This is a genomic window from Alloyangia mangrovi, assembly GCF_002300555.2.
GTDB classification, from domain to species: Bacteria; Pseudomonadota; Alphaproteobacteria; order Rhodobacterales; family Rhodobacteraceae; genus Salipiger; species Salipiger mangrovi.
The window spans coordinates 1-57,671 of sequence record NZ_NTHN02000003.1; the positions used below are offsets into that span (position 1 = coordinate 1).

The following is a 57,671-nucleotide window of genomic DNA, read 5'->3' on the forward strand; positions in this document are numbered from 1 at the left end:
CCGAGCGCCTGCCCGAGGCGGCGCAGGCGGTGTTGCGGCGGCAGGTCTGGGCCCGCAAGGGGCGGCCCGATGAGGCGCTGCTCACCACGCTGCGGGATGCGCCGCGCGAGGGGCCGGTGCGGGGCGAGTTGCGCGAGAAGGTGCGGCTGCTGCGCCAGCGGCTGCGGGCAGAGCACTGACGGCCTGCGGGATCGGCAGAGGATTCGGAATTCTCGGGGGAGTTGGAGCGGGTAGCGGGAATCGAACCCGCGCGTTCAGCTTGGGAAGCTGACAGGCTACCATTACATCATACCCGCGCTCTGAAGGCTGATCTACGCGGGCGGCGCGGGCGCGTCAAGCGGGCGCGGCGCAGATTTCTTGCAGGCACGGCGGTGATGGGGCGGCGCCGACACGGTGGTGTCGGGGGGGCGTGACGAGGGCGGCCCGGCCTCGGCCTAGCGCCGCCTGCGGCGCGGTCCCTCGGCGTTGAAGGAAGGCTCGGGCAGGGGCGCGGTGCGGCGGGTCTCCGCAAAGGGGGCGCTGGCATGGGGGATTGCGCTCGCGGCGACGAAATGCTCCTGGAAGCGCGGCTCGATGGCGGTCTCGACCTTGGTGATCTTCCGCACCAGCGCCTCGACCCGGCGCCGGGCCGCGAGGCTGCAGAGCGCGATCCGCGCCCCGGTGCCCGCGGCATTGCCTGCAGAGGTGACGCGCGCCACCGGCACGTCGGGGATCATCCCCAGCACCAGCGCGTGCCGGGGCGAGATATGCGCGCCGAAGGCGCCTGCGAGCACCACCCGGTCGACCTTGTCCACGCCCATCTCGTCCATCAGCAGCCGCGCCCCCGCGTAGAGCGCGGCTTTCGCCAGCTGAATGGCGCGGATGTCGGCCTGCGTCACGGTGATCACCGGCCCGCCCGAGGTGCTGCCGTCGTGGATCAGGTAGGCATGGGTGCGGCCCTCGGGGCGCATGCGCGGGGTGTCCGTCTGCTGCGCCGAGCCGATGAGACCGCCCGCGTCCAGCAGCCCTGCCATGCGCATCTCGGCCACCGCCTCGATGATGCCCGAGCCGCAGAGGCCGGTGATGCCGCTGCGCGCCGTGGCCTCGGCAAAGCCCGGCTCATCCGACCACAATCCGCAGCCGATGACGCGGAAGCGCGGCTCCTTGGTTTCGGGATCGATGCGGAGCGACTCGATGGCGCCGGGGGCGGCGCGCTGGCCGGAGCTGATCTGCGCACCTTCGAAGGCCGGGCCGGTCGGCGAGGAGCAGGCGAGCACCCGGTGCCGGTTGCCGAGCAGGATCTCGGCGTTGGTGCCCACATCGACGATGAGCATGAGCTCGTCCGAGCGGTCGGGCGCCTCGGAGAGCGCGACCGCGGCGGCATCGGCGCCCACGTGCCCGGCGATGAGCGGCAGCAGGTAAGCCTGCGCGCCGACCGGCAGCGCGCCGAGGCCGAGATCGCGCGCCGGCAGGTTCTGGGACGAGCAGGTGGCCAGCGCAAAGGGGGCCTGACCCAGCTCCACCGGGTCGAGGCCGAGCAGCAGGTGGTGCATCACCGGGTTGCCGACGAGGGACACGTCGAGGATGCGGCTCGTTTGGACGCCGGCGCGCGCGGCAATCTCCTGCAGAAGGGTGTTCAGCGCCGCCCGGACGGCAGCGGTCATCTCTGCCGCGCCGCCGGGATTCATCATCGCATAGGAGACGCGCGACATGAGGTCTTCGCCGAAGCGGATCTGCGGGTTCATCACACCTGCCGAGGCCACGACCTCGCCGCTGCGCAGCGAGACGAGATGCGCGGCGATGGTTGTGGAGCCGAGGTCGATGGCGAAACCATGCAGATCCCCCTCCAGCAGTCCCGGCCAGAGCGCGGCGATGCGTGGCGGGGCCTCGGCGGAGGACCGGTGCAGCGCGGCGGTGACGGTCCAGTTGCCTTCGCGCAGGGTCTTTTGCAGCGTGGCGAGCAGGGGCGGCTCGAGGGTGGCGCCCTCGATGCCCCATTGTGTGCGCAGTGCCTCGGTGAGCCGTTCGAGATCGCCTGACGGCGCCTGCATGTCGGGCGGGGCGACCTCGACGAGGCAGAGGCGCAGCGCCGGGTCCATCTCGACCGGGCGGGCGTCGGCGTCCTTGCGGATGACCTGCCGGTGCAGCTGGCTCTCGGGCGGCACGTCGATCACCACGTCCGACAGGATCCGCGCCTGGCAGCCGAGGCGGCGCCCGGGGGCGAGGCCACGTTTCTCGGCGTAGCGGGCCTCGACGATGTTCCAGTCGGAAAGGGCGACCTCGGCGGAGGTGATGCCGTGCTTGGCGAACTGCCCGAAGGCGGGGGCGACCTGGCAGCGCGAACAAATACCGCGCCCGCCGCAAACCGAGTCGAGATCGACGCCGAGCTGCCGTGCGGCCCCGAGGACGGGCGTTCCGGCAGGCACACGGCCACGCTTGCCGGAGGGGGTGAAGACAACGAGGGGGGGCGTTGGGCTCGGTCATGGTCTCAGGATGCGCGCGGCTTGCGGCGCGCACATGTCCGAAAACGGCAGGATGTGGGGTGAGGGCGTCGCCGGGGCGGCGACGGGAGCCGGACCGGGTGGCGCGCCGAGCAAGAATAGGGGGCGGCACCTTGCGGCGCCGCCCCGCGAAAGTCAGCTCTCGAGGCCTCAGCCCAGCTTCACCAGCGCGTGGCGCTTCTTGCCCGCCGAGAGCTTCACCGGCGCAGCCAATGCGGCGGCATCCAGCATCAGCCCTGCGTCGGTCAGCGGTTGGTCATCCATCCGTGCGCCATTCTCGGTGATCAGTCGCTTGGCTTCCTTGCCGGACTTGGCGAGCCCGGCGCGGACGATCACCTGCACGATGGAGATGCCCTCGCCGATCTCCTCGGCGGTCAGCGCCAGCGTCGGCAGGTCATCCCCGACGCCGCCCTTCTCGAAGACCTCGCGGGCGGTCGCCTCGGCGGCGGCAGCTGCCTCGGCGCCGTGGCAGAGCGTGGTCACCTCGTTGGCGAGAATGATCTTGGCGTCGTTGATCTCGGAGCCGGCCAGCGCGCCGAGCCGCTCGCATTCCTCGACCGGCAGCTCGGTGTAGAGCTTGAGGAAGCGGCCGACGTCGGCATCGGTGGTGTTGCGCCAGAACTGCCAGAACTCGTAGGGGCTCAGCATCTCGGCATTGAGCCACATGGCGCCGCCTTGGCTCTTGCCCATCTTGCGCCCGTCCGAGGTGGTCAGGAGCGGCGAGGTGAGGCCGTAGATCTCGTGGTCCAGCACCCGGCGGGTCAGGTCTATGCCGTTGATGATGTTGCCCCACTGGTCCGAGCCGCCCATCTGCAGCGAGCAGCCGTAGCGGCGGTTCAGCTCGAGGAAGTCGTAGGCCTGCAGGATCATGTAGTTGAATTCGAGGAACGACAGCGACTGCTCGCGGTCGAGGCGCGATTTGACGCTCTCGAAGCTGAGCATGCGGTTCACCGAGAAGTGCCGGCCGATGTCGCGCAGGAACTCGAGGTAGTTGAGCCCGTCGAGCCATTCGGCGTTGTTCAGCATCAGCGCGTCGGTCTCGCCGCCACCGTAGCTCAGGTACTTGGCGAAGACCTGCTTCATGCCCTCGATGTTGGCGTCGATCTGTTCCGGCCCGAGCAGCGGGCGCTCGTCCGAGCGGAACGAGGGGTCGCCCACCTTGGTGGTGCCGCCGCCCATCAGGGTGATCGGCTTGTGGCCGGTCTTCTGCAGCCAGCGCAGCATCATGATGTTGAGGAGGTGACCGACGTGCAGCGACTTGGCCGTCGCGTCATAGCCGATATAGGCGGTGACCACGCCCTTGCTCAGCGCCTCGTCGAGGCCCTGGTAATCGGTGCAATCGGCGAGATAGCCGCGCTCGATCATGACGCGCATGAAGTCCGATTTGGGATGGTAGGTCATCGTGGATACCTCTTATAGTCCGAAAGTTCCTATAAGCGCGGGGAAGGCGAAGGTGAAGGGCAAGTTGGGTGCACGTTCCGTTTGGGCGCTGGGGTGTATGTCGGGAACCTCTCTCGACGGGGTGGACGCTGCGCTGATCCGCACCGATGGGGCACAGATCCACGAGTTCGGGCGCTCCGGCTACCGGCCCTATACCGAGGCCGAGCGCCGGGTGCTGAAGGCCGCGCTGGGGCGCTGGCCCGGGCCGGGTCTCGAAGAGGCGCTGGAGGTCGTGCAACGCGCCCATACCGAGCTTCTGTCCGAGTTCCCCGAGGCCGAACTGGTGGGCTTTCATGGCCAGACGCTGGCGCATGAGCCGCACGGTCGCGGCACGCATCAGCTTGGCGACGGCGCGGCGCTGGCCGAGGCGCTGAACCGCGACGTGGTGTGGGATTTCCGCTCTGCCGACGTGACCTTGGGCGGCGAGGGCGCGCCGCTGGCGCCCTTCTACCATTTCGCCTGCGCCAAGAAGATGGGGGCGGAAGCCCCCGTGGCCTTCCTCAACCTCGGCGGGGTGGGCAACCTCACCTGGGTCGATCCGCGCAAACCCTCGCCCGAGGCGCCGGGCGCGCTGCTGGCCTTCGACACCGGACCGGCGAATGCCCCGATCAACGACTTGGTGGGTGAGCGGCTCGGGCTCGATTGTGACCGCGACGGTGCGCTGGCCGCGCAGGGCGAGGTTGTCGACGGCGCGCTGGAGCTCTTCCTCGAAGAAGGCTTCTTCCGCCGGATGCCGCCCAAATCCCTCGATCGGGACGATTTCTCGCTGATGCTCGACCTGGTCCGCGAGCTCTCGGATGCCGATGCCGCCGCAACGATGACGGCCATGGCCGCCGCAGCGGTGATGCAGGGCATGGAGCATTGCCCGAACCCGCCTCAGAAACTGCTGGTGACAGGCGGCGGGCGGCACAACCCGGTGATGATGGCGATGCTGCAGGCCGGGCTCGACTGCCCGGTGGTGCCGGTCGAGGAGGCGGGGTTAGATGGCGACATGCTCGAGGCGCAGGCCTTCGGCTTCCTTGCCGTGCGGGTGGCGCAGGGCTGGCCGACTTCGGGCCCGTCGACCACGGGCGTCGCCGCGCCGGTGGGGGGGCGGGCAGCTGTCGCGGGTCGGCTCGCTGGTGGTGTGATCGGGCGCTGACCGGCCCGGCTCACGCTTCGCCTGGCGCTTTACCCTTCGCGCCCCTCAGCCTCGGTGCGCAGCGCCTCGAGACGGCGGCGGAAGCGCGGGGCGTTCATCCGCGCGGTGACATTGGCGCAGAGCCATTCGGCCAGCAGCGGCCGGTTCTCGGCATCGAGTCGCGACAGAAGCCGCCGCAGGTAGGGCGTGTGGCTGCGCCTTGCGCGCAGCAGCCGGGCCATCTCGGCGCGGTCGAGCCGGTCGTCGGCAGCGGCGTCGAGGATCGGGTGCACGAGATCCAGCTCCAGCAGATCGCCCTGCAACGCGTCGCCCATATAGGGCAGGCGGAAGCGGGTCACGTTGCGCCGCTCGAAGAGCGCGGCATGCATCGCGTCCATCCGCTCCTGCGGGTCGTAGAGCACATAAGCGGCATGGGCGGCGTCGATCATGTCGGGCGCATAACCGAAGCGTGAGGTGAAATCGACGCGGCGCATTTCGGGGAAGCGGTCGTCCCATTCCGCCACGCGCGGATCGAGCGTTGCCTGCGGCTGCAGCAGCACGACTCGAGCGCCGGGCGCGGCGACCGAATAAGCGGCGGCGGCGTAACCGCAGGGGCCGGCGCCGTAGAAGATCACCTTCTCGAAGGCGTCAAAGAAGCCGTCGTCCAGGAGTTGGTCGAAGAAGCGGATCACCTCGGCGTCGCGGAACCAGGTGTCGGCGGTGCAGATCACCGAGAGGCTCGACCAGCCCTCGATCGCCTGCATCTCCCAGCCGAGCGGGGTGGCGGTCTCGCTGTAGGCAGAGATCCCGGGCATCGACTCGAAACTCACCAGCAGCGTGTCGCCATCTTCGACAAACACCGCGTGGTGCCGCTTGCCGAGCGGTTCGGCGAAGCCGTGTTCCTCGCCGATCTCTGAGATGGCGGCGATCCAGGAGCACCCGCTGTGCATGCTGAGGTCAACATCGGTGAGATCGAGCTCGTCGTCGAAGACGGTCTCGTGCCTGAGCTGATCCGTGTTGTCCTTCATGATACCTGCCATTGTCCTGTCGCGTCCGGTCGGGCCCGTGCAAGGGCGGATGTCTGCGCTTGCCGCCGTGCCGCACTCAGATGCTTCGAGACTGGGCGCGGAATGGGGCGGAAATATGTGGCTTTAGGGGTAATACGGCGGTGGTGAGGCGGCAAGAAAAATCACCGTGTAGGAGAGGTTTGCGCGAAATCCTCAGGCGTCGCCCGCCTGCCGGGCGCGGGTGGCGGCGGCGATCAACGGCCGGGCCAGTTCGGGCGGCAGCGGGCGCGAGGGCGGGGTCATCAGCAGCCGTCCCATGAGCGCGCGATAGGGCTCCTGCGCCATCAACTCGGCAAAGCGCGCCTTGCGCCAGCGCACTGCGGCGGCGTGCAGACCGGCGAGCATCGGATCGGCGGCAAATTCCTCGCGCTGCGCGCGGGTCGGTGCGGCCAGCGCGGCGATGCTGAGGTCCTCGTCGGTGTTGAAATTCCGCTCGACCCAGTAGTCGAGCCCCAGCAGGTGGTCGCCATGCACGGCGCGGCCGCGGTCGGCTTTCAGCACGTAGCTCTCCATCGCGCCGAGCGGATAGTGGTTGAGTTGCGCCAGCGCGTAGTTCGAGCGCCCGTAGTTGGAGAAAATGCGTCGCGTGTGGAACTGCGCGTCAAGTGCGCGCCCCTCGCCGTCGAACCAGCGCGTCTGCGCGAGCCTGCCCTTGTCGGGGCTGCGCGGCCGGTGCACGCCCAGGGCCCCGTAACTGCCGTCGTTGCGGTAGAGCGTCTTGAACATCGCCGAGCGCCAGGGCCAGTACATCGTCACCGGCGCGGCGCGGGTGAACTGCTGCGGCACCGGCTGGTCGACGAAGTTGATCACTCCGGCATTGCCGAAGAGCCGCCAGGTGAGGGTGATCGCCGTCGCATCGGGCAGGGCCTCGATCAGCGCCGCAAGGGTGTGATCCCCGGTACGGACATTGACGAATTCATCCACGTCGAGCGCCAGCAGCCAGTCGGCCCCGCGCACCGCCTCCGACTTGTCCGCCAGCTTCAGTCCGGAGAACTGGATGCCGCGCTTGTCGTAAGGCCCGTCGTTGCGAATGTGGGTAAGCGGCGCCAGTTGGGCGAGCCGGTCGAGCAGCGCATCGGTGCCGTCCTGGCAGTCGTTGCTGAGCGCCACCACATGCGTGACCCCGGCGGCGAGGTGATGCGCCAGCCAGTCGAGCAGGAAGGCGCCCTCGTTGCGCACGCAGATGACGGCTGTGATGCTGGCGGCCATGGGTCAGCTCTCCATATCGAGCGAAAGCGCCCAGGCGACGCGCTCCTCGGGGGTGAGGGTGAGCGACGTGGCCTCGCGGAACAATTTCCCGAATTCGGGATCCGCGCGCAACGCGCTTGCCCTGGCTTTGTGCCAGGCGACGCCGTCGGCGTGCAGACGGGCCAGCTCGGGATCGACCAGCAGCCGCCCCATCTCGGCCCGCAGCCGCGGCAGGTTGCGCTGGATCGTCAGGTCGCGGGCGCCGGACCAGTCCATGCGGATCCAGTAGTTGAGCCCGATCTGCCGGTCGACGTGCAGCGCCCGCCCGCGCTGGCGCTTGATCAGGTAGCTCTCGGCCGAGCGCAGCGCGTAGTGGTTGAGCTGCACGAGGTCGTAGCCGATGGATTTGCGCGAGTTACGCCAGCCGCTGCGAAGCGCTTCGGTGGTCATGTCGATGCCTGAGCCATTGGCCCATTTCACTTCTGTTTCAGCCTCTTGGCGCAGCTTGTTCGGGCGGTGGCAGGAGAGCTTTTCGTAAGCCCTCACGCCGCGCATCAGCGTCTTGAAGCCCCAAGTCGTGTGCGGCTTGGGGCAGTAGCGCGGCGCGCAGGCAGTGAATTGGCCGATCACCGGCACGTCCTTGAGCGCCTGCACGCCGCCGTGGCCGAAGAGCCGCCAGGTGAGGGCAAAATGCGTCGCTTCGGGCGCGGCGGCGAAGAGGTCGTCCAGCGTGCCGTTGCCGCAGCGGATGTTGACGAACTCATCGACGTCGGAATGCAGCACCCATTGCGCGTTCTGGATCAGCTCCTCCTTCAGCGCCGCGTCGAGCGCATGCTGCTGCGGCGAGTTGCCGGACCAGCCGTTGTTGTCACGGTGCTGCAGCACGCCCATACGGTGCAACCGGTCGAGGATACGGTCAGACCCATCCTCGCAGCCGTTGGAATAGATGAGAAAATCGTCGAAGCCTATGGCACGGTGATAGGCGATCCACTCGACGATATAGGGGGCCTCGTTCTTCATGCAGCCAAGGATGACCCGCTTGCCAGCCTCGCTTGGCGGGCGCGGCGGAATGGCGGTGAAGGGCGGCCGTTCGGCGGTCTCGTCCAGCATGCCCAGCCGGTTGTGCGGCACCCAGGGCGAGCCCTGCAGCGCGTGCAACTTGCGGAGGGCGGCGTCGGGCATCGCGGGTGCGGCGCCGGTCTCGGGCTCGATGGTGCGCGCCGCGACCTCCCGAGAGGCCTGCTCGATGCGCCAGCGGAAGGCCATGAGATACTGCGTCGCCCGGAAACCGAAGCCCGGATCGGCCTCGCGCCATTCAGGGCTGGCGACCGCGCTGCACAGGTGCTCGGGCTTCAGCCCCGGGTGCTGCGCCATGAGCCCCTCGAGGTCGGACGTGAAGCGGCGGGTGACGGCGCCGAGCCCGCCGGGGTCGAGCGGGACGCCGGGTAGTTTGATCTCGCTCAGCAGGCGGCGCCAGAGCGGGCGCGGGATCTGCAGTCCGGGCTCGGTGGCGAGATATCGCAGCAACACGTCGTTCATCCGTCGGCAGCGGCTGAGCCAGGCGGCCGAGGGCTGGACAGGTGGCGGCACCGCCTCGACCTTGCCGATGCTCTGGTCGATCTCGAAGGCCGCGCGGATCTCCTCGGTCACCTCCGGGCCGTAAAGCCGCGCCGGCTCGAGGCTGCGCAGCCGCACCGCGCCGGGGCCGAACGCCGCCTCCCAGCCGCGCTGCAGCCGGGCAAGATCGAGCCAGTGCGCCGCGCCCTGGCGCCTCGGGAAAGACGCCCCCGCGCGGGTCGCGGGCGGGCCGTGTCCCGAGCGCCGCCTGCCACCAGTCGGGCGCGGCGCAGAGACCCAGCTCCAGGTCCAGACCCCGCCTGCGACCCTCCATCAACTGCACCGCGTAGTGCCGCGCCAGCATCCGTGCCGGGGCATCGAGATGGGCGACGACGGTGATATCCTCGGAGAGTGGCGCCAGCAGGGCGCGGAGCCGGGCAAGCTCTGCGCGCGTGGTCAGCCCGCTGCCGAGCTGATGCGCCGAGAGGATCAGGGTATCGGGCTGCGCGGCCTCGACCTCGGCAACGAGCTGTGCGACCACCTCGATCCGCAGGGCCTCCTGCCGCGCGGGCGTGTCGAAGCCGCGCCCCCAGCGCAGAGCATCCACCGCGCCGGGATCGCTCACCGCCATGAAGAGCCGCGTATGGTTGCGCGCGCCCGGGCTGCGGGCGTAGAGCACGCCGCGCTTGGCCATCTGCCGCCGCTTGGCATCCATCACCTGCTGCAGCCGATCGCTGCTCTGCGCGTCCGGACCGATATGGAGAAAAATTCTCACCCCCGGACCCTCTTGGTCTTGCCCGGGCGGTTCTCGTTGGCCTTGCCCCACCAGGGTAGGGTGATCCCGAGGTGGCGCGAGATCTGCGCCGGCGCCTCGGGGTCGGCGATGTCATAGGCCAGGAAACGCGGGTCGCCCTCGAAGATGCGGCGCAGGAACTGCTGGTGCGCGGAGATCCATTGCGCGCGCTCGAGCCGCGTCTCGCCGTAGCCCGCGGGCAGGCCGGGCACCGCGCCGCGCGGCAGCCGGTCGGTGCCGAGGTCGGACCAGCGCAGCATCGACTGCGCCATGGCCTGCGGGTCGCGCATCGAGGCGACGAACTTCAGCTCCGGGTGGCGGGTCCGCAGCGCCTCGATCAGCCCGAAATCGGTCTGCGGCCAGAGGTTCAGCTTGGCGTTGAGCACGCTGACCTCGGCCAGCGCGTCGAGCCCGCCGAGCCGCTCCAGCGGGTCGCCCGAGCGGAAGTAGCCGTCGTAGAGCTGCCGCGCGACAAAGCTCCCGGCGAGCGCCGGATCGGGGCATTTGCCCCGCCGCAGCTTGTGGTCGGCGACCGTGAGGCCCGCCCGCTCCAGCGCGAGGCCCAGCGTCGTGGTGCCGCTCTTCGGCAGGCCGAGGTTGATGACGATCACGCCGCGTCCTCCGCCAGTCCCAGGCGGGCCATCAGCTCCGCCTCGCCGGGCGGCAGCGCGGGCAGGGCCGCCAGATGCGCGGCGCGGGCGGCGACCTGCGGCTGCGCGCGCAGCATGCCGATCTTGGCGCGATGCGCCTGCACCGACAAATCGTGCAGCCGGGCGACGCCGGGCAGGGCGCGCAACTCGGCGATGCCCTCGGCCAGCGCCGGCAGCATCCGCAGGATGGAGCGGTCTTCCCAGGCGGTATCGTTGCGCTCCTGCCAGTAGCTCTCGTCGAAGATGCGCCCCTCGCGGTTCACGTCGCCGCGCTCGGTCTTCACCAGGTAGCTGTCGAGCGCGCGCAGCGCGTAGTGGTTGAGCGTGGCAAAGCGTCGGGCGCCGGCGGCGGGGAACTTGCGCATGCGGCGCGGGCGGTCGGCGGTGAGGAACGGCGTGGGCGCCGCGCGGCCACTGCCGTCGGTCCAGCGCGGATGTTTCGCCGCGGGCAAGGACTTGCGGAAGAACGGCCGGTGCGCGCCGAAATACTGCAGCGGAAAGTCGCGCCGGACGAGGGTCTTCACCTCAATGGCGCTCTGGTCGCACCAGAGGTCGGGATTGTGCGACCGGCAAAACTGCGCGATCACCGGCGCATCCTCGAAGGTCGTCACCCCGCCATTGGCGAAGAACTGAAAGCTGACCGAGATCGCCTGCGGGTCGCCGCAGGCGTCGATCAGCGCCGGGATCGTGTGATCGCCCGCCCGCACGTTCAGGAATTCGTCGACATCGGCCACCCAGACCCAGTCGGCGCCGGTCACCACCTGCTGCCGCGCGGCGTCCTTCAGCGCCTCCATCTGGTAATTGCGCCCCTGCGCCGGGTTTTGCAGGTGCAGGACGCCCACGGGCGCCAGCGCGTCCAGCAGCGCATCGGTGCCATCGTCGCAGTCGTTGGAATAAAAGAGGAAATCCGTAACGCCGAGCAGCCGGTTGTAGGCCACCCATTCGAGCAGGAACGGTCCCTCGTTCTTCACGCAGGTGACCGCGCAGATGCGCAGCCCGCTCGCCATCTTGGTTACCATACCGCTGCCCGTACACGTCCGGGCTGTGCCCCGGTTCTATTGCCGGAAAACCATCGCACCTCGGCCCCGGCGCGTCAACGTGGGCAGGCGGGCGGCGCGCATCTCCCTTGACCGGCGGCCTCCCGGCGGGCAGCAATCAGGGCAGGAGGAGACCCACATGCAAGACCCCAGCTCGATCGGCGCGGTGCAGCAGCTTCTGGCCGGCACCGGCTACGTCTGCCCGCGCCCGCTCGCCACGGTGCTGTTCTTGTCACTCAAGCTCGGCAGGCCGCTGTTCCTCGAGGGCGAGGCGGGCGTCGGCAAGACCGAGATCGCCAAGGCGCTGAGCCTCGCCACCGGGCGGCGGCTCATCCGGCTGCAGTGCTATGAGGGGCTGGATGCGAGCTCGGCGGTCTACGAGTGGAACTTTCCCGCCCAGATGATCGCCATCCGCGCCGCCGAAGCGGCGGGAGAAGCCGACCGCGGCCAGCTTCAGCACGACCTCTTCGGCCCCGACTACCTGATCGAGCGCCCGCTGCTGCAGGCCATGCGCCCCGATGAGAACGGGGCACCGATCCTGCTCATCGACGAACTCGACCGCACCGACGAGCCCTTCGAGGCCTTCCTGCTCGAGGCGCTGAGCGATTTCCAGGTCACCATCCCCGAACTTGGCACGATCACCGCGCCCGAGCCGCCCACGGTCATCCTCACCTCCAACCGCACCCGCGAGGTGCATGACGCGCTGAAGCGCCGCTGCCTCTACCATTGGGTCGACTATCCCGACTTCGCCCGCGAGCTCGATATCCTTCACGCCCGCGCGCCCGAGGTGGCCGAGGCGCTCTCGCGCCAGATCGTCGCCTTCGTGCAGCGCTTGCGCACCGAGGATCTGTTCAAGAAGCCGGGCGTCGCCGAGACCATCGACTGGGCCAAGTGCCTGCTGGCGCTCGACGTGATCGACCTCTCGCCCGAGGTGATCTCGGACACGCTCGGCGCCATCCTGAAGTACCAGGACGACATCGCCAGGATACAGGGCAGCGAGGCCAAACGCCTGCTCGACGAGGCGAAAGCCTCCCTCGAGCCCGCCTGATGTTTCTTCTAGGCGGAAATATCCCGGGGGTCCGGGGGCAGCGCCCCCGGTTTTCTTCCGTCCGCGGAAGCCGCTGATGGCCGAGCAGATCCCCCTCACGCTCCCCGAGCACCCGCGGCTCGCGCAGAACATCCTGCATTTTGCCCGCGCCCTGCGCCGCGCCGGGCTGCCGGTGGGGCCGGGCCGGGTGGTCGACGCGGTGCGCGCGGTCGAGGCCGCGGGCTTCACCGACCGGATGGATTTCTACTGGACGCTGCATGCCTGCTTCGTCTCGCGCCCCGAGCAGCGGCTGGTCTTCGCGCAGGTCTTCCGGCTCTACTGGCGCGACCCGCGCTACCTTGAGCACATGATGTCGATGATGCTCCCGGCGATCCGCGGCGTGCAGGAGGAAAAGCTTGCGCAATCGGCCGAGAAGCGCGCGGCGCAGGCGCTGCTCGGCGACCAGATGCCCGAGATCCCGACCGATGAGCAGGAGGAGGAGGCGACGAAGATCGAGGTCGACGCCTCCTTCACCCTCTCCCGCGAGGAGCGGCTGAGGAGGCTCGACTTCGAACAGATGTCGCTCGAGGAGATCACCGAGGCGAAGCGCATGCTGGCCCGGCTCGAGCTGCCGGTGAAACCCTTGCCCTCGCGCCGCGGCAAGGCTTCGATGCAGGGACGCAGGCTCGACTGGCGGCGCACGCTGCGCGCGGCGATGAAGCAGGGCGGCGAGATCCGCAGCCTCGCTCATCTCGAGCCGCGCGAGAAATGGCCTAACCTGGTGGTTCTGTGCGATATCTCCGGCTCGATGAGCCAATATTCCCGGATGGTGCTGCATTTCCTGCACGCGGTGGCCAACCGCCGCGGCGCGGGATGGGCCAAGGTGCATGCCTTCACCTTCGGCACGCGGCTCACCAATATCAGCCGCCATCTCGCCACCCGCGACGTCGATGCCGCGCTCAGGGGCGCCGGGGCCGAGGCGCGGGACTGGGAGGGCGGCACCCGCATCGGCCAGTGCCTGCACGCCTTCAACCGCGACTGGAGCCGCCGGGTCATGGGGCAAGGCGCGGTGGTGCTGCTCATCACCGACGGGCTCGACCGTGACGACGCGGGGCTGCTGGTGCGCGAGGTGCAACGGCTGCAGCTCTCTTCGCGCCGGCTCATCTGGCTCAACCCGCTGCTGCGCTGGGATGGTTTCGCGCCCAGGGCCGCGGGCATCCGCGCCATGCTGCCGCATGTGGACAGTTTCCGCGCCGGACACAGCATCGCCTCGCTCGAGGATCTGGCCGCGGTGATCTCCAGCGCCCGCGACAGCGGCGAGAAGGCGCGCCTCATGGCGCTCCTGCAGGAGGCCTAGCGCGGGGCCAGCATTTTTCCGCTTATTTATTATGCAGCGTGAATGAACTTTTCCTCGGGCCTCTTCGTTGCCTCCCCACGCCGCGCTTTGCGGACCAGGAGAAGGACGTAACGAATGACCAGAGGTCTTCTGAAATCGACGACCATGCTTGCGCTTGCCGCGAGCCTCGCCATGCCCATGGCGGCCCAGAGCCAAGAGGCCAAGGCCGATTGCGCGCAGACGCCGGATGCCAAGGCCTGCCTGGACAAGGATCCGAAGGCCAAGGGCAAGGAGGCTGGCGAGACGGCCGGCGAAAAGAAGGGCAAGGTCGCCGCCGCGGCTGGAGCCTCTGCCGAGACGCCCGCCGCCGAGGCGGACCTGAAGGCCGGTATCGAGGCCGAAGCCGAGGCGGACGGCGCGCTCGAGGCGCCCGAAGCGCAAGCCGGGACCGGGGCGGCCACCGAGAGTGCGCCTGCCGAGAAGGCCCCCGCCGCCGCGGCACAGGCCGAGGCTGCGCCCGAGAAGGCAGAGACCAAGACCGAGCAGCAGGCCGAGGCGCCCGCGCCCAAGGCTCAAGCCGAGGCGAAGAGCGCCGAAGAGGCGCCGGCCCCCGATGCGGCGCAGGCGCAGGCACCCGAACCCGGCGCTGCACCCGCGGCAGAGGCCGAGGCAAAATCCGCCGAGACCAAGGGCTCGGACGAGCTGAAGAAGGCGCTCGAGGCAGAGCAGGCGGCCCAGGGCGACGCGACCCCGGAGCCGAAAGCCGCCAGCGGCGCCGAAGTGACCGCCGATACCGCGTCGGAGCCTGCCTCGGCAGAGGGCTCGGACGAGTTGAAGAAGGCCCTCGAGGCCGGGCAATCGGCAGACGCGGATGCGACGGCGACCCCGAAGGCCACGGCCGAGACCGACGCCACGGCAGAGGCTGACGCGCAGCCAGCCGGGACGGAAGGCGCCGACGATCTGAAAAAGGCGCTCGAGGCAGAGCAGGCAGAACAGGCAGCTCAGGGCAACGCGACCGAAAAGCCGGACGCACCCGAGATGGAGGCCACCGCCGCAGATGCCGCCCCGAAGGCGCCCGCGGCCGAGGCAGACGCCGAGCAGCAGGCAGCCGCGCCCGACGCGGAGGCCCAGCCCCGAACCGCCGAAGCCGAGCCCGAGGCGCCGAGCGCCGAGCAGCAGGCAGAGGCCGTTGCCCGCGAGGAACAGCAGTCGCAGACCGCCGCGGCTGCCGCCGCCGCCTCTTCCGAGGAAGCCCCGGAGGACGCCGAGCTGGTCGAGGAGAGCCTGACCGAAGCCGACGTGCGCGCCTCGGACGAGGATTTTGCCACCGACCTGCGCACCCAGGCGGAAAACGAGCAGCAGGCCGAGACCAGCACCAAGGCAAAGAAGGATGACGACGACGAAGACGGCCTCAGCAACTTCGAGAAGGCCGCGCTGGTCGGTCTGGGCACCTTCGCGCTGAGCCAGATCCTCGATGACGGCGCGCAGGTGGTGCAGAACACCGGTGACCGCGTGGTGGTCGAACAGGATGGCCAGTACCGCGTGCTGCGTAACGACGACGTGCTGCTGCGCCAGCCCGGCTCGGACGTGAAGACCTATCGCTACAACGACGGCTCGACCCGCACCGTCGTCGCCTATGACGACGGCACCTCGGTCGAGACCATCAAGACCGCTGGCGGACGCGTGCTGCGCCGCGCGCGCATCCTGCCGGACGGCCAGCAGGTGGTGCTCTTCGATGACACGCAGAGCGCACAGCAGGTGGTGGTCAGCGAGCTGCCGCAGGCCCGTACCCAACGTCTGAACTTCCGCGACCTGCAGGGCGAGGATCTTGCCGCCGCGCTGGCCTCGCAGGAGGCCGAGGGCGTCGACCGGGCCTTCTCGCTCAACCAGATCCGCAACATCGACCGGGTCCGCCACCTTGTGCCCGAGATCTCGGTCGACACCGTGACCTTCCAGACCAACTCCGCGGCGATCCGCCCGGGTGAGGCCGAGGAACTGGCGGCGCTCGGCAATGCGATGAAGCGGATGATCGAGGAAAACCCCTCGGAGGTCTTCCTGATCGAGGGCCACACCGATGCCACCGGCCCGGCGAGCTACAACCTCGCGCTCTCGGACCGCCGCGCGGAATCGGTGGCATTGGCGCTCAGCGAGTATTTCGACGTGCCGGCGGCCAACATGGTGCTGCAGGGCTACGGCGAGAGCGATCTCGCGGTGCAGTCCGCGGGTGACGAGCGCGAGAACCGTCGCGCCGCCGTGCGCCGCATCACCCCGCTGCTTCAGGGCAGCTGATCGCCATGACCCAAAGCTCCGTCCGGACCAGCCGGGCGGAGCGATGTCCCGGCCGCGTCCTTGCTTCGAGCAGGGCGCGGCCGGACTGCGTCCGGCCTGCCTCCGGCGGGGATATTTTTGCCTAGAAGAAATATCGAAACGGCGCCCGGCGTCGGCGCCCTTCTTCTAGGGTGAAATATCCCGGGGTGAATTGCCGCGCAGCGGCAAGAGGGGCAGCGCCCCTCCCGCGACCGAACTCTCAGCCGCCCGTGTGGCTCATGTGTCGCGAGACGCGCCCGTCCACCGACTGGCGCGAATAGTCGAAGTCATGCCCTTTGGGCTTGCGCAGGATCGCCGCGCGGATCGCGTCTCCGAGCGGCGCGTCGGTGCCCGGATGGTTGCGCAGCGGCGCGCGCAGGTCGGCGTTGTCCTCCTGGCCGAGGCACATGAAGAGCTCGCCCGTGCAGGTCAGCCGCACCCGGTTGCAGCTCTCGCAGAAGTTGTGCGTGAGCGGTGTGATGAAGCCGATCTTCTGGCCGGTCTCCTCGAGCCGCACGTAGCGGGCGGGGCCGCCGGTGCTCTCGGGCAGGTCGGTGAGCGTGTACTGTTCGGCGAGCTTGGCGCGCACGTCCGACAGCTTCCAGTACTGGCCGAGCCGGTCCTCGTTGCCGATGTCGCCCATCGGCATCACCTCGATCCAGGTCAGATCGATCCCGCGCGCGGCGCACCATTCGGTCATCGGGAAAAGTTCATCCTCGTTGAAACCCTTCAGCGCCACGGCGTTGAGCTTGACGCGCATGCCGACCTTCTGCGCCGCGTCGATGCCGCGCAGCACCTGCGGCAGCCGGCCCCAGCGGGTGATGTCGGCAAATTTCTTTTCATCCAGCGTGTCGAGCGAGACGTTCACCCGGCGCACGCCCGCATCCCAGAGCGGCTGCGCGAAGCGTTCGAGCTGCGAGCCATTGGTGGTCAGCGTCAGCTCCTTCAGCGCGCCCGACTCGAGGTGACGGGTCATGGCGTTGAAAAAGGTCATGATTTCGCGCCGCACCAGGGGCTCGCCGCCGGTGATGCGCAGCTTCTCGACGCCGAGGCCGACGAAGGCCGAACAGAGGCGGTCCAGCTCCTCGAGCGTCAGCAGCTCCTTCTTGGGAAGAAAGCTCATGTTCTCGGACATGCAGTAGACGCAGCGGAAGTCGCAGCGGTCGGTCACCGAGACCCGCAGGTAGGAGATCGGCCGCAGGAACGGATCGACGAGGGGTGTGATGGGCGAGGTCATGGTGAGAATGTATGCGCGAAACCCTGCCGGGACAAGCATCTGCGCAATTGCCAGAGGCAGGGGGGCGGCCTAGCTTTGCACACATGAGAGTGATCCTGACCCTTCCCGCCCTCGTTCTGCCGGTATTGCTGGCGGCCTGCGCGCAGCAGGCGCAGCAGAGTGCCGCGCCCGCTCCGGCTCCAACCTCCTCCACAACGGGTGCCGCGGCGACGCTGCGCCCCCCCCGCCAATGCGCGCACCGAGGAGCAGTTCGACACCACCAGCGCCGAGGAGCGCAGCGCCGCCGCCGCGGCACCCGCCGCGGCCGAGCGTAAGCTCGGGAGCACCGTCGCCTCGCTCGGGGATCCGACCGATCCGGGGTTCTGGCTGGAGACGCCGCTGGTCTCGAGCGTGACCAAGGGCAGGGTGGTCTACCCGGTCAACGGCAAGTCGGCGCAGGTCGAGCTGCGGCCGATCGAAGGGCCTGCCTCGGGCGGCAGCCGGATCTCGCTGCCGGCGATGCGGCTCATCGGCGCCCCGCTCACCGATCTTCCGACGCTGACGGTCTACGCGGGCGGCGCCACGGGCTGAGTCTTGCTGCCGCGGTCTTGGGATCGCGCGCCCCCGGTGTCTTTGGCGATTCCGGGTGCGGCGGGGCCTGTCCGCCGCCTCTGCGCTTGAAGGCACCCCGGCGCTGGTTTATGTCCCCCCCAGAACCAAGACGTCCCATTCGCAGGAACATCCGCATGCGCGCCGAGACCCAGAACACCGTCGAGAAAATCCGCAAGTCCCTGGGACTGCTGGAGCAGCGGCTCGACTGGGAAACGGCGGAGTTCCGGCTCGAGGAATTCAACGCCCGCGTTGAGGACCCGAACCTCTGGGACGATCCCGCCGCCGCGCAGAAGTTGATGCGCGAGCGCCAGCAGCTGGTCGATGCCATCGACACCTACAAGTCGATCAAGCAGGAACTGGCTGACCAGATCGAGCTGATCGAGCTTGGCGAGATGGAAGACGACGCCGAAGTGGTCGGCGAGGCGGAGGCGTCGCTCAAGGCGCTGGCCGAGACCGCGGGCACCAAGGAACTCGAAGCGTTGCTCGACGGCGAGGCCGACAGCAACGACACCTTCCTCGAGATCAACGCCGGCGCCGGCGGCACCGAGGCCTGCGATTGGGCCGCGATGCTGCAGCGTATGTACGTTCGCTGGGCGGAAAAGCGTGGCTACGAGGTCGAACTGCAGTCGGAGGAAGCCGGCGCCGAGGCGGGCATCAAGTCCTGCGCCTACAAGATTTCCGGTCAGAACGCCTATGGCTGGCTGAAGTCCGAGAGCGGCGTGCACCGCCTGGTGCGCATCTCGCCCTTCGGCAAAGGCACGCGCGAGACCTCCTTTGCCTCGGTCTGGGTCTACCCGGTGGTCGACGACAACATCGAGATCGAGGTGAACCCCGCGGACATCCGCGTCGACACCTACCGCTCGTCCGGGGCCGGCGGCCAGCACGTGAACACCACCGACTCGGCGGTGCGGATCACCCACCATCCCACGGGCATCGTGGTGACCTCGTCGGAGAAATCGCAGCACCAGAACCGCGACATCGCGATGAAGGCCCTGAAGTCGCGCCTGTACCAGCTCGAGCTCGACAAGCGGAACGCGGCGATCAACGAGGCACATGAGAACAAGGGCTCGGCAGGCTGGGGCAACCAGATCCGCTCCTACGTCCTGCAGCCCTACCAGATGGTGAAGGACCTGCGCACCAACCACGAAACCTCGGACACCCAGGGCGTGCTCGACGGCGATCTCGACCCGTTCATGGGCGCGACGCTGGCGCAGCAGGTTTCGGGCAAGTCCCGTGCCGACGCGCGCGAAGACTGAGCGGAGCGATCCGGCGGACCCGTTCAGGACTTCGCCGTTCTGACCCTTGCCACAGGGCGTGCATCCCGGCTTAAGTTCCTTCAACGAGGGGATTTGAGGGGAGGAGGCGCCATGGAGAGCGTCCTAGGTGACGACGTACCGCGGCAGGGCGTTCCGGAATTTTCCGACGTCACTTTTGCCACGCTGAAGAAGGCACTGCGCCTCGGGTGGGGTGATCTGGTTTTCGCGCCCGGATTCGCGCTGGTCTTCGGCGGGGTCTACGTGCTGGCGGGGCTCTTCCTGACATGGCTGACCCTGGCCACCGGCACGAGCTACTGGCTGGTGCTGGCGGCGATCGGCTTTCCGCTCTTCAGTCCGTTTGCGGCGGTGGGCTTCTACGAGGTCTCGCGGCGGCTGGAACGCGGCGAGCCGCTGGACTGGATGCAGATCTTCAGCGTCATTCTGCGCCAGTCGAAACGGCAGCTGCCCTCGCTCTGCGCGGTGATCGTCATCGTCTTCCTGTTCTGGTTCTTCCTCGGGCACATGATCTTTGCCCTCTTTCTCGGGCTCGCGCCGATGACCAACGTCAGCACGAGCCTCGAGGTTTTCCTGACGCCAAACGGAATGACAATGCTGGCGGTGGGGACGGTGGTGGGAGCGGGCTTTGCGCTGCTGCTCTACATGATCACCGTGCTGGCGCTGCCGCTGCTGCTCGACCGGGACGTGGACTTCGTCACCGCCATGATCACCTCCTTCGGCTACGTGCAGCGGCATCCGCTGCCGATGCTGGCGTGGGGGGCGTTCCTGGCGCTGGTGACCTTCGTGGCGATGCTGCCGTTCTTCCTCGGGCTCTTCGTGGCACTTCCGGTGCTGGGCCATGCGACCTGGCACCTCTACGACCAGCTGCGGGTGCCGGAAGAAGCGGATTGAACCGAAACCGGCACCGCGGGGGCGGTGCCGGTGGGGTTTGTCAGCGGAACTCTTCGTCGACGCGAAGCTGCTGGCGGTGGAAGGGGACAAGCTCCTTCGCGGTGCGGTAGCCGCTGCCCCGCGCTGCGGCGAGCACCTTGTGGGTGTCGGTGCCGAGATATTCGTAGACCAGACGCGCGGCGCGCCGGCCGGAATGGTTCTCGGGGGTGGTGCGCACGGCGTAGCCGACCCAGAAGTGGTTCGCGAGACCGCCCGCTTTCGACAGGTAGTTGAACGAGGTGGTCACCGCGCCCTTGCGGCTGACCAGCGCGGCGATGCCCTCGGCCTGATGCAGCACCAGCCCGCGGTATTCGCGCGAGGCGGCATCGGTCGGCAGATCGTACATGGTCAGCGCTTCCTTCGGCTCGAAGCCGCGCAGGAAGGTCATGCCGTCCTTCCGGAAGATGCGGACGACGCCCACGACGAACCGCGATTCCTCGGAGAAGGCGGCACGGGAGAAGCGGTAGAACCCCGAGGGGAATTCGTCCTCGCTCAGCCCCAGCAGCCCGGCGCCGACGAAGTCGGACAGGAAGGGATGGTGCAAGAGACTGGCCGGCTCCTCGCGGATATCGTCCACCGGCTCGAGCAGGATGCGTGCGTCCACGCCGAAGAAACTGCAGATGCGATGCAGCACATCGGGTCGCGGAAAGGATTCCCCGGCCAGATACCTGTTGAACTGCGTGCGGTTGATTCCAAGATCGCGGCAGAGCGCCGAGATCGAGGCGGCGCTGCTTCCAAGCTTTCGGAGATTGGCTCCGAAGACGCTGCGCAGCTCCGCCGGACTGGGGGGGCGGAGCCTGGTCCCTGGGCGCTGTGGACATTCCGTTTTCTTTCATGCTGGCGACAGTTCTTTTCAAGGCGACGCTTTCCATGCGCTGTTCCTCCCTGTGAACTTCTTTTTGTTGCTGAATGGCGTCAGGGCTGATGCCATATGGAGACAATCGTGGTCCATGCCGACACAAAAATCAAGCACACGTCACGTTTCGCCGCATGTGAGGTCCGCCGCATCTGCGTCAGTGTTATCCCAGATGAGGTGCGGGGAAGTGCATGTCACAGAAGATGTTAGGTGTTGTGCTCTGGTCGGATCAGGCCGCGCATAAAGCGGTGATCTGGTGCGAGGACCACGGCGAACTCGCGTTTTGGCATGAGCCCGAAAACGGCGCGCACGAGGGAGCGGCGCTCGACGCTGGCGATCTGGTCGAATTCGATATGCACGACGGCGAAAATCTGCGCCATGCAAGCAACCCTCAACGACTTGAAGAAAAACAGTTTTCCGGATTGGTGGAGACGCTGTGTAGCGCCACGGGGGCTCCCGCGCGCGGCTTGCCGTGCCCGGCGTCGCCGGGCGGGTCATCGCCTTTCCTGACCCGCAGCGGGCCGAGAGACACGTCGCCTGAGCGCGGCCCTTCGGCGAAGCGCACACGAAAACGGGCCCGACATGTCGGGCCCGTCGACGTTTTCGGGATCAGAGGGCGAGGCCGCGCGCGGCTCAGACCTTGCCGCGGGCGAGGGCGGCGACGCCGGTCCGCGCCACTTGCACCAGCCCGAGGGGGCGCATCAGCTCGGCGAAGGCGTCGATCTTGTCCGGGGTGCCGGTCAGCTGGAAGACGAAGCTCTCGAGCGTGCTGTCCACCACCTGCGCGCGGAAGATGTCGGCAAGGCGCAGCGCTTCGACCCGCTTGTCCCCGGTGCTGGCAACCTTCAGCAGCGCCAGTTCGCGCTCGACCGAGCTGCCTTCGGCGGTAAGGTCATGCACGTCGCGCACCGAGACGATCCGACCGAGCTGGGCCTTGATCTGCTCGATCACCTGCGGCGTGCCGGTGGTGACGATGGTGATGCGCGACAGGTGCCCCTCGTGGTCCACCTCGGCCACGGTGAGGCTGTCGATGTTGTAGCCCCGGCCCGAGAAGAGGCCGATGACCCGGGCCAGAACGCCCGGCTCGTTCTCGACGAGCACGGTGATGGTGTGGGTTTCCTGAACGTCCGAGAAGGTGGGCCGTAGGTTGTAGGCCGAATGCTTGGACGAGCCTTTCTTGATCTGTAGCGCGGACATGGGTTGCAGCTCCTGTAAACTCTTCTGGCGATGGCGATCTGTGGGGGCGGAGGGGCGAGCCCCTCCGCGCCGTCCTCAGACCAGCACCGCGCCCTTGCCGGCGATGGCGTTGGTGGCCTGCGCGTCGCCGAGCAGCATCTTGTTGTGCGGCTCGCCCGACGGGATCATCGGGAAGCAGTTCTCGTGCTTCTCGACCAGGCAGTCGAAGATCACCGGGCCGTCATGCTCGAGCATCTCCATGATCGCATCGTCCAGATCCTTGGGATCCTTGCAGATGATGCCCTTGGCGCCGAAGGCCTCGGCGAGCTTGACGAAGTCGGGCAGCGCCTCGGACCAGCTCTGCGAATAGCGCTCGCCGTGCAGCAGCTGCTGCCACTGGCGCACCATGCCCAGACGCTCGTTGTTGAGGATGAACTGCTTCACCGGCAGGTTGAACTGCACCGCGGTGCCCATCTCCTGCATGTTCATCAGCCACGACGCCTCGCCCGCGACGTTGATCACCAGCGCCTCGGGGTGGGCGACCTGCACGCCGACCGAGGCCGGGAAGCCATAGCCCATGGTGCCGAGCCCGCCGGAGGTCATCCAGCGGTTCGGATCCTCGAAGCCGAGGTATTGCGCCGCCCACATCTGGTGCTGGCCGACCTCGGTGGTGATGTAGCGATCGCGGCCCTTGGTCAGCGCCTCGAGCCGTTCCAGCGCGTACTGCGGCTTGATGACGGTCTCGGACTGCTTGTAGGTCAGGCACTTGACCTTTTTCCACTCCTCGATCTGCTGCCACCACTTGGCGATCGCCTCGCGGTTCACCTTGCGGCCGCGCGCCTTCCAGATTTTCAGCACGTCTTCCAGCACGTGGCCGACGTCGCCGACGATCGGCATGTCGGCCTTGATCACCTTGTTGATCGACGAGGGGTCGATGTCGATATGCGCCTTCTTCGAGCGGGGCGAGAAGGCATCGAGCCGCCCGGTGATCCGGTCGTCGAAGCGCGCGCCGATGTTGATCATCAGATCGCAGCCGTGCATGGCGAGGTTGGCCTCGTAGAGCCCGTGCATGCCGAGCATGCCGAGCCACGCCTTGCCCGAGGCCGGGTAGGCACCAAGGCCCATCAGGGTCGAGGTGATCGGGAAGCCCGTGGCCTCGACCAGCTCGCGCAGAAGCTGGCTCGCGCCGGGGCCGGAGTTGATCACGCCGCCACCGGTGTAGAAGACCGGCTTCTCGGCCTTCTCGATGGCCTCGACGAGCTGGGTGATCGTCTCGAGGTCGCCTTTCACCTGCGGCTGGTAGTGGCCGACCGGCGCCTGCGGCTTGGCCGTGTACTCGCCGGTGGCGAACTGCACGTCCTTGGGGATGTCGACCAGCACCGGCCCGGGTCGGCCCGAGGTCGCCACGTGGAAGGCCTGGTGCATGATGCTCGAGAGCTTGTCGGTCTCCTTCACCAGCCAGTTGTGCTTGGTGCAGGGGCGGGTGATGCCGACGGTGTCCGCCTCCTGGAAGGCGTCCGAGCCGATCATGAAGGTCGGCACCTGGCCCGAGAGCACCACGATCGGGATCGAGTCGAGCAGCGCGTCGGTCAGGCCGGTCACCGCGTTGGTCGCGCCCGGGCCCGAGGTCACCAGCGCGACACCGGGCTTGCCGGTCGAGCGGGCATAGCCCTCGGCAGCATGGATCGCCGCCTGCTCGTGCCGGACAAGGATGTGCCGGATGTCGTTCTGTTGGAAGATCTCGTCGTAAATCGGTAGCACCGCGCCACCGGGATAGCCGAATACCGTGTCCACACCCTGATCCTTCAGGGCTTGAACCACCATCTTCGCTCCGGTCATCTGACGTGTCATCGCGGTCTCCGTTCCAGACGTCATTTCGGTTTTACTTCTCGTTCGCGCACAAAAAAAGCCCCCGAGGATTTCGGGGGCGCATGGGGGTCCATTATGGTTCCGGTTACCGGCCCATGCGCCATGTCTCTACAATAATTACAAGTAGGCCCATCTGGCGGACTCCCTTCGTGCGTGGGCCGGACCATAGGCGGAGGGGGCGGGAGGGTCAACACCTATCGGCTCAGAAAAAGTGCTCTGAGCGCGAGATATTTTTACTTTTATTGCGTTCGCTGGGGTCTGTTGCGCAGTTTCGCGAAAAATGGCCGAGCGATAACCATGTTTTGCGCAATGTTTCGGCCTTCACACGGGCTTGGGTGAAGTCGTGAATTGCCGTGGCTTGAAACCGCTGCAATACTGAACCGAAGGGTTCACTTATGTGCAGGAGGCTGCCATGGCGCAGTATCAGAGGTTCTATCGTCACGCTCGGGATTTCAGCGCGCTGAAGGCTGTGGCGCTGGTGGGGCTGTTGGTGCTGACGCAGGCGCTGGCCACCGTCGAGCGGCATCGCGACGCCGAAGAGGCCGCCTTCGATGGCGTGGAGATCCCGCAGGTCATGCCGGCGGACTTCCATGCCGCCGAGGAGCTGGTGATCCGCGTCGGCAAGATGATCTGATCGCGGCCCGGGTCGGGGAGGGCGCTTTGGGGGCTCTGCCCCCGTCCGCTGGCGCGGACTCCCCCGGGATACTTTTTCCTAGAAGAAATGGCTTAGAGGAATGCGCGGATTCGGCCTGGCGGCTCAGCTGTTGACGCCGGTGCCCTGCAGAACGCCATGCTCCAGCGCGTAGCGGGTCAGGCCGGCGGTGGAGCTGATCCCGAGCTTGCGCTTGATGTTCTTGCGGTGGGTCTCGACCGTGCGCACCGAGATGTCGAGCACCTGCGCCACTTCCTTGTTCGACTTGCCCTGGGCCAGTTGCAGCAGGATGGTCTGTTCGCGGTTCGTGAGCTGCTCGCGGCCGCCGGTCATCACCGGGGCCAGCGCGCCCTCGGCGCCGGTGCAGAGGTAGCGCGCGCCCTGCATGACCGTGTCGATGGCGGTCTTGATCTCTTCCGTCGGCACGTCCTTGAGCAGGTAGCCCGAGGCGCCATGGCCGAGCGCAGTCGTGATATACTGCGGCGTGTCGTGCATCGATAGGACCAGCACCCGCGTCTCGGGGCGGCGCTCGAGGATCATCTCGGTGGCCGAGAGCCCGCCGAGGCCGGGCATGTTGAGATCCATCAGGATGACATCGGGAGAGAGCTCGTCGAGCCGGTCGATCATCTGCTGCCCGTCCGAGACGGTGGCCAGCACGGTGATGTCATCGTAGCTTTCCAGCAGCGCCTCGATGCCCTCGGCGACCAGCGGGTGATCATCGACGATGACGACTTTGGTGGGTTCGGTCATGCGCTTGCCTTGGGTCTGGATGTGGAGGCGCCGTCTTCGGGCGGAAGCAGGTGCGACAGCGGGATCTGTGCCTCGATAACCGTGCCGGATTTCGAGGACAAGATCCGCAGGCGTCCGCCGAGCTGGTCCATGCGCTCCTGCATGTTTCTCAGGCCGATGCCGCGCTGGCCCCGGACCTTTTCGGGGTCGATGCCATGGCCGTTGTCCTCGATCCGCAGTGTCGCGCCGCGGCGGTGGCCGCGCAGGTCGAGCGTGACTTCGGTGGCGCCGGAATGGCGCTCGATGTTGGTCAGCGCCTCCTGGGCGATGCGGTAGAGCGCGATACGCCCCTCCTGGTCGACGCGGTTGCGGAAAACCACGGTCTCGAGCGTGGTATCGATGCCGGTGCGCGCCTCGAAGTCGTCGATCAGCGCCTTCAGCGCCGGCCCGAGGCCGAGATCGTCGAGCACCCCGGGGCGCAGGTCGCGGCTGATCCGGCGCACCTCCTGGATGGCACCGGTGAGCGCTTCGTGGCCGCGCTCGAGCGTGTCCATGGCGCGCGGGTCCTCCTGCGCGAGGCGGCGCTTGGTGATGTCGAGCGCGTATTTCACCCCGACCAGGATCTGGCTGATGCCGTCGTGCAGCTCGCGCGCGACGCGGCGGCGCTCGTCCTCCTGCGCGTCGAACACCCGCTGGGTCAGCTCCTTGAGCTTGGCATCCGCCAACCGGCGCTCGCGCAGGTTCATCGCGAGGCCGGACAGGAAGACCACGAGCAGCGCGCCGAGGGTGATGCCGCCGATATAGAGGAAGGTGCGGCGGATGCGGGCCTTCACCTCGGCGCGGCTGGCATTCACCGTGGCCAGCACGTCGTCGATCCAGACCCCGGTGCCCACAGCCCATTGCCAGTCCTGGAAACCGAGCACGAAGGCGATCATCTCGGCCTCCTCGCCGGTGGAGGGCTTGGGCCAGAGGAACGACAGGTAGCCCGAGCCCTGCCGCGCGATCTCGATCATCGGATCGACGATCGGCGTGCCCTCGCTGTCGGTGAGGCCGGACCAGTTGCGGCCGATCATGTCGGTGCGGCGCGGCGAGACGAGGTTGGTGCCGTCGTAATCGTAGACGAAGAAGGAGCCATCCTCGCCGTAGATCATCGCCGCGAGGATCTGTGCGACCTGGGTCTTTGCCTCCTCGTCGTCGGGGGCGGCGGCGCCGTAGATGAAGTAGAAGCCGTTGCGGGCCTGGGTGACGTAATTGCGCAGCTCCTGCTTCTTGGCCTCGAGCAACTCGTTCTCGAGCTGGCGGATCTCGCGCTCGGCCAGCATGCGCGACTGGAAAGCGACAAGCAGGGCGATGGCGGCGCAGGCGAGGATGAGCGGCACCGAGGCCAGAAGGAAGAGCTTCTGTCCGTAACTGAGCCTCAAGGACTGCCGAAGATTCTGAATGATCGCGCCCATCTCCTTCGGATTACGTCATGATTCGGCGTCTTGGGAAGTCGCGTGCGCGCATTTGCCTAGGATTACCGCAACGGAAGGCAAGGCCAGGCGGCGTTTTCGTAACGTCATGGGCAAGATTATGACCAATTCTACGCAGTGCTGGGTATTTCGCTTGCGCAATAATCTGTCCTAGGGTGCTCGAACCGTAACGATCCGCGCCGGAACGGAGGAGACGTCGAGGCGCAGAATAATCTATGGGAGGATTTACATGGATCGTCGTTCTTTTCTGAGGGCTTCCACCGCAGGTGGCGCAGCCGCTGCTGCAACCGCGCTCGCCGCTCCGGCGATCGCGCAGGGCCGCCGCACCCTCACCCTCGTGACCACCTGGGGCCGTGGCCTCGCCGGTGTGCATGACAGCGCGCAGTATTGCGCCGACCAGATCACCGCGGCCACCGATGGCGAGCTGACCGTCGAGCTGAAGGCCGCGGGCGAACTCGTCGGTGCCTTCGAGGTCTTCGACGCCGTTTCCGCGGGCCAGGCCGACATGTACCATGGCGTGGACTATTACTTCCTCGGCCAGCACCCGGCGCTGTCGTTCTTCAGCCAGGTGCCGTTCGGCATGAACTTCATGGAATATTCCAACTGGATCTACCATGACGGCGGCAACGAGCTCGCAGACGAGCTCTACTCGATCTTCGGCCTGAAAGCCTTCGCGGCCGGCAACACCGGCCCGCAGTCGGGCGGCTGGTTCAAGAAAGAGATCAACTCGCCGGAAGATTTCCAGGGCCTGAAGTTCCGCATGCCCGGCCAGGGTGGCCAGGTGCTCGGCAAGCTCGGTGCCTCGGTGCAGAACCTTCCGGGTGCGGAAGTGTACCAGGCGCTGTCGTCGGGTGCGATCGACGGCACCGAGTGGATCGGTCCCTGGGCGGACGAGAAGGCCGGTTTCCAGGAAATCACCAAGACCTACTACACCGCAGGCTTCCACGAGCCGGGTCCGAACCTGAACCTGACCATGAACCTCGAGGTCTTCGAAAGCCTGACCCCGACGCAGCAGAAGATCGTCGAGCAGGTGGCGCGCGCGTCCAACCTCTGGACCATGTCGCTGTTCATGGCCAACAACTCGGCAGCCCTGCAGCGTCTGCAGTCCGGCGGCGTCAAGCTCGTCGAATTCCCCGACAGCGTCTGGGACGCCTTCGGCGCCGCGGCCAAGGAAGTGGTCGAGGAGCCCATGGCCGACGAGATCTACAAGAAGTGCTACGACAGCTACTACGCGTCGCTGAAGTCCTCCGCACAGTGGATCAGCCGCTCGGAAGGCGCCTTCTCGGCCCAGCGTAACCGCGTCATGGGTCTCTGATCCGACATAGCGCGCGTCTGTCGCCCCCGCGGTTCGCGGGGGCGCAACTGCTTTGAAGATACCGCCCTGTCCCGACCTGCAGGAGACTCCAGCCGGGCAGGGCACCCAACAAGACCAACAAGAGACATAAGGGGGCACAGGTCATGGAAGAGACAGCCTCGGGTGGGGCATTCGGTGCGATACTGGATGGCCTGACCTGGTTCTTCGGCAATATCGCCATGTCCTTCTGGAACCTCGGCTACGCTGTGACACATCCGTCGAGCTGGCTGAACTGGACGGACAACGAGGCGGTGATGCGCTTCGTCTATTACGGCGCATCGGTGGAATTGCTGTTCGTGGTGCTGACCGCCTTCCTGGTGCTCACCGCGATCGGCATGTGGCGCCACAGCTTCATGTGGGGGCTGGTGCGCGGGCTCGAGGGCTTCCACAACACCGTGGGGCGCATCGCGGCCTGGGCCGGCCTGATCATGGTCCTGCAGCAGGTGATCATCATCCTCGTGCAGCGGGTCTTTGCCCGTCCTGATCTGTCGTTCGGCTTCGGTGTCCCGGTGACCTTCGACGTCAGCTGGTGGTCCGAGGAACTCAAGCTCTACAACGCAATCGTGGTGGCGCTCTGCCTCGCCTACACCTTCGTGCAGGGCGGGCATGTGCGCGTCGACCTGGTCTATGCGCCGGTGAGCTACCGGACCAAGAAGATCATCGACATGTTCGGCAGCCTGTTCTTCATGATGCCGATGGCGGCGCTGGTCTGGCTCTATTCCTGGTACTTCCTGTGGCGCCACCTGATCGTGCCCAAGCCCTCGGCCTCGGAAGGCCTCGAGCGGCTGGTCATGAAGGCGCGCGCGCTGAAGTGGAACGTCGAGACCATCGGCTTCAGCCCCAACGGCTTCTCGGCCTACTTCCTGTTCAAGATCCTGATCGTGCTGATGTGCGGCTTCATCTTCCTGCAGGGGGTCTGCTTCTTCTGGCGCTCCTATCTCGAATGGCGGGAAGGCCCGGAGAGCGAAGGCAAATATCACGATCACGACAAGGTCGAAGCGGGCGAAGAAGCCTACGACCACGCGGAATTCTGAGAGGGACATAGGTAAATGCTATTCGGACTCGATGGCGTCGAGATCGGCCTGATCATCGTCTTTCTCACGCTTTTCTCGGCGATCCTCTCCGGCTTCCCGGTGGCCTTTGCCATCGGCGGGGCGGGGGTGATCTCCTTCTTCATCATCGCGGCGCTCGACAGCGCCGGCCTGCTCGTGCACCAGGCCATCGACACCGGCTCCGAAGCCTATCGGACGCTGGTCGCAAGCGGCGTGCGCGAGGACGCCATTTCCATCTTCCGCTACCCGGACCTGCCACGCTACGCGATGCCGGTCTTCGAACGCGGCTGGGAAGTGGCGCTGGACCGCAACGTGTCGTTCATCGTCAACCGCATCAACGAGCGGGTCATCGCCGGCCAGTCCATCGAGACGCTGCTCGCGGTGCTGATGTTCGTGATGATGGGCATCGTGCTGGAACGCTCGAAGATCGCCAACGACCTGCTGACCACCATGGCGCGCGTCTTCGGACCGCTGCCGGGCGGCCTTGCCGTGTCGATCGTGGTCGTGGGCGCCTTCCTCGCGGCCTCCACCGGTATCGTCGGCGCAACCGTGGTGACCATGGGCCTGCTGGCCCTGCCGACCATGCTGCGCAACAACTACTCGCCCGAGCTGGCGACCGGCGTCATCGCCGCGTCGGGCACGCTGGGGCAGATCATCCCGCCGTCGATCGTGATCGTTCTGCTCGGCACCCTGGCCGGCGACCTCTATGCCACTGCCCAGGAAGACCGCGCGCAGCTCGCAGGCTGCACCGACGCGCTGACCCTGCTGGGTGAGCCGGCGGTGGTTTCCGTGGGCACGCTGTTCCAGGCGGCCATGCTGCCGGGCATCCTGCTGGCGGTGCTCTACGGGCTTTATGCCTTCGGCTTTGCCATGTTCCGTCCGCAATCGGCCCCGCCGGTGCAGTTCGGTCCGGGCAGCGGCGAGCCGGTCACCCGCGGTGAAGCCTTCACCTGGTACCTCGGTGTTCCGGCGCTGCTGGTCGTCGGCACCATCGTGCTGGGCCAGGTTGGCCTCGTGGGCACGCAGTCGACCCATATCGACAGCTACTCCGACAGCGGCCAGATGGCGTCGCTGCGCACCAACGTCGGCGAAGACTGCAAGGCGGCGATGATCGACCTGCACGGCCAAGCGGCCTGGGACAAGGCGGTTGCCGAGCAGAAGGTCATCGACGAGGCCGGCGGTGTCGAGCAGTCGCACAAGCTGAGCGCCGAGGAGATCGAGGCCCTGCGTACCGCCAAGATCGCCAATGCCGCGCCGATCGGCACCGGCCTCGCGGTGATCGCGGTCCTGCTCGGGATCGTGCTGGCCTGGGCGCGGGCGGTCTCGCCGTCCTCCGATCCGAAGCCGCTGCTCATCGGCGCGGGCGGGATCGCGCTCGGCCTGCTGGTCGACGTGCTCTTCATCCATCCCAACACCTCGCCGCTGGCGACGGTGATGATGATGCTGATCCCCTGGGCAATCTCCTTCTGGGGCGCGGGCAAGGCGGCAGCGCGTCTGGCGCACAACGATCTCATCCGCGTGGTCTTCCCTCCGCTGGTGCTGATCGTCGCGGTGCTGGGCTCGATCCTCGGTGGCATCACCAACCCGACGCCCGCCGCGGCGCTCGGCGCGGCCGGTGCCATCATGCTCGCGGCCTACCGCAAGCTGAACGAGGACGGCCGGTCGCCGAAGATCATCCTGATGTCGACCTTCGCGGTCGCGATCATGATCCTCATCGGGATGAACTTCGACCTGCGTGTCGGCACCGAGGGCGCCAACTACGAGACATGGATCGCCTTCATGGTGGCGCAGGCCGCGTATCTCTACGCGCTCTTCGGCCTGCTCTTTGCCTGCTGGGTGCTGTTCAAGGCAGGGGTTCTGACCCCGGCGGTGCGCGAGACGGCGAAGGTGACCTCGATGGTCTTCACCATCCTCGTGGCCTCGCAGCTGCTGAACCTCGTGGTGATCTCCTTCGGCGGCGAGCACTACATCCAGAGCTTCCTGAAAAGCTTCGATGACGAGCACAAGGTCTTCCTGATCGTCATGCTGGTGCTGTTCATCCTGGGCTTCGTGCTCGACTTCCTCGAGATCATCTACATCGTGGTTCCGATCGTGGGCCCGGTGATCTACGGCGGCAGCTTCGATCCGAAGTGGGTGACCATCATGATCGCGGTCAACCTGCAGACCTCGTTCCTCACGCCGCCCTTCGGCTTCGCGCTGTTCTACCTGCGCGGCGTGGCCCCGGCCTCGGTGACCACCGGGCACATCTACCGCGGGGTGATCCCCTTCGTGCTGATCCAGGTGGCAGGGCTTGCGCTGCTGTGGTTCGCACCGGGTATCGTGACGATCGTGCCGGACCTGATCCCGAACTGATCGGATTGGCATGAAAGAGAAGGGGGCGGGCCAATTGGTCCGCCCCATTTCGTTCGGGACGGGGAAATCTCTGCGAAGGCTCTTGCTGACGCTTGAGCCGGCTTCATGATAACGATGATTATTATGAGATGGCCTTCAGCGCCCCGGATCGCTAGAGACGGCGCAACCAATGCCTGCCACCTCTGGCCCGGAGTCCGTCATGTCCGCTTCCCTCCCGACCCGCTCCCCCGTCTTCGATCGTCTCGAGGCCGCCGCGCGCGAGCGCATCCTGATCCTCGACGGCGCCATGGGGACGCAGATCCAGAAGTTGGGCCTGTCGGAGGGCGACTTCCAGGGCTGCGGCGGCGGTGCCTGCACTTGCCACCTGCCGCATGCGTCGGACAAGCCACAGCAGGGCAACAACGACCTGCTGAACCTGACGCGCCCCGACGCGATCGAGGAAATCCATTACCAATACGCCATGGCCGGGGCGGATATCGCCGAGACCAACACCTTCTCGTCGACGACCATCGCGCAGGCCGATTACGACATGCAGGCGGCGGTCTATGACCTCAACTTCGAGGGCGCGCGGCTGGCGCGCAAGGCGATGGATCGGGCCGAGGCCGAGGACGGGCGCGCGCGCTTCGTCGCCGGCGCGCTCGGGCCGACCAACCGTACCGCCTCGATAAGCCCTGACGTGAACAACCCCGGCTACCGTGCGGTGACCTTCGACCAACTGCGCGAGGCCTATGCCCAGCAGGCGCGGGCGCTGATCGACGGCGGCGTCGATATCCTGCTGATCGAGACGATCTTCGACACGCTCAACGCCAAGGCGGCGATCTTCGCCTGCGAGGAGGTCTTCGCCGAGCGCGGGACGCGCCTGCCGGTGATGATCTCGGGCACGATCACCGACCTTTCGGGCCGCACCCTCTCGGGCCAGACGCCGACCGCCTTCTGGCACTCGGTGCGCCACGCCGAGCCGTTGACCATCGGCCTGAACTGCGCGCTCGGCGCCAATGCCATGCGCCCGCACCTCGCCGAGCTCTCGGCGGTCGCCGACACGTTGATCTGCGCATATCCCAACGCCGGCCTGCCCAACGAGATGGGCGAATACGACGAGACCCCCGAGCAGATGGCCGAGCAGGTCGCCGGTTTCGCCCGCGACGGGCTCGTCAACATCGTCGGCGGTTGCTGCGGCTCGACCTTCGAGCACATCCGCGCGATCGCCAAGGCAGTCGCCGCCCACAAGCCGCGCGCGATCCCCGAGCACATCCCGCAGATGCGCCTGTCGGGCCTCGAGCCCTTCACGCTCACCGAGGCGATCCCCTTCGTCAACGTCGGCGAGCGCACCAACGTCACCGGCTCGGCCAAGTTCCGCAAGCTGATCACCAATGGCGACTATGCCACCGCGCTCGAGGTCGCACTCAATCAGGTCGAGAACGGCGCGCAGGTGATCGACATCAACATGGACGAGGGGCTCATCGACTCCAAGCAGGCGATGATCGAGTTTCTCAATCTCATCGCAGCCGAACCCGACATCGCCCGCGTGCCGATCATGATCGACAGCTCCAAGTGGGAGGTGATCGAAGCCGGCCTGCAATGCGTGCAGGGCAAGTCCATCGTCAACTCGATCTCGCTGAAGGAAGGCGAGGAGAGCTTCCTGCATCAGGCGCGCCTCTGCCGCGCCTATGGCGCCGCTGTCGTGGTCATGGCCTTCGACGAGACCGGGCAGGCTGACACAGAGGACCGCAAGGTCGAGATCTGCCAACGCGCCTACAAGATCCTGACCGAGCAGGTGGGCTTCCCGCCCGAGGACATCATCTTCGACCCCAACGTCTTTGCCGTCGCCACCGGGATCGAGGAGCATGACAACTACGGCGTCGATTTCATCGAGGCCACAAAGCGCATCACCGAGACCTGCCCGCACGTCCATATCTCGGGCGGCGTGTCGAACCTCTCGTTCTCCTTCCGCGGCAACGAGCCGGTGCGCGAGGCGATGCACGCGGTGTTCCTCTATCACGCCATCCAGAACGGCATGGACATGGGCATCGTCAACGCCGGTCAGTTGGCGGTCTACAACCAGATCGACGCCAAGCTGCGCGAGGCCTGCGAGGACGTGGTGCTGAACCGTAAACCCGCAAACGGCGGCACGGCGACCGAGAACATGCTGGAACTCGCCGAGGAGTACCGTGGGCAGGGCGGTGCCAAGGGGCGCGAAAAGGACATGAGCTGGCGCGAGCTGCCGGTCGAGAAGCGGCTCGAGCACGCGCTGGTCAACGGCATCACCGAGTTCATCGACGCGGACACCGAGGAAGCCCGGCAGGCCGCCGAGCGCCCGCTGCACGTCATCGAGGGGCCGCTCATGGCCGGGATGAACGTCGTCGGCGATCTCTTCGGCGCGGGCAAGATGTTCCTGCCGCAGGTGGTGAAATCCGCCCGGGTGATGAAACAGGCCGTGGCGGTGCTGCTGCCCTACATGGAAGAGGAAAAGCGCCTGAACGGCGGTGATGGCCGCGAGAGCGCCGGCAAGGTGCTGATGGCCACGGTGAAGGGCGACGTGCACGACATCGGCAAGAACATCGTCGGCGTCGTGCTGGCCTGCAACAACTACGAGATCATCGACCTCGGCGTCATGGTCCCGGCCGAGAAGATCCTCGCCACCGCGCGCGAGCGGAACGTCGACGTGATCGGCCTTTCGGGTCTCATCACCCCGTCGCTCGACGAGATGGTGCACGTCGCCTCGGAAATGGAGCGTCAGGGCTTCGACATCCCGCTGCTGATCGGCGGTGCGACCACGTCACGCGTGCACACGGCGGTGAAGATCCACCCGCGCTACGGTGCCGGGCAGGCGGTGCACGTCAATGACGCCTCGCGCGCGGTGGGCGTGGTCTCGTCGCTGCTCTCGCCGGTGCAGAAGCCCGAGTATGTCGCCAACGTCCAAAGCGAATATGCCGACGTCGCCGAGAAGCACGCCCGCGCCGAGCTGGCCAAGAAGCGCCTGCCGCTCGACGCCGCCCGCGCCAACACGCTGAAGCTCGACTTCGCGCCGCAGCATGCGCCGAGCTTCCTCGGCACCAAGGCCTATGACGATTGGGACCTCGCCGAACTGGCGCGCTACATCGACTGGACCCCGTTCTTCCAGACCTGGGAGATGCGCGGCGTCTATCCGAAGATCCTCGACGACGAGAAGCAGGGCGAGGCGGCGCGTGCGCTCTTCGCCGATGCGCAGGCGATGCTCAAGAAGATCATCGACGAGAAGTGGTTCAACCCGCGCGCAGTGGTCGGCTTCTGGCCCGCCAATGCCGTGGGCGACGACATTCGCCTGTTCAAGGACGAGACCCGCTCCGAAGACCTGGCGACCTTCTTCACCCTGCGCCAGCAGACCGCCAAGCGCGGCGACCGGCCCAACGTCGCGCTGTCGGATTTTGTCGCACCCGAGGGCACGCCCGATTACGTCGGCGGCTTCGTGGTGACGGCGGGCATCGAGGAAGAGCGCATCGCCAAAGAGTTCGAGGCCAAGAACGACGACTATTCGTCGATCCTGGTCAAGGCGCTGGCCGACCGTTTCGCCGAGGCCTTCGCCGAACGGATGCACGAGCTGGTGCGCCGCGAACTCTGGGGCTACGCGCCGGACGAGGCCTGCACGCCCGAGGAGCTGATCGCCGAGAAATACGCCGGCATCCGTCCCGCGCCGGGCTATCCCGCGCAGCCCGACCACACCGAGAAGACCACGCTCTTCGAGCTGTTGGATGCGACCAATGCCACCGGCGTCGAACTGACCGAGAGCTACGCCATGTGGCCCGGCTCGTCGGTCTCGGGGCTCTATATCGGCCACCCGGAGAGCTATTACTTCGGTGTCGCCAAGGTTGAGCGCGATCAGGTCGAGGACTACGCCGTGCGCAAGGGCATGGAGGTCGAGGAGGTCGAGCGCTGGCTCGCGCCGATCCTCAATTACGTGCCGGGCGGCGTGAAGACCGTGGCAGCAGAGTAAGCGAGGCAAGCCCGGCGCTTTCCAGACGGTCCAATAGACAAGGCCGCCGCGATCTCTCGCGGCGGCCTTTTTCATTTCCGTGAGAGGGCGCCCTCAGACCTCGACTTCGACCTTGCCGATCGGGTGCGAGCAGCAGGCCAGCACGTAGCCCTCGGCGATGTCGTCCTCGGTGATGCCGCCGTTATGCACCATGTGCACCTGGCCGGACTTTTTCTTGATCTTGCACGTGCCGCAGACGCCGAAGGTGCAGCCCGAGGGAATGTTGAGCCCGGCCGCCCGCGCGGTGGCGAGGATGGTGTCGGTCTCCTTGCAGGTCTGGACAATGCCCGAGTCGAGGAAGCTGACCTCGGCCTTCGCGTCCTCGGGCACCACATCGCCCTCGGTTGCGTCGCGGTCTTCTTCCTCAAGCGAGGGCTGGAAGCTCTCCTGATGGTAGTGATCCATGTCGAAGCCGAGGCCGGCCAGCGCATCGCGCACCGCCTGCATGAAGGGCTCGGGGCCGCAGCAGAACACCTCGCGCTCGAGGTAGTCGGGCGCCGTCAGGCCCAGCATGAGCTGGTTGAACATGCCCTTGTAGCCGGTCCAAGGCTGGAAGCGGTCGCCTTCCTCGACCACCCAGCGCAGCTCGATCCCGTCGATGCGGCTGGCGATATGCTCGAGCCGCTCGCGGAACACGATGTCAGACGGGCGCTTGGCGCAGTTCACGAAGACCACGTCGGGGATGCGGCCGAGGTCGTACATGTAGGTGACCATCGACATCATCGGGGTGATGCCCGAGCCTGCCGAGATGAAGAGGAACTTCTCGGCCGGGTGGTGATGCGAGGTGAAATGCCCCGCCGGGCCAAGCGCCTTGATCCGCATTCCGGGGCGCAGGTTGTCGAGCATCCAGCGCGTGCCGATCGAATTCGGCTGCGCCTTCACCGTGACGGTGATCGACAGCGGCCGCGAGGGCGAGGAGGAGATCGTGTAGGTCCGGTAGAGCGGCCCGCCCGGCACCGGTAGCTCAAGCGTGACGAACTGGCCGGGCAGGTAGGCGAACAGCGCACCCGAGGGGGCAACGAAGCAGAAGGTGCAGACGTTCGGCGCCTCTGGGATGACCGAGACGCATTCGAGCATCTCGGCATCGTTCCAGTAGCGCACGGCGGCGGAGGGCAGGGAACTCGTCGCCGCCATTATTCCGCGGCCATCCGCAGCGGCGACAGACGCTTGGTCATGGTGGCGCAATACCAGTCGACGAACTGGTTCACCCCGTCCTCGTGGCTCGCGGAATAGGGCCCGGGTTCGTAGGCGGGCGAGTTGATGCCCTGCTGGTTGTCCTCGACCACGGTGCGGTCCTCGTCGTTGGTGTGCTCCCAGACGGTGGTGAGGTTTTCCAGGTCATAGTCCACGCCCTCGACCGCGTCCTTGTGCACGAGCCAGGTGGTCTGGACCTCGGTCTCGGTCGGGCTGATCGGGGTGACACGGAAGGTGATCGAATGGTCCGACAGGAAGTGGTTCCAGGTGGTCGGGTAATGGAACTTCAGCAGCGTGCCGGCATCGAGGAAGGGAATCCGGCCCAGGCGCTTCTGCACGGCGATCTTGCCGTTCATCGTGTAGCTCTCGGCACCGTCCAGCAACGGCATGCGCGCGAGCCGGTACTGGCCGTCATCCGACATCTGGAAGCGCGACACCGCCCCCACGGACTCGAGGCGCGAGAAGTGCGCCTCGACCTTCGGCGGGAAGGTGCCATCGGCCGAGACACCGGTGATCGTCGGATCCTCGGGGTAGGTGCGGCAGAGCGAGGGGTGGTTGCCGGCGCAGTGATAGCACTCGCGGTTGTTCTCCCAGACGAGTTTCCAGTTGCCGTTCTCGATGATGGTGGACTGATGTGCCACCTTGGCCTCGCGCAGGTCATGGATGGCGAGATAGGGCTCGGCCATCTTGGCGAAGGCGTCGAAATCGGGCGCGTCGTCGGCGAGGCAGATGTAGACCAGTCCCGAGACCTCGCGGCAATGCACCGGCTTCAGCCCATGTGCCGAGGCGTCGAAATCGCTGCCCATGTCGCGCGCCCAGAGCAGCCGCCCGTCGAGCTCGTAGGTCCACTGGTGGTAGGGGCAGACCAGCTTGGCGACCTGTCCCGTGGCCGCCTTGCAGATCACCGAGCCGCGGTGGCGGCAGGTGTTGTGGAAGGCGCGCACCGACCCGTCCGGCCCGCGCACGATCACCACGCGGTAGGGGCCGACCTTCTGTGTCACGTAGCTGCCGGTCTCGGCAGCGCCGCCAGCGGCGTGGCGAAGAGCCATTCGCGGTACCAGATCTGCTCGAGATCCTCGGCGAAGATGCCGGGATCGGTGTAGAAGGCCTGTTCGAGCGCATAGCCGGGCTTGCGGCGGCTCAGCAGGTCGAGGGTCGTGGCGTCAGCGGTCATGGCCGAACTCCGTAGGCCGGGCGCGGGGCCCGTGCGGGTCTCATGCGGAGAAGCGGTCGGCGCGCGGCCTCTCCTCCACGGTGGTGCGTCCCGCCGGTCCGGTCCGTCGGCGCCTTGAAAACGCGTCGCGAAAGCCGGGCCGGATCGGGCGATCTACGGCAAGGAATATCCTGCCCGCGACGATTCTGAGGGCTGGATGCGACATGGTGCGTTTCGAAACAGACTTGCCGCACAATTCGCTAAGGTGGTGTTTCTGCATTGCGGCAGGGGCTGCCCGGAAATGCGGCAGAGTTGAATCGTTTTCCTGTGAGGGCAGGGTGTTGCCGGGGTGGTCCAAGGGGCTGCGCGCGCAGCGGGGGCGCGGACCATGCCCGGGATCACGCCCTGGCCGGGCGCGAGGGAATCCCGCCCGGCCAGAGCGCGCGCGGCGTTCCGTCCCCGGAGTGGACCGCCGCATGACAAGGGCCGGCCCGCGGGGCGCGGGACCGCCCGGTGCGGATCAGATGCGCATGCGCGGCACGTCGTTCGGATCGAGCCGCAGCTCGATGAGCAGCGGGCGGTCGCGGGTCTCGATGGCATCGATGGCAGCCTGCAGCTCGTCGTCAGAACGCACGAGGATGCCCTTGCCGCCGAGCGAGGTCGCCACCTCGGCAAAGCACGGCCAGTCGAACTGCGTGAGGCCCGGGTCCATCTTGCGGTCGATGAACTGAATGTGCTCGGCGCCATAGGCGCTGTCGTTGCAGAGGATCACCACCATGTCCTGCTTGAGCCGCACCGCGGTGTTGAACTCGCCGAGGCCGCCCATCATGAAGCCGCCGTCGCCGGAGAAAAGCACCACCGGCCGGTCGGGCTCGGCCACGGCGGCACCGATCGCCTCCTGCAGACCGAGCCCGATGGAGCCGAAGTTGGCGGTTACCACGAAGCTGCGCGGGTCGGGCGCCGAGATGCGGCACCAGACCTCGGTCATGAATCGCCCGCCGTCGGTGACGAGGATGCGGTCCTCGGGCAGGGCCTTTTCCAGCCGCTCGAGCGCTTCCACGTAGTTCACGCTCTCCTCGGGGGTCTTGTTGGTGCGTGCGGGCGGGTGGCGGCGCAGCTCCTCGCCGTTCAGCTCGGCGGTGAAGCGGCTGCCGGGGATCTCGGCCTCGTCCAGCCAGTGCACGAAGTTGTCGGCGGTGAGCCCGGCGTCGGCGACCAGCGCGGCGTCGGGATGCACGGTGCGGCCGATGGCGCTGCGGTCACTGTCGATCTGCACCAGCCGCTTGCCCGCCAGCAGCTTGCCGCGGTCGGTGGTGAAGTCATGCAGCGATGCGCCGAAGCTGATGATGCAGTCGGACTTGCCAATGACGTCATAGGCGCCGGGGGTGCTCAGCGTACCGAAGATGTCGATGTCATGCGGGTGTCCGCGGAACAGGCCCTTGGCCTTGAGCGTGGTGGCCAGCGGCGCCTCGAGCCGGTCGGCGAGGCGGATGATCTGCTCGCGCGCCTCGTAGGCACCGGCCCCCGCGAGGATCATCGGCCGCCGCGCACTGGCGATCATGCCGATCGCCTCGTCAAGCGCCTCGCCCTCGGGCACGAAGCTGCGGGTCTCGAAGACGCTGAGCACGTAGGGTGAATAGGGCGCCTCCTGCCACATGAACTCGGCGGGCATGTTGAGAACGATGGGGCGACGCTCGACCTTGGCGCGGTAGAAGGCGCGGGCGACATCGCGCACCGCGAGCTCGGGCGAGCGCATCTGCTCGAAGCCCGCGCCGGTCGAGAGCACCACGGCCCGCTGGTCGATGCCCTGAAGGTGGCGCGGGTTCGCCACCGGCGTGTCGCCCGCGAGCAGCACCTTGGGGATCTGCCCGCGCGCGCCCTCGGTCAGGGCGGTGACGCAGTTGGTCAGGGCCGGGCCGTGGGTGACCGTGGCGACGCCCACCTTGCCGGCCACATGCGCATAGGCCAGCGCCATGAGCACCGAGCTGCCCTCATGCGCCGCGGGCACGAAGCGGCCGCCGCAGCCGCGCGCGAAATGGTCGGCGATGAAGAGGTTGGCGTCGCCCATCAGGCCGAACATCGTGTCGATCCCGTGGTCACGCACCGCCTGCGCGATGGCCTGATGCACATGGGTGGGGCCGGCGTCGAACATCTTCTAACTCCCTTTTGTCCTCGAGATCAGGATAGCGCGGCAGCGCTGCACGAGGTGTGCAATTGCATGCAGTGGGAGGATCAGGTATGCATTGTTTCGCTCAGTATATGCCCAATGATGCGCGAAACATGCATTCAATTGCCGAAACCCGCGCGAGGTGAACCGATATGCCGCTCGACCGCTACGACCGCCAAATCCTCGACGCGCTGCAGAAGGACGGGGCGCTCACCAATGCGCAGCTCTCCGAGCGGGTGAACCTCTCGGCCTCGCAATGCTCGCGTCGCCGCGCCGCGCTCGAGGCCGGCGGTGTGATCGAGGGCTACCGTGCCCGGCTCAATGCCGGAAAGCTCGGGCTGGGCATCCGTGTCGTCGTGCGGGTCAACCTTCGCACCCACGCCAAGACCGCCGACATGGACTTCTCGGCCTGGGTCGAGCGCCAGCCCGAGATCCAGGCGGCGTTTTCGGTCTCGGGCGATGCCGACTACGTGCTTCACGTGCGGGCACGCGATCTGGAGAGCTTCTCGAACTTCCTGCACGAGCGGCTGTTGCTGCGCCCCGACATCGCGCAGGTGCGCTCGGATTTCGTGCTGAATACGCTGAAGGACAGCGATGCGCTCGACCTGTCGGACCTCAGGTGACCTAGGGGCTGACCCGCGTGGCTGACCGGAGGTTGACCGGGCGGCGGCCTTTGCGGTTCCAATTTTCTCTGCCAGGATGTAGGAGCGCCGCTTGCGACGCCGGATGAGCCCGGCGCGCCGGATGCGAGAGCTACAGGCTGCCGGAGGCCCCACGTGACGACCCCGCACGAGACATCGACCCTTCACGCCGCTGCCCGTCTGAGCGTGGCCCCCATGATGGATTGGACCGACCGGCACTGCCGCTACCTGCACCGCATCCTGTCGGCGCGGACGCTGCTCTATACCGAGATGGTCACCTCTCCTGCGCTGGTGCGCGGCGGGGCGCTGCACCTGCTGAAGTTTGACCCGTCGGAACACCCGGTGGCGCTGCAGCTCGGCGGCTCGGACCCGGTGGAGCTGGCGCGGGCCGCGACGCTCGGCGCCGAGGCGGGCTACGATGAGATCAACCTCAACTGCGGCTGCCCCTCGGACCGGGTGCAGTCGGGGACCTTCGGCGCCGTGCTGATGAAGCACCCGGAGCTGGTTGCCGACTGCGTTGCCGCGATGCGCGCGGCGGTCGACGTCGAGGTGACGGTGAAATGCCGCATCGGCGTTGACGAGCAGGAGCCGCGCGAGGTGCTGCCTGATTTCCTCGAAAGGATCGCCGCGGCGGGCTGCGAGCGGGTGACGATCCATGCCCGCAAGGCCTGGCTGCAGGGGCTCAGCCCCAAGGAAAACCGCGACATCCCGCCGCTCGACTACGAGCTGGTGCACGAGATGAAGGCGGCCTTCCCGCAGCTGCACCTGTCGATCAACGGCGGGGTGCAGAGCCTCGACGAGGCCGAGGCGCATCTGGCGCGCGGGCTCGACGGGGTGATGATCGGGCGCTCGGCCTACCACACCCCCTGGGACGTGCTGGCCGAGGCCGATGCGCGGATCTACGGCAGCGAGCGTGAGACCGTCTCGCCCGATGATGCCGTCGCCGCGATGGTGCCCTACATCGAGCGTCACATCGCGACGGGCGGCCGGCTCCACCAGGTCACGCGCCACATGCTCGGGCTCTTCGCGGGCCGTCCGGGGGCGCGGAAATGGCGGCAGGTGCTTTCGGAGAAGGCCTCGCGAGATGGCGCCGGCACCGAGGTGCTGGACGAGGCGCTGGGGCGGATGCGCGAGGCGGCCTGAGCCGCCTCAGCCCTCGCGCTTGAGCCGGCCCGCGCGCCCGCCGCGGCGCTGCCGCAGCAGCGCCTTGCGCTCGGGCAGGGCCTCCATGATGGCGCGGCGCTCTTCGGGTGTGTATCCGGACCAGCCGGCGATCTCGTCGAGCGTGCGCAGGCAGCCGGTGCAGAGCCCGCTCTCGCGGTGCACCACGCAGATGTTCACGCAAGGAGTCTCGACGGGGGTGCGCATCAGCCGGTCCGCAGGTGCCGCAGCCGGTCGAGCGCGCCCTGCAGGATGAAGCTCGCCGCGACGTGGTCGATCAGCTCGGCGCGCTTCTTGCGCGAGGTGTCAGCCTCGAGCAGTGCCCGCTCGGCGGCGACGGTGGACAGCCGCTCGTCCCAGAAGCCGATCGGCCCGTCCCAGAGCTGCGACAGGTTGCGGGCGAAGGCGCGGGTGGATTGGGCGCGCGGTCCCTCGGAGCCGTCCATGTTGCGCGGCAGGCCGAGAATGATTCCGCCGACCTCGCGGTCCCTGACGATCTTCAGCAGCGCCTCGGCGTCGAGGGTGAACTTCTTGCGCTTGATCGTCTCGGTCGGCGTCGCCACCGAGAGCAGCCGGTCCGAGAGCGCCACGCCGATGGTCTTGGTGCCGAGGTCGAGCCCGGCGATGGCGCGCATCGGCGGCAGGGCGGCGGCGAAATCGGGGATGTCTTCGTGGATCATCGGCGGGTCCTCTGGGGTGTTGCGCTGTCCCTACCGCAGGCGCGGGCCCGAGGGAAGGGAGCGACGCTGCCGGGGCGATGAGGGGCGCTGCCCCTCTTGGCCTGCGGCCAATTCACCCCGGGATATTTCTACCCAGAAGAAAGGGCAGGCCCGGCGCGCGGTTCAGTCGGTGGCGAGACCGGCGCGGGCGGCGCCGGCGCGGACGGTGTCGAGGGCTTCGGGGCGGGTGGCGAAGACCTGCTGGGCCTCGGTCCAGATCGCCGCGGCGCGGTCGGTCTGGCCAAGCACGCCGAGCGCGGTGAGCAGCCGGGCCCATTCCTCGGGGCTGCCGCCCTGGCTGGCGAGGCGCTCGGAGAGGTTGTCGACCATGCCCTCGATCATCGCCTGGCGGTCCGTGTCGGACATCTCGGAGGCGGCCTGCATATCCTCGGTGCTGGGGCCGGGCAGGGCGGGCGGGGTCTCTCCGCGAAGCGCGGCACTGGCGATCTCGGGGAGGGTGTAGTCATTGATCCCGGCACGGAGGGCGAGCTCGGGAATCTGCTCGGCGATGGCGGGCAGCCAGGGCGCGCCCGGCTCGCTGTCGCGCAGCAGCGTGTCCCAGATGCGGAAGGCGCTGTCCGGCCGCCCGGTCTGGGCCATCATCAGCCCGCCGTAGTAGCGCGCGACGCCGTTGTGCGGATCGCGCTGCATCACCTCGTCGAGCACCTTCTCGGCCTCGGGCGAGACATAGCCTCCGGCGGCCAGCACCAGCATGTCGGCCAGATCGGCGTAATCGGAGGCGCTGGCCTTCTCGCCCCGCAACGCGATCACCCGGCGCTGCGCCGCCGAGGCGGCGGGGAAGTTGCCGAGCGCGGCCTCGGAGCGGGCGAGCAGGGCCTGGCCCTGCAGATCGTCCGGGCGGGCGGCGACGGCCTCGCGCAGGCGGGTGACCAGTTGGGCGTATTCCTCGGGAGCATCGGCAAGTGGCTGGCCGGGCACGGCGGCTTCGGCTTCGGCCTGCGAGGGGCGGCTGGCGCGGAGCTCCTCGGCGGCCTCGATACGGGTGCCGAGCGAGAGATCGCCATAGCCCGGGGCGCCGAGCCGCATGTAGAGCGCGTAGCTGCCGCCGAGCAGCGCCAGCAGCACGAGGCCGGCGGCGATGCGGCGCGGGCCCGAGCGGGCGGTCGCGGGTCCGACGCCTGACGTGCCGGTCTGATGCGCACGGCTGTCGGCGGCGAGGATGCGGCGGGAGACCTCGGTGCGCAGCCGCTCGGCCTCGGCCTCGCCGATGGTGCCGCGGGCGCGGTCGCGATCGATTTCGGAGAGCTGATCGCGGTAGACCTTGAGGTCGAAGGCCTCGGCCCCGGCGATCTCGGCCCGTCCGCGCAGCAGCGCCAGCAGCAGCGGCGCCGAGACGGCCAGAACCGCCAGCGCGGTCACGATCCAGAATGTGGTCATTAAAACTCTCCCGTTCTCGCCATTGTGTAGCCGGGCGGGGCGCGGGAAAAAAGGGGCAAGGGGCGCGGCATATGGGCCGTTCTCGGGGGTGTGACCCCCGGGCTGCGGGAGATGGGCGCAGCTGCGCGCGTCCGTTTTCTGCCGATCGGGCAGGGCGTTGGCCCCCGGGTGGTTGCAGACCGCCCCGGCTCGTGCAGGTATCGGGAGACCCGAGGGGACAAAAGGGGCGGATTCGACGACCATGAAACGTTATTCGGTATTTGCCATCGCCCGCGAGGCCATGCGCTATCACACCGGCTGGGGCCGCGCCTGGCGCAAGCCCGAGCCCAAGCGGCGCTACCAGGTGGTGATCGTCGGGGCGGGCGGCCACGGGCTCGCCACCGCCTACTACCTCGGCAAGAACTTCGGGATCACCGATGTGGCCATCCTCGAGAAGGGCTGGCTCGGCGGCGGCAACACCGGGCGCAACACCACGATCATCCGCTCGAACTACCTGCAGGACCCTTCGGCAGCGATCTACGAGAAGGCGCGGTCGCTCTACGAGGGGCTTAGCCAGGACCTCAACTACAACGTCATGTTCTCGCCTCGCGGCGTGATGATGCTGGCGCAGACCGAGCGCGAGCTGCGCGGCTACCAGCGCACGGTGCATGCCAACCGCCTGCAGGGCATCGAGACCGAGATGATCGGCCCGCGCGAGGTGAAGCGGCTCTGCCCGATCATGAACGTGGACGGACCGCGCTACCCGGTGTTGGGCGCGCTCTGGCAGGCGCGCGGCGGCACGGCGCGCCACGACGCGGTGGCCTGGGGCTATGCGCGGGCCTGTTCCGACATGGGCATGGACATCATCCAGACCTGCGAGGTCACCGCGGTGCGCTCCGAGGGCGGCAAGGTGCAGGGGGTGACCACGACCAAAGGCGAGATCGACTGCGACAAGCTCGGCATCGTGGTGGCGGGGCACTCGGGCGTCATGGCCGAGAAGGCGGGCTTCCGGTTGCCGATCGAGTCGGTGGCACTGCAGGCGCTCGTGTCTGAACCGATCAAGCCCTGCATGGACGTGGTGGTCATGGCCAACACCGTGCACGGCTACATGAGCCAATCCGACAAGGGCGAGATGGTGATCGGCGGCGGCACCGACGGTTTCGTCAACTACGCGCAGCGCGGCTCCTTCCAGCACATCGAGGAAACCGTGCGGGCGCTGACCGAAACCTTCCCGATGATCAGCCGCCTCAAGATGCTGCGACAATGGGGCGGCATCGTCGACGTGACCGGCGACCGCTCGCCGATCCTGTCGAAGACACCGCTCGGGAACTGCTATCTCAACTGCGGCTGGGGCACCGGCGGCTTCAAGGCGATCCCCGGCTCGGGCTGGAGCTTTGCCGAGCTGATGGCCAAGGGGCATTCGCCGCTGACCGCCGAATTCGGCCTCGACCGCTTCCGCGAGGGGCGCTTCATCGACGAGAGCGTCGCGGCCGGGGTGGCGCATTGAGCGTCCGCATCCCCGGCTTCGTCGCCTCAGTGCCGCGTGGCGCTGCGCGGCAGGGTGACCGGCAGCGGCCCGGCGAGTTCCATCAGCCCGGCATGACCGCCCTGCGCGCCGGGGCCGTCGTTGCAGGGCGGGTGCCAGCTGTGGATGAATTCCTGCGCCACGGCGTGGCGATCCTCGGGCCGGGACAGGGCCACCGCGCCGATGGCGTCGAAACCCAGCGCGTCGGCCCGCGCCCAGGGGCCGCCCGGACGCTTGTCCTGCGCGAGCTGCGCGCCGAGCGCGCAGGTTTCGCCGACATAGAGTATCTGCGCCTGCACCGCGCGCCCCTCGGGCAGCCGCAGCAGCATGTAGACCGCGCCTTCCTCGGCCAGGCCCGTGTCGCGGGTGAAAAGCTCTACCGGGTAGCGCCGGCCGCTACGGCTGGTCAGGGTCAGTGTGAGAAGTCTGCTCATGGGGCCTCCTTGGGGTCGGGGGTCGTCTTGTGTCGTGGTGCAGCCGCCGGCCCAGAGGGGCCCGGAGATGTCCGCGGTTTCCCAAGGATAGGTCCGCTTCGGCGCCAAACAGTGATCTGCGGCAATCGGGCGGTGACTTCCGCGTGTACTGGGGCGCTCCGCCGGGAATTGAGGCGGGGCGCAGGGGGCTTTGCCTCATCCATAGGCGGAAAACTGAGCATGGCGCAGGTGCCGGGGAACGGCCTGCGTGGCAGCGGCGTTCCACACCCAGTCACGAAATGTACTGGAGAACAGCCATGTCCGATTATACCGCAGACACGCATACCCCTCGCACGCCCCGCCCCGACCAGCGTCCGGTGCGCGATCACACCACCACGACCACGACAACCACCACGAAGAGCGGCGCAGGCGCGGGGATGGCCTTCATCCTCGGCATCGTTGTCGTCGTTCTGGCGGTGCTCGCCTGGGCCATGTTCGGCGGCGATGACGCCGCGACCACGACGGCGCCCGCAGATGATGTCAACGTCACCATCGAAGACGGCAGCGCCCCGGCCGAAAGCGCCGCTCCTGTCGAGACTGCTCCGGCAGAACAGGCCGCACCCGTCGAGACCGCTCCGGAAGCCGCTCCCGAGGCCGCTCCGGCCACGGACGGCGCTGCCGAAGAGACCAACGGCAACTGATCCGCGCCGCGCGCTCCGCAGCGCGACGCCGCACATCCCTGGAAGGCCCGGCCCCGCTTTCGCGGCCGGGCCTTTCGCGTGCCCGGCCCGGGCCAAGACACCCGTCCCCATCCGAAACGGAGCGGCCCCATGCTGATCCTCACCTGTCCATGTTGCGGCCTCGAGGCCGCGGAGATCGAGCTTGCCCCCGGCGGCGAGGCGCATCTGAAGCGCTTCGGCCCCGGCAGCAGCGATGCGGAGCTGGAGCGCTACCTGTTCACCCGTCACGCGGCCAAGGGGCCGGTGCTGGAACGCTGGCGCCACGCCTATGGCTGCGGCAAGTGGTTCCTCGCCGCGCGCGACAGCGTCACCATGGAGGTCTACGGCACCTACAGCGCACGGCTCCCCGAGCCGCCCGAAGAGGTGCTCGCCCGCATCCGGGCGCGCCACCCCGGCTGGCAGGTGCCCGCATGAGCCTTCTTCTCTTTCCAAATACGCCCGCGCTGTCGCTCCTCATCGGCCGCGACCCCGGGTATACGTGCGCGAGGTCCAGCAGATGAGCACCCGTCTGGCCAAGGGCGGCCGTTTTCTCGACCGGTCCCGCAAGATCCGTTTCACCTTTGATGGCGTGGCGATGAGCGCCTATCCCGGCGACACGCTCGCCTCGGCGCTGATCGCCAACGACCACCTGCTTGTCGGGCGCAGCTTCAAGTACCACCGCCCGCGCGGGGTGGTCGCCTCGGGCGCCGAGGAACCGAATGCCCTGGTGGGGCTCGGCAGGGGGCCGCGCTTCGAGCCGAACCAGCGCGCCACCACCACCGAACTCTTCGACGGTCTCACCGCCGAAAGCCAGAACCGCTGGCCGAGCCTCGAGCAGGACGTCGGCGCAGTGAATGCGGCGCTGGCGCGCTTCCTGCCGGCGGGCTTCTACTACAAGACCTTCCTCTGGCCGCGCGCTTTCTGGAAGCATCTCTACGAGCCGTTCATCCGCCGCGCGGCGGGGCTCGGCAAGGCACCGCACCCGGAAAGCCGCGATTCCGACAGCTACGAGCATTTCCACGCGCATGTGGACGTGCTGGTGGTTGGCGGTGGCGTCGCCGGGTTGCTGGCGGCGAAGGTTGCGGCGGAATCGGGGGCGCAGGTGCTGCTGATCGAGCAGACCGCCCATTGGGGTGGGCGCGCGCCGGTGGACGGCGGCACGATTGACGGGACGACGCCCGAGGCCTGGATCGAAACGACCTTGGAGGAACTCGACGCACTGCCCAACTTGCGCCGCGTCGCGCGCTGCATGGGCGCGGCGGTGCAGGACCACGGCTACGTGCTGGGCTACGAGCGGCTGACCGACCACGCACCGGGCACCATCGGCCCGCGCCACCGGCTCTGGCGCATCCGTGCGAAGCAGATCGTCGCGGCCACCGGTGCCATCGAACGCCCGCTGAGCTTTGCCGGAAACGACGTGCCGGGGGTGATGCTGGCCTCGGCGATGCGCGATTACGTGGTCAACTACGGTGTCACGCCCGGCCAGAAGGTGGTGCTGGTCACCAACAACGACGATGGCTATCGCACCGCGCTGGTGCTGCACGATGCCGGGGTCGAGGTTGTTCGGGTGCTCGATGCGCGACCCATGGGCGGCGGCAAGCTGATGGAGCGCGTGCGCGAGCTGGGCATCCGCGTCGATCCCGGTCGCGCCATTGCCAAGGTCAGTGGCGGCAAGCGGGTGCGGACGGTGCACAGCTGCCTCGCCGACGGGATGGGCAATGTGCTCGAGGACATCCCCTGCGACGCGGTGGCCATGGCGGGCGGCTGGTCGCCGGTGGTTCACCTCTGGTCCCATTGCGGCGGCAGGCTGCGCTGGGATGAGGCGGGGGCTTTCTTCCGCCCCGATGTCTCGCGCGCGCCGACTGGCGCAGATGGCTTGCCCATGGTCGTCCCGGCAGGTTCGGCCAATGGTGAGTTGACGCTGAGGAATGCCCTGGACGATGCCGTAAAGGCAGGGAAAAATGCCGCCCTTAAAGTTGGCTGTGAAGTTGGCGAAATTGTGGCGCCGCGAGGGGAGACCGAACCCGAGGCCGCGCTCATGCCTCTGTGGATCGTGCCAGCCAAGGCGACGCCGGATCTGCGGATGAAGGCCTTCCTCGACTATCAGAACGACGTGAAGGTCTCCGACCTTCAGCTCGCCGCACGAGAAGGCTACGAGAGCGTCGAACATGCCAAGCGCTACACCACGCTCGGCATGGCGACAGATCAGGGTAAGTTGAGCAATATCAATGGTCTTGCGGTGCTTTCTGATGCGTTGAGTGAGGCAATCCCGCAAGTCGGAACCACCACTTTCCGGCCGCCCTACACGCCGATCTCCTTCGGGGCGATCACCGGCGAGGCGCGAGGCGAGCTGTTCCAGCCGCTGCGCCGCACGCCGATGGACGCCTGGCACGATGCCAATGGCGCGGTGTGGGAGCCGGTGGGGCAGTGGCGCAGGCCCTATTGCTACCGCCGCCCTGGCGAGACCACCGAGATGGCGGTGAACCGCGAGATCCTCGCCACCCGCCGGAGCCTCGGCCTGCTCGACGCCTCGACGCTGGGCAAGATCGTCGTGAAGGGGCCGGATGCGGGCAAGTTTCTCGACATGCTCTACACCAACATGATGAGCACGCTGCCCATCGGAAAATGTCGCTACGGGCTGATGTGCAGCGAGAACGGCTTCCTGATCGATGACGGCGTAGTTGTACGGCTCGCCGAGGACACTTGGCTTTGCCACACCACCACGGGCGGTGCCGAGCGCATCCATGCTCACATGGAAGATTGGCTGCAATGTGAGTGGGTTGACTGGCGAGTCTACACCGCCAACGTAACCGAGCAATACGCGCAGGTCGCGGTGGTCGGCCCCGAGGCGCGCAGGCTCCTGGAAAAGCTCGGCGGCATGGACGTCTCGAAGGAGGCGCTGCCTTTCATGACCTTCGCCGAGGGCACCCTCGGCGGCTTCCCGGCGCGGGTCTACCGTATCTCCTTCTCGGGCGAGTTGAGCTTCGAGGTGGGGGTGCCGGCGCATCTGGGCCGAGCCTTCTGGGGCAAGCTGCTGGAACTCGGCGCCGAATGGGACGTGACCCCTTACGGCACCGAGGCGCTTCACGTAATGCGCGCCGAAAAGGGCTTCATCATGATCGGCGACGAGACTGACGGCACGGTGATCCCGCAGGACCTGAACCTTGGCTGGGCGATCTCGAAGAAGAAGGATGACTTCCTTGGCAAGCGCGCGCAGGAGCGGGTGCACATGGCCGACCCGAAGCGCTGGAAGCTGGTGGGCCTCGAGACGCCCGACGGCGGTGTGCTGCCAAGCGGCGCGCTCGCCCTCGCACCGGGCAGGAATGCCAACGGCCAGCGCAACACGCAGGGTCGGGTGACCTCATCCTATTTCTCGCCGACGCTCGGCCGGGGCATCGCCATGGCCCTGGTGCTGGACGGGCCGCGGCGCATGGGCGAGGAACTGACCTTCACCACCGACGACTACGATGCGGCGGACGAGGCCAAGACCACCTTGAAGGCCACGATCGTCGATCCGGTCTTCTACGATCCCGAGGGGGCAAGAAACGATGCCTGAGTCGATGCTTGAGCCGGTGAGCCCGCTGATGGGCGCCATTTCCGAAGGTGCGCTGACGGTGCGGGACGCGGGGCCGACGGGGATGATCGCGCTGCGCGGGGACCTCTCCGATCCCGCCTTCACCGGGCCGGTCGAAGCGTTGGCGGGCGTGCCGGTGCCGGGCGTCTGGCAGGCCAGCGGCAGCGACACCCGCGCGCTGCTGTGGATGTCGCCGGACGAGCTCTTGCTCCTCATGCCCTATGGCGAGCCCCGTAGCGCGGCGCCAAGGCTGCAGGCCGAGCTTGACGGGCAGGGCGTGTTCGCGCTGGTGCAGGACGTTTCGGACATGCGCGTGCGGCTGAAGATCGAGGGCTCGCAGATGCGCGAGGCGCTGGCGCGGCTGACGCCCGCCGACGTCTCGCCCGCGGCATTCCGCGCCGGTAGCCTGCGCCGCACCCGCATCGCCCAGGCCGCTGCGGCGATCTACGTGCTGTCGGAGGAGCGAGCCGAGGTCTTCTGCTTCCGCTCCGTGGCGGACTATGCCTTCAGGCTGCTGAGTGGGGCGGCGCGGAATGCTCCGGATTTCGAATATTTCTGAGCGGCCCCGCATTGCGCCCGGAGGCGGGCCCCCGTAGCGTCGGCAACGGCGATGTTTCAGGAAGGGGCCACCGGATGAGAGTATTTGCGCAGTCCGTTGCCCTTTGCCTGGGTCTTGTTGCCCTGCAGGCGGCTCCGGGGGTGGCGGGATCGGTGCCTGAGCGCCTCTTGCTTGCGGTGGAGGAACCTATTGCCGGCCAGTTCGTTTCCAAGCAGGCGGTGGGCTACCTGTGCCAGATCGACGTGCCCTACAGCCAGCGCTGGGTGCCGCCGATCCTGTTCATTGCCCATGACCCCGAAACCGGGCGGGTGGTGGTCTCGGATCCCATCGCGCTGTTTCACAACGCAGGGCTGCCGGTGACGGGCAAGCGTGCCTCCGAGAGCCCCGCTCGGATCAGTTTCACCTGGAATTATCCCGTGGGCTTGAACGCGCAGCAGACCCGCAAGATGCTCTACCGCGCCAGCATCGAGAAGGCGAGCGGCAGGGCCACTGTAACCGCCATCCCGGCGGGATTTGATTCGGTCTTTCAGGCGGTTGGTCGATGCGAGGCGCAGGCGCTCGAGGAGCTCTCCGCACAGCCCTGAGTGCAATGGTACACCATACTTCGCTTGACCTCGCCGATGGCAGGTCTAGGAATACTGGCAAACTCACCGACAGGCGAAAGGAAACGCATATGTCCTTCGAACTTCCCGATCTTCCCTATGCTCACGATGCACTCGCGTCCAAGGGCATGTCCAAGGAAACGCTGGAGTATCACCACGACCTGCACCACAACGCCTATGTCACCACGCTGAACAAGCTGGTCGAGGGGACCGAATGGGCCGGCAAGTCGCTCGAAGAGATCGTCAAAGGCACCTACCAGGCCGGTGCGGTTGCCCAGAACGGCATCTTCAACAACGCCTCGCAGCACTGGAACCACACCCAGTTCTGGGAAATGATGGGCCCGGGCGAGAACGCTCTGCCGGGTGAGCTGGAAAAGGCAATCGTCGAGTCCTTCGGCACCTTCGACAAGTTCAAGGAAGACTTCGCCGCGGCCGGCGCCGGCCAGTTCGGCTCGGGCTGGGCCTGGCTGGTCAAGGACACCGACGGTGGCCTGAAGATCACCAAGACCGAGAACGGCGTGAACCCGCTGTGCTTCGGCCAGACCGCGCTGCTCGGCTGCGACGTGTGGGAGCACTCCTACTACATCGACTTCCGCAACAAGCGTCCTGCCTACCTGGCGAACTTCCTCGACAACCTGGTGAACTGGGAAAACGTGGCTTCGCGCCTGTGATCTGCTGACCCAGGTCGAGATAGCGACGCCCCGTGCCGGAAGGTGCGGGGCGTTTGCATTTGAGCCCGGCTTGCACCGCGCTCTTCTGCGGCGTAGCAACGTGGCGCACCGCTTAGACCGCCCACGGAGGCCCCATGTCCGGTTTTGTCAGTTTCGTCTCTTCCGGTCCCGGGGATCCCGACCTGCTGACCGTGCGGGCGCTTAAGTGCCTGCAAAAGGCAGATGCGGTGCTTTACGACGATCTCGCCTCCGGGCCGATCCTCGATCTCTGCGCCGAGGGCACCGAGATGGTCGCGGTCGGGAAGCGGGCGGGCTGCCCCTCGCCAAAACAGGAATTCGTCAGCGCGCTGCTGGTCCAGCACGCACTGGCCGGCCAGCACGTGGTGCGTCTGAAGTCCGGTGATGCGGGCATCTTCGGCCGGCTCGAGGAAGAGATCGCCGCGGTGACCGAGGCGGGGATCCCCTTCGAGGTGGTGCCGGGTGTGACGTCCGCCTCGGCCGCTGCCGCGGCGGCAGCGATGCCGCTGACCCGCCGTCTCACCGCGCGCCGCCTGCAATTCGTCACCGGCCATGATGTCACCGGCGCCTTGCCCGAAGAGATGAACATGGCGGCGCTGGCGGATCCCGAGGCGGTGACCTGCCTCTACATGGGTCGGCGCACCTTCTCGAAGCTGGCCGAGCGGCTGATCGCCGCCGGCATGCCGCCCGAGACCCCCGCGCTGATGGCCGAGAATGTCAGCAAGGAGGGGCAGCGCATGGTCTCCTCGACTGTGGCAGAGCTGGGCGAGGCGCTGCGCGAAGCGCCAAGCCGGGCCGTGGTGATGATCCTTTACGGCGCGCTCGGAACGCCGGTGCTCGACGCGGCGGAGCGCATTCCCCCCGCCTGAGCCCGCCCTGACGCAACGTTCCGCGCCGCTGCGCTGGACGGGGCGCAGGACCTGCGGTTCAACTCCGCCCCGAGGATAATTCGGGAGGAGTATCATGCAGATCGGTGCAACAACGGTGGCCGTGGTGTCGGGCGGAGCCTCGGGGCTCGGTGCGGCGACGGCGGCGCGGCTGGCAGGACTTGGCGCAAAGGTGACGCTGCTCGACAAGGATGCCGAGCGCGGACCGGTGACGGCGCAGGAGATTGGCGGGCGGTTCGTCGAGACCGATGTGACCGACCCGGCGAGCATCTCCGCCGCGCTGGCCGAGGTGATGGAGGCCGAGGGCGCGCTGCATGTGGCGGTGAGCTGCGCGGGCGTCGCGCCGGGCGCCAAGACCGTCTCGCGCGGGGAGCCGCATGACCCCACAGTCTTTGCCCGGACCATCGCAATCAACCTGACCGGAACCTTCAACCTCGCCTCGCAGGCGGCGGCGCTCATGGCAAAGAACGAGCCCCCCCGATGCGGACGGCAACCGCGGGGTGATCGTCAACACCGCCTCTGTCGCGGCCTACGAGGGGCAGGTGGGGCAGGTGGCCTATGCGGCCTCGAAGGGCGGCGTGGTGGGGATGACCCTGCCCATGGCGCGCGATCTGGCCTCGCTGGGGATCCGTGTCTGTGCCATCGCGCCGGGGCTGTTCCTGACGCCGATGATGCAGGGGCTGCCGCAGGAGGTGCAGGACAGCCTGGGCCAGCAGGTGCCCTTCCCGGCGCGGCTCGGCAACCCGTCGGAATACGCCGCGCTGGTGCAGCATATCGTCGAGAACCCGATGCTGAACGGCGAGGTGATCCGCCTCGACGGGGCGATCCGCATGGCAGCGCGCTGAGCCTGTTTGTGCAGGCGCACAGGCGAAGCGTTGCTTTGTGCGTCTGCGCAGGGTGACCCTGCGGGGATGCGGCTCCTATATCTGGCACCAACACGACCTAGAGGTGCCGCATGACCCGCATTCCCTTCAGCCTTCTTGATCTCTCGCCGGTGCCCGAGGGCAGCACCCCGGCGCAGGCGCTGGCCAACACGCTCGATCTGGCGCGCCACGCCGAGGATTGGGGGTACCAGCGCTACTGGCTCGCCGAGCATCACAACATGCGCGGTATCGCCTCGGCGGCGACGGCGGTGGTGATCGGGCAGGTGGCTGCAGAGACCAAGACCATTCGCGTCGGCGCTGGCGGCATCATGCTGCCCAACCACGCGCCGCTGGTCATCGCCGAGCAGTTCGGCACGCTCGAGACGCTGTTCCCGGGGCGCATCGACCTGGGTCTCGGCCGCGCGCCGGGATCGGACCAGGTGACCGCGATGGCGCTGCGCCGGAACATGAGCACCGCCGCCGACCGCTTTCCCGAGGACGTGATCGAACTGCTGGGCTACTTCCAGGAAGCTGACGAGACCCAGTCGGTAATTGCCGTGCCGGGCGAGGGCACCCATGTGCCGGTCTGGATGCTGGGCTCCTCGCTCTATGGCGCGCAGCTAGCGGCGCATCTCGGGCTGCCCTATGCCTTCGCCTCGCATTTTGCGCCTGATGCGCTCGAACAGGCCATCGAGGTCTACCGGACCCGGTTCCAGCCCGGCATCACCCGGGAGCCGCGCTTCATGCTGGCCGCCAACGTCTGGGCGGCAGAGACCACCGAAGAGGCGATCCGGCTGAAGAGTTCGCAACAGCAGGCCTTCATCAACCTGCGCACCGGGCGCCCGGGGCGGCTGCCGCGGCCGGTGGCCGACATCTCGGCGCAGACAGATCCGCGCTATCTCGCCGCGGCCAACTCGGCGCTGCGTGTCTCGGCGGCAGGGGATCGCGACAAGGTCGGAGAGGAGCTCGAGGCGCTGATCGCGCGCTACCAGCCGGACGAGCTGATCCTTACCGGGATGATCCACGATCCCGCCGCGCGCCTGCGCAGTTTTGAGATCGCCGCAGAGGTGCTCGGACAGGAAAAAGGCGCAGCGACCGAACGCTGCGCCTGATCCGGGGTCTTGCTGTGCGCCGGGCCTAGGGGGCCTAGGGCTTGGCGCGCATCGACTGGATCTGCGTCTGCAGCCGCGCCAGCACCGCCGACAGGAGCATGCTCTCGCGGGTGCTCTGCTCTTCGCGGGGATAGACCATCTGGCCATCCGCCAGCGCCGTCGCCGCGCGGATAAGGCGCTGGAACGGGCGGGTGAGGTAGTGGAAAAGCAGCAGCGTCGCGATCAGGACGCTCAACCCGACGGCCGCGAGGATCATGTTGATGTGCTTCACGAACTGCGGGAAGGCGGCGCCGAAGCTGTCCTCGCGGACATCGACGATCAGGGTCCAGCCGAAGCCGGGCATGGTGTTGAGCGTGAAGTTCGGGAGAACCGCGTAAAGGTGCCCGGCGTCGCTGCGATGCAGCCGCGTGCGGTCGGCATCGGGGCGACCGGCAAGGATCAAGCCCTCGACGCGGGCGGGCAGGTCGCTTCCGGCCTCGGGGCGTGTGTCGACCAGCGTCTGCCCCTTGCGGTCGCGGATGAGCGCGCTGAGCTCGAGCTCATGCGCCGCCTCGGCCATGTAGTCGGCCACCCAGGAAATGCGCACGCTGTAGACCGCGACCGCCTGGGTGTTGCCGAAGCTGTCCTTCACCGGCATCGACAGGTTGATGAGGCTGATTTCCGCGTCGGTGCCCTCGTTCTTGGTATAGGCCGTGCCGACGGTCTCGCCGCTGAAGCCGGCCCGGAACCAGTTGCGCTGCGAGACGTCCTGGCCAAGGCGCTCGCCGCGGGAGCCGGCGATGACCACCCCGTCGGCCGAGGCGAAGCCGACCCACGCAATCTGTCCGCCTGCGCGCACCACGGCATTGGCGAAGTCCTGCATCTCGGCTGGCTCGGCATAGGAGGTCCGGGCGGCGACGGCACGCAGCGAGTCCCATTCCCGGCTGATCGCCTTGTTGAAGGTCTGCGCCAGCGCCTGCGCGCCGCGCAGACCGAGTTCGCGCTGAAGTTGCACCTGGTATTCCTGCGCCTGCCAGCGGACGCCGAAGATTGCCGCGGCGGTGGCGGTGACCAGGACGAGGCCGAGAACCCCAAGAAAAGAGGTGTTCATCTTCGGGTGACGATCGAGGCGATCCGGCATGGGGTACCCTTTCTCACTGACGCAAACTGCTCGACGCCTTGCGGTGCCGGAGAGGCTGGCTTGGGCGTTCTTGGTTAACTGATTGTTAGATGCAGGCCGGGGAAAAACTGTGATTGAACTGTGACCGAAATGGGTCAAATCCGCCCTGAGACGACGGGATTGTTGAGCGGAACCGCGCGAGTGTCGGCGTCGCGACATATCTTCCGGCGCTCTGTCGCGAAGGCGACTGTGATGGCCCGGTGCGACTCGGCTTGCCTGCGGTCACGGGGCCGGGACAGGCGCACTCCTGCGGGTGCCTTTCAATTTGCGGGGAGTGAGGGGTGGCGCGGCGGGTCCATCATAGGTGGACGCCTTTCGTGACGGTCACCCTGGCTTCATGGAGCAGGGCGTCACTTCTCAGGTGCGCCGGGCGGTGACGGCGGCGGCTTTGAAACCAGAGGCCCGCAGCACTCGCAAGGGCGGACCCGGGCAGGGCGGCGGTCAGTAGCCCGAATCTTTCAGTACCGTCTCGAGCAGTGGCATGAGCGCATATTGCGCGCCCTTGTCGGTGAAATGGGTCCGGTCCGAGAGCAGCGGCACGCCCGCGTGCACGAAGTGGCAAAGATCGCCGCTGCAGAAGCCCTCTCCGGGATCGACCGTCAGGCTGTCCTCCGGCAGGCTCTGTTCAAGCAGGGCGCGGATCTCGGACACCTGTGCGACGAAGGCCGCGCGACCCATCGTATAGTCGGTTCGGCTGCCATGGGTGCGCATCTGGCGGACGGCGCGGTCACGGATGTCGACCTCCGGTCGCGGGTGCGGCTCGATCAGCAACAGCCGGGTTCCGGTCGCGGCGGCGGTCTGCGCGAAGTCCCTTCCGAAACTGTCGGTTGTCGCGGTCGCGCCGTCGGTCCGGACAAAGGAGAGTTTCCCTTGCGCCAGCTTGTTTTGAAAGGCTCCGGCGCTGATCACCAGATCGAAGCCCTGCGCCGCGATGTAGTCGGTCACCCGGGAGATGAAGGCGGGACAGGGGACGGCGTCGATATCGTTGACGTGGTGCGCGCGATTGAGGGTGCAATGCGAGTGGGTGAACTGCTCGACCATGTATCCCTCGGCGGTGAGATAGCGGATCGCTGCCGGGCTGATCGAGCTCATCACGCTGTCGCCGACCAGTGCGACGCGGCCCTTGATGTGACCCGTTGCAGGGAGGAAGCGGCAGGCGGGCACCGGCAGAACCGGCAGCGGATCGAGGCGGGTGAAGAGGCAGCGGCGCGGCCACTCGTGGAGCTTGAGGAAGGCCTGCTGCTCGGCGGTGTAGCGGCCCGGCATGCCGCCCCTGACATGGCCGAGTGCGCCGAAGACCACCGCCGCGACGATGAGCGCGGCGCTGAGCGACAGAACCGCGGCCCGGCCGGGCAAGAGCGCGCCGGGACCGCGCCTGCGGAACGGCTGTTCGACGAAGCGCCAGCTCAGGTACGCCAGCGGCAGGCTGGCGGCGGCGATGGCCAGGAGGCTGCCCTGCGTCGGCGCCTCGAGGCTGTAGAGGCGGCCGAACGCGAGCAGCGGCTGGTGCCAGAGATAGGCGGAATAGCTGATCAGCCCGATCCCCACCACAGGCGCGAGGGTCAGAAGGCGGCCTGCCCAGCCCTCGGGGGTGGCGAAAAG

At 67.6% G+C, this 57,671-nt stretch carries 45 protein-coding genes, 1 tRNA gene and 2 pseudogenes (1 of these 48 running past the window's edge); 24 read left to right on the plus strand and 24 right to left on the minus strand.

Annotated features, from left to right (window positions below; translation table 11 throughout):
- Window positions 1-222 precede the first annotated feature (222 nt).
- The 3 genes from CLG85_RS02385 to tyrS form a co-directional block, all read right to left on the minus strand.
- Window positions 223-296: transfer RNA gene (locus CLG85_RS02385), tRNA-Gly, on the minus strand.
- 138 nt (window positions 297-434) lie between these two features.
- A complete protein-coding gene (locus CLG85_RS02390; protein WP_260348378.1) occupies window positions 435-2,405 on the minus strand; it encodes an ASKHA domain-containing protein in 1,971 nt (656 codons plus the stop codon).
- A 225-nt stretch (window positions 2,406-2,630) separates the two neighbouring features.
- Window positions 2,631-3,881, minus strand: coding sequence for a tyrosine--tRNA ligase (tyrS, locus tag CLG85_RS02395; RefSeq protein WP_095884338.1), 1,251 nt, complete (start codon window positions 3,879-3,881; stop codon window positions 2,631-2,633).
- A 97-nt stretch (window positions 3,882-3,978) separates the two neighbouring features.
- Between tyrS and CLG85_RS02400 the strand changes: the two genes are divergently transcribed.
- Entirely contained in the window at window positions 3,979-5,061 is a 1,083-nt protein-coding gene (locus CLG85_RS02400; RefSeq protein WP_260348380.1) for an anhydro-N-acetylmuramic acid kinase, read from the plus strand.
- Window positions 5,062-5,090: 29 nt separating this feature from the next.
- Here CLG85_RS02400 and CLG85_RS02405 read toward each other — a convergent pair whose 3' ends face one another.
- The 5 genes from CLG85_RS02405 to CLG85_RS02425 all read right to left on the minus strand — a co-directional run bounded on the left by CLG85_RS02405 (window position 5,091) and on the right by CLG85_RS02425 (window position 11,290).
- Window positions 5,091-6,068 carry a phosphoadenosine phosphosulfate reductase gene (locus tag CLG85_RS02405; protein WP_375796892.1) on the minus strand — a complete coding sequence of 326 codons (978 nt, stop codon included), beginning with the start codon at window positions 6,066-6,068 and terminating at the stop codon, window positions 5,091-5,093.
- 192 nt (window positions 6,069-6,260) lie between these two features.
- The gene (locus tag CLG85_RS02410; RefSeq protein WP_095884096.1) at window positions 6,261-7,316 is read right to left on the minus strand and encodes a glycosyltransferase family 2 protein; all 1,056 of its coding nucleotides are present in this window, start codon (window positions 7,314-7,316) and stop codon (window positions 6,261-6,263) included.
- Window positions 7,317-7,319: 3 nt separating this feature from the next.
- Complete coding sequence (locus tag CLG85_RS02415; protein WP_311734951.1) at window positions 7,320-8,990, minus strand: glycosyltransferase family 2 protein; 1,671 nt, start codon at window positions 8,988-8,990, stop codon at window positions 7,320-7,322.
- 633 nt (window positions 8,991-9,623) lie between these two features.
- Window positions 9,624-10,256: a sulfotransferase family protein gene (locus tag CLG85_RS02420; protein ID WP_260348381.1), complete on the minus strand. Its 633-nt coding sequence runs from the start codon at window positions 10,254-10,256 to the stop codon at window positions 9,624-9,626.
- A complete protein-coding gene (locus tag CLG85_RS02425) occupies window positions 10,253-11,290 on the minus strand; it encodes a glycosyltransferase family 2 protein (protein WP_260348416.1) in 1,038 nt (345 codons plus the stop codon). Before CLG85_RS02425 ends, CLG85_RS02420 begins: the two co-directional genes overlap by 4 nt.
- 181 nt (window positions 11,291-11,471) lie before the next feature.
- On the opposite strand from CLG85_RS02425, the gene CLG85_RS02430 reads away from it, so the two are divergent.
- The 3 genes from CLG85_RS02430 (at window position 11,472) to CLG85_RS02440 (ending at window position 15,984) form a co-directional block, all read left to right on the plus strand.
- Window positions 11,472-12,380, plus strand: a complete 909-nt coding sequence (locus tag CLG85_RS02430; RefSeq protein WP_260348382.1) for an AAA family ATPase — start codon at window positions 11,472-11,474, stop codon at window positions 12,378-12,380.
- Between the two features lie 76 nt (window positions 12,381-12,456).
- Window positions 12,457-13,716 carry a vWA domain-containing protein gene (locus tag CLG85_RS02435; RefSeq protein ID WP_260348383.1) on the plus strand — a complete coding sequence of 420 codons (1,260 nt, stop codon included), beginning with the start codon at window positions 12,457-12,459 and terminating at the stop codon, window positions 13,714-13,716.
- A gap of 114 nt (window positions 13,717-13,830) precedes the next feature.
- Window positions 13,831-15,984: an OmpA family protein gene (locus CLG85_RS02440; protein ID WP_260348384.1), complete on the plus strand. Its 2,154-nt coding sequence runs from the start codon at window positions 13,831-13,833 to the stop codon at window positions 15,982-15,984.
- 238 nt (window positions 15,985-16,222) lie between these two features.
- Here CLG85_RS02440 and moaA read toward each other — a convergent pair whose 3' ends face one another.
- Window positions 16,223-17,239, minus strand: a complete 1,017-nt coding sequence (gene moaA / locus CLG85_RS02445) for a GTP 3',8-cyclase MoaA (RefSeq protein WP_260348385.1) — start codon at window positions 17,237-17,239, stop codon at window positions 16,223-16,225.
- A 159-nt stretch (window positions 17,240-17,398) separates the two neighbouring features.
- On the opposite strand from moaA, the gene CLG85_RS02450 reads away from it, so the two are divergent.
- From CLG85_RS02450 to CLG85_RS02460, 3 genes are all read left to right on the plus strand, one after another.
- A complete protein-coding gene (locus CLG85_RS02450) occupies window positions 17,399-17,809 on the plus strand; it encodes a hypothetical protein (protein ID WP_311734952.1) in 411 nt (136 codons plus the stop codon).
- 155 nt (window positions 17,810-17,964) lie between these two features.
- Window positions 17,965-19,086, plus strand: coding sequence for a peptide chain release factor 2 (prfB, locus tag CLG85_RS02455; protein WP_095883872.1), 1,122 nt, complete (start codon window positions 17,965-17,967; stop codon window positions 19,084-19,086).
- A 111-nt stretch (window positions 19,087-19,197) separates the two neighbouring features.
- Window positions 19,198-19,995: a DUF2189 domain-containing protein gene (locus tag CLG85_RS02460; protein WP_095883871.1), complete on the plus strand. Its 798-nt coding sequence runs from the start codon at window positions 19,198-19,200 to the stop codon at window positions 19,993-19,995.
- 40 nt (window positions 19,996-20,035) lie between these two features.
- On the opposite strand, the gene CLG85_RS02465 is transcribed toward CLG85_RS02460, so the two are convergent.
- The 4 genes from CLG85_RS02465 to CLG85_RS02480 form a co-directional block, all read right to left on the minus strand.
- Window positions 20,036-20,806: a helix-turn-helix domain-containing protein gene (locus CLG85_RS02465; RefSeq protein WP_260348417.1), complete on the minus strand. Its 771-nt coding sequence runs from the start codon at window positions 20,804-20,806 to the stop codon at window positions 20,036-20,038.
- A 290-nt stretch (window positions 20,807-21,096) separates the two neighbouring features.
- Entirely contained in the window at window positions 21,097-21,270 is a 174-nt protein-coding gene (locus tag CLG85_RS02470) for a hypothetical protein (RefSeq protein ID WP_260348387.1), read from the minus strand.
- Window positions 21,271-21,523: 253 nt separating this feature from the next.
- Window positions 21,524-22,087, minus strand: coding sequence for an acetolactate synthase small subunit (gene ilvN / locus CLG85_RS02475; protein ID WP_095883868.1), 564 nt, complete (start codon window positions 22,085-22,087; stop codon window positions 21,524-21,526).
- A gap of 75 nt (window positions 22,088-22,162) precedes the next feature.
- Complete coding sequence (locus tag CLG85_RS02480) at window positions 22,163-23,917, minus strand: acetolactate synthase 3 large subunit (protein WP_095883867.1); 1,755 nt, start codon at window positions 23,915-23,917, stop codon at window positions 22,163-22,165.
- 430 nt (window positions 23,918-24,347) lie between these two features.
- On the opposite strand from CLG85_RS02480, the gene CLG85_RS02485 reads away from it, so the two are divergent.
- Window positions 24,348-24,569, plus strand: a complete 222-nt coding sequence (locus CLG85_RS02485; RefSeq protein ID WP_095883866.1) for a hypothetical protein — start codon at window positions 24,348-24,350, stop codon at window positions 24,567-24,569.
- 123 nt (window positions 24,570-24,692) lie between these two features.
- Here the strand turns inward: CLG85_RS02485 and CLG85_RS02490 are convergent, their stop codons facing one another.
- Both CLG85_RS02490 and CLG85_RS02495 read right to left on the minus strand, forming a co-directional pair.
- Window positions 24,693-25,337 (minus strand): response regulator transcription factor, encoded by a 645-nt coding sequence (locus CLG85_RS02490; RefSeq protein ID WP_224846566.1) that lies wholly within the window; start codon window positions 25,335-25,337, stop codon window positions 24,693-24,695.
- Complete coding sequence (locus tag CLG85_RS02495) at window positions 25,334-26,770, minus strand: cache domain-containing protein (protein ID WP_260348388.1); 1,437 nt, start codon at window positions 26,768-26,770, stop codon at window positions 25,334-25,336. Before CLG85_RS02495 ends, CLG85_RS02490 begins: the two co-directional genes overlap by 4 nt.
- Before the next feature lie 247 nt (window positions 26,771-27,017).
- On the opposite strand from CLG85_RS02495, the gene CLG85_RS02500 reads away from it, so the two are divergent.
- The 4 genes from CLG85_RS02500 (at window position 27,018) to metH (ending at window position 35,516) form a co-directional block, all read left to right on the plus strand.
- Entirely contained in the window at window positions 27,018-28,103 is a 1,086-nt protein-coding gene (locus CLG85_RS02500) for a TRAP transporter substrate-binding protein (RefSeq protein ID WP_224846571.1), read from the plus strand.
- Between the two features lie 143 nt (window positions 28,104-28,246).
- Window positions 28,247-29,176, plus strand: coding sequence for a TRAP transporter small permease subunit (locus CLG85_RS02505; protein ID WP_224846573.1), 930 nt, complete (start codon window positions 28,247-28,249; stop codon window positions 29,174-29,176).
- Between the two features lie 15 nt (window positions 29,177-29,191).
- Window positions 29,192-31,546 (plus strand): TRAP transporter large permease, encoded by a 2,355-nt coding sequence (locus tag CLG85_RS02510; protein ID WP_224846575.1) that lies wholly within the window; start codon window positions 29,192-29,194, stop codon window positions 31,544-31,546.
- Window positions 31,547-31,745: 199 nt separating this feature from the next.
- Window positions 31,746-35,516, plus strand: a complete 3,771-nt coding sequence (gene metH / locus CLG85_RS02515; protein ID WP_260348390.1) for a methionine synthase — start codon at window positions 31,746-31,748, stop codon at window positions 35,514-35,516.
- 93 nt (window positions 35,517-35,609) lie between these two features.
- Here the strand turns inward: metH and CLG85_RS02520 are convergent, their stop codons facing one another.
- From CLG85_RS02520 to CLG85_RS02530, 3 genes and pseudogenes are all read right to left on the minus strand, one after another.
- Window positions 35,610-36,689 carry an FAD-binding oxidoreductase gene (locus CLG85_RS02520; RefSeq protein ID WP_260348391.1) on the minus strand — a complete coding sequence of 360 codons (1,080 nt, stop codon included), beginning with the start codon at window positions 36,687-36,689 and terminating at the stop codon, window positions 35,610-35,612.
- Window positions 36,689-37,923: pseudogene (locus CLG85_RS02525) on the minus strand (aromatic ring-hydroxylating oxygenase subunit alpha). The gene CLG85_RS02520 and the pseudogene CLG85_RS02525 overlap by 1 nt, the downstream one beginning before the upstream one ends.
- Before the next feature lie 499 nt (window positions 37,924-38,422).
- A complete protein-coding gene (locus CLG85_RS02530) occupies window positions 38,423-40,054 on the minus strand; it encodes a thiamine pyrophosphate-binding protein (protein WP_260348392.1) in 1,632 nt (543 codons plus the stop codon).
- A gap of 167 nt (window positions 40,055-40,221) precedes the next feature.
- On the opposite strand from CLG85_RS02530, the gene CLG85_RS02535 reads away from it, so the two are divergent.
- Both CLG85_RS02535 and dusA read left to right on the plus strand, forming a co-directional pair.
- Window positions 40,222-40,692, plus strand: a complete 471-nt coding sequence (locus CLG85_RS02535) for an Lrp/AsnC family transcriptional regulator (RefSeq protein WP_095883342.1) — start codon at window positions 40,222-40,224, stop codon at window positions 40,690-40,692.
- A gap of 153 nt (window positions 40,693-40,845) precedes the next feature.
- A complete protein-coding gene (dusA, locus tag CLG85_RS02540; protein WP_260348393.1) occupies window positions 40,846-41,853 on the plus strand; it encodes a tRNA dihydrouridine(20/20a) synthase DusA in 1,008 nt (335 codons plus the stop codon).
- Window positions 41,854-41,859: 6 nt separating this feature from the next.
- Here the strand turns inward: dusA and CLG85_RS02545 are convergent, their stop codons facing one another.
- The 3 genes from CLG85_RS02545 to ccmI all read right to left on the minus strand — a co-directional run bounded on the left by CLG85_RS02545 (window position 41,860) and on the right by ccmI (window position 43,988).
- On the minus strand, window positions 41,860-42,078 hold the full coding sequence (locus tag CLG85_RS02545) for a DUF1289 domain-containing protein (protein WP_224846628.1): 219 nt from the start codon (window positions 42,076-42,078) through the stop codon (window positions 41,860-41,862).
- Entirely contained in the window at window positions 42,078-42,551 is a 474-nt protein-coding gene (ruvX, locus tag CLG85_RS02550; RefSeq protein WP_260348394.1) for a Holliday junction resolvase RuvX, read from the minus strand. Before ruvX ends, CLG85_RS02545 begins: the two co-directional genes overlap by 1 nt.
- Window positions 42,552-42,713: 162 nt before the next feature.
- Entirely contained in the window at window positions 42,714-43,988 is a 1,275-nt protein-coding gene (gene ccmI, locus CLG85_RS02555; protein ID WP_260348395.1) for a c-type cytochrome biogenesis protein CcmI, read from the minus strand.
- A gap of 241 nt (window positions 43,989-44,229) precedes the next feature.
- Between ccmI and CLG85_RS02560 the strand changes: the two genes are divergently transcribed.
- Window positions 44,230-45,474, plus strand: a complete 1,245-nt coding sequence (locus tag CLG85_RS02560) for a sarcosine oxidase subunit beta family protein (RefSeq protein ID WP_095884456.1) — start codon at window positions 44,230-44,232, stop codon at window positions 45,472-45,474.
- 26 nt (window positions 45,475-45,500) lie between these two features.
- On the opposite strand, the gene CLG85_RS02565 is transcribed toward CLG85_RS02560, so the two are convergent.
- The gene (locus CLG85_RS02565) at window positions 45,501-45,926 is read right to left on the minus strand and encodes a hypothetical protein (RefSeq protein ID WP_260348396.1); all 426 of its coding nucleotides are present in this window, start codon (window positions 45,924-45,926) and stop codon (window positions 45,501-45,503) included.
- 296 nt (window positions 45,927-46,222) lie between these two features.
- Between CLG85_RS02565 and CLG85_RS02570 the strand changes: the two genes are divergently transcribed.
- The 9 genes and pseudogenes from CLG85_RS02570 (at window position 46,223) to CLG85_RS02610 (ending at window position 54,910) form a co-directional block, all read left to right on the plus strand.
- Window positions 46,223-46,606, plus strand: coding sequence for a hypothetical protein (locus tag CLG85_RS02570; protein WP_224846638.1), 384 nt, complete (start codon window positions 46,223-46,225; stop codon window positions 46,604-46,606).
- 129 nt (window positions 46,607-46,735) lie between these two features.
- Window positions 46,736-47,059: a sarcosine oxidase subunit delta gene (locus CLG85_RS02575; RefSeq protein ID WP_260348397.1), complete on the plus strand. Its 324-nt coding sequence runs from the start codon at window positions 46,736-46,738 to the stop codon at window positions 47,057-47,059.
- Window positions 47,060-47,141: 82 nt separating this feature from the next.
- On the plus strand, window positions 47,142-50,180 hold the full coding sequence (locus tag CLG85_RS02580) for a sarcosine oxidase subunit alpha family protein (protein ID WP_095882019.1): 3,039 nt from the start codon (window positions 47,142-47,144) through the stop codon (window positions 50,178-50,180).
- Window positions 50,173-50,757 (plus strand): sarcosine oxidase subunit gamma, encoded by a 585-nt coding sequence (locus CLG85_RS02585; RefSeq protein ID WP_095882018.1) that lies wholly within the window; start codon window positions 50,173-50,175, stop codon window positions 50,755-50,757. The genes CLG85_RS02580 and CLG85_RS02585 overlap by 8 nt, the downstream gene beginning before the upstream one ends.
- 152 nt (window positions 50,758-50,909) lie before the next feature.
- Window positions 50,910-51,341, plus strand: coding sequence for a hypothetical protein (locus CLG85_RS02590; protein ID WP_141244528.1), 432 nt, complete (start codon window positions 50,910-50,912; stop codon window positions 51,339-51,341).
- An 89-nt stretch (window positions 51,342-51,430) separates the two neighbouring features.
- Window positions 51,431-52,030 carry a superoxide dismutase gene (locus CLG85_RS02595; RefSeq protein WP_095882016.1) on the plus strand — a complete coding sequence of 200 codons (600 nt, stop codon included), beginning with the start codon at window positions 51,431-51,433 and terminating at the stop codon, window positions 52,028-52,030.
- Window positions 52,031-52,164: 134 nt separating this feature from the next.
- Window positions 52,165-52,917, plus strand: a complete 753-nt coding sequence (gene cobA, locus CLG85_RS02600) for a uroporphyrinogen-III C-methyltransferase (RefSeq protein ID WP_095882015.1) — start codon at window positions 52,165-52,167, stop codon at window positions 52,915-52,917.
- Between the two features lie 94 nt (window positions 52,918-53,011).
- Window positions 53,012-53,780 (plus strand): annotated as a pseudogene (locus CLG85_RS02605) (SDR family NAD(P)-dependent oxidoreductase).
- Window positions 53,781-53,890: 110 nt separating this feature from the next.
- Window positions 53,891-54,910 (plus strand): LLM class flavin-dependent oxidoreductase, encoded by a 1,020-nt coding sequence (locus CLG85_RS02610; RefSeq protein WP_095882013.1) that lies wholly within the window; start codon window positions 53,891-53,893, stop codon window positions 54,908-54,910.
- A gap of 34 nt (window positions 54,911-54,944) precedes the next feature.
- Here CLG85_RS02610 and CLG85_RS02615 read toward each other — a convergent pair whose 3' ends face one another.
- Entirely contained in the window at window positions 54,945-56,030 is a 1,086-nt protein-coding gene (locus CLG85_RS02615) for a cache domain-containing protein (RefSeq protein WP_095882012.1), read from the minus strand.
- Window positions 56,031-56,510: 480 nt separating this feature from the next.
- Window positions 56,511-57,671: the 3' portion of an acyltransferase family protein gene (locus CLG85_RS02620; protein ID WP_141244527.1), read on the minus strand. 777 nt of this gene lie beyond the right edge of the window; the window shows 1,161 of its 1,938 coding nt (coding positions 778-1,938); its start codon lies off the right edge, out of view; its stop codon occupies window positions 56,511-56,513.

Excerpts from the sequence above, each read along its gene's own strand:
- tyrS (WP_095884338.1), bottom strand. The coding sequence starts at position 3,881 with ATGACCTACCATCCCAAATCGGACTTCATGCGCGTCATGATCGAGCGC.
- CLG85_RS02400 (WP_260348380.1), top strand. The coding sequence starts at position 3,979 with ATGTCGGGAACCTCTCTCGACGGGGTGGACGCTGCGCTGATCCGCACC.
- CLG85_RS02405 (WP_375796892.1), bottom strand. The coding sequence starts at position 6,068 with ATGAAGGACAACACGGATCAGCTCAGGCACGAGACCGTCTTCGACGAC.
- CLG85_RS02410 (WP_095884096.1), bottom strand. The coding sequence starts at position 7,316 with ATGGCCGCCAGCATCACAGCCGTCATCTGCGTGCGCAACGAGGGCGCC.
- CLG85_RS02430 (WP_260348382.1), top strand. The coding sequence starts at position 11,472 with ATGCAAGACCCCAGCTCGATCGGCGCGGTGCAGCAGCTTCTGGCCGGC.
- CLG85_RS02435 (WP_260348383.1), top strand. The coding sequence starts at position 12,457 with ATGGCCGAGCAGATCCCCCTCACGCTCCCCGAGCACCCGCGGCTCGCG.
- CLG85_RS02440 (WP_260348384.1), top strand. The coding sequence starts at position 13,831 with ATGACCAGAGGTCTTCTGAAATCGACGACCATGCTTGCGCTTGCCGCG.
- moaA (WP_260348385.1), bottom strand. The coding sequence starts at position 17,239 with ATGACCTCGCCCATCACACCCCTCGTCGATCCGTTCCTGCGGCCGATC.
- prfB (WP_095883872.1), top strand. The coding sequence starts at position 17,965 with ATGCGCGCCGAGACCCAGAACACCGTCGAGAAAATCCGCAAGTCCCTG.
- CLG85_RS02460 (WP_095883871.1), top strand. The coding sequence starts at position 19,198 with ATGGAGAGCGTCCTAGGTGACGACGTACCGCGGCAGGGCGTTCCGGAA.
- CLG85_RS02470 (WP_260348387.1), bottom strand. The coding sequence starts at position 21,270 with ATGGCGCAGATTTTCGCCGTCGTGCATATCGAATTCGACCAGATCGCC.
- ilvN (WP_095883868.1), bottom strand. The coding sequence starts at position 22,087 with ATGTCCGCGCTACAGATCAAGAAAGGCTCGTCCAAGCATTCGGCCTAC.
- CLG85_RS02480 (WP_095883867.1), bottom strand. The coding sequence starts at position 23,917 with ATGACACGTCAGATGACCGGAGCGAAGATGGTGGTTCAAGCCCTGAAG.
- CLG85_RS02485 (WP_095883866.1), top strand. The coding sequence starts at position 24,348 with ATGGCGCAGTATCAGAGGTTCTATCGTCACGCTCGGGATTTCAGCGCG.
- CLG85_RS02490 (WP_224846566.1), bottom strand. The coding sequence starts at position 25,337 with ATGACCGAACCCACCAAAGTCGTCATCGTCGATGATCACCCGCTGGTC.
- CLG85_RS02495 (WP_260348388.1), bottom strand. The coding sequence starts at position 26,770 with ATGGGCGCGATCATTCAGAATCTTCGGCAGTCCTTGAGGCTCAGTTAC.
- CLG85_RS02500 (WP_224846571.1), top strand. The coding sequence starts at position 27,018 with ATGGATCGTCGTTCTTTTCTGAGGGCTTCCACCGCAGGTGGCGCAGCC.
- CLG85_RS02505 (WP_224846573.1), top strand. The coding sequence starts at position 28,247 with ATGGAAGAGACAGCCTCGGGTGGGGCATTCGGTGCGATACTGGATGGC.
- CLG85_RS02510 (WP_224846575.1), top strand. The coding sequence starts at position 29,192 with ATGCTATTCGGACTCGATGGCGTCGAGATCGGCCTGATCATCGTCTTT.
- metH (WP_260348390.1), top strand. The coding sequence starts at position 31,746 with ATGTCCGCTTCCCTCCCGACCCGCTCCCCCGTCTTCGATCGTCTCGAG.
- CLG85_RS02520 (WP_260348391.1), bottom strand. The coding sequence starts at position 36,689 with ATGGCGGCGACGAGTTCCCTGCCCTCCGCCGCCGTGCGCTACTGGAAC.
- CLG85_RS02530 (WP_260348392.1), bottom strand. The coding sequence starts at position 40,054 with ATGTTCGACGCCGGCCCCACCCATGTGCATCAGGCCATCGCGCAGGCG.
- CLG85_RS02535 (WP_095883342.1), top strand. The coding sequence starts at position 40,222 with ATGCCGCTCGACCGCTACGACCGCCAAATCCTCGACGCGCTGCAGAAG.
- CLG85_RS02545 (WP_224846628.1), bottom strand. The coding sequence starts at position 42,078 with ATGCGCACCCCCGTCGAGACTCCTTGCGTGAACATCTGCGTGGTGCAC.
- ruvX (WP_260348394.1), bottom strand. The coding sequence starts at position 42,551 with ATGATCCACGAAGACATCCCCGATTTCGCCGCCGCCCTGCCGCCGATG.
- ccmI (WP_260348395.1), bottom strand. The coding sequence starts at position 43,988 with ATGACCACATTCTGGATCGTGACCGCGCTGGCGGTTCTGGCCGTCTCG.
- CLG85_RS02560 (WP_095884456.1), top strand. The coding sequence starts at position 44,230 with ATGAAACGTTATTCGGTATTTGCCATCGCCCGCGAGGCCATGCGCTAT.
- CLG85_RS02565 (WP_260348396.1), bottom strand. The coding sequence starts at position 45,926 with ATGAGCAGACTTCTCACACTGACCCTGACCAGCCGTAGCGGCCGGCGC.
- CLG85_RS02570 (WP_224846638.1), top strand. The coding sequence starts at position 46,223 with ATGTCCGATTATACCGCAGACACGCATACCCCTCGCACGCCCCGCCCC.
- CLG85_RS02575 (WP_260348397.1), top strand. The coding sequence starts at position 46,736 with ATGCTGATCCTCACCTGTCCATGTTGCGGCCTCGAGGCCGCGGAGATC.
- CLG85_RS02580 (WP_095882019.1), top strand. The coding sequence starts at position 47,142 with ATGAGCACCCGTCTGGCCAAGGGCGGCCGTTTTCTCGACCGGTCCCGC.
- CLG85_RS02585 (WP_095882018.1), top strand. The coding sequence starts at position 50,173 with ATGCCTGAGTCGATGCTTGAGCCGGTGAGCCCGCTGATGGGCGCCATT.
- CLG85_RS02595 (WP_095882016.1), top strand. The coding sequence starts at position 51,431 with ATGTCCTTCGAACTTCCCGATCTTCCCTATGCTCACGATGCACTCGCG.
- cobA (WP_095882015.1), top strand. The coding sequence starts at position 52,165 with ATGTCCGGTTTTGTCAGTTTCGTCTCTTCCGGTCCCGGGGATCCCGAC.
- CLG85_RS02610 (WP_095882013.1), top strand. The coding sequence starts at position 53,891 with ATGACCCGCATTCCCTTCAGCCTTCTTGATCTCTCGCCGGTGCCCGAG.
- CLG85_RS02615 (WP_095882012.1), bottom strand. The coding sequence starts at position 56,030 with ATGCCGGATCGCCTCGATCGTCACCCGAAGATGAACACCTCTTTTCTT.